Source organism: Serratia sp. DD3 (assembly GCF_000496755.2).
The window spans coordinates 1-44,887 of record NZ_AYKS02000031.1 but is presented as its reverse complement, the minus strand read 5'-3'; the positions used below and the strand labels follow the sequence as shown (position 1 = coordinate 44,887).

41 protein-coding genes, 1 rRNA gene and 1 pseudogene are annotated in these 44,887 nt (G+C 48.9%); 29 read left to right on the top strand and 14 right to left on the bottom strand.

Features of this window, described 5'->3' with window-relative positions:
- The first annotated feature begins 6 nt into the window (after window positions 1–6).
- Together tnpB and IO95_RS04575 are read left to right on the top strand one after the other, a co-directional pair.
- On the top strand, window positions 7–318 hold the full coding sequence (gene tnpB, locus IO95_RS04580) for an IS66 family insertion sequence element accessory protein TnpB (RefSeq protein WP_037384073.1): 312 nt from the start codon (window positions 7–9) through the stop codon (window positions 316–318).
- Window positions 319–372: 54 nt separating this feature from the next.
- Window positions 373–1,866, top strand: coding sequence for an IS66 family transposase (locus tag IO95_RS04575; RefSeq protein WP_152554898.1), 1,494 nt, complete (start codon window positions 373–375; stop codon window positions 1,864–1,866).
- A gap of 31 nt (window positions 1,867–1,897) precedes the next feature.
- Here the strand turns inward: IO95_RS04575 and IO95_RS04570 are convergent.
- Window positions 1,898–2,743: pseudogene (locus IO95_RS04570) on the bottom strand (tyrosine-type recombinase/integrase); the annotation flags it as partial.
- A gap of 117 nt (window positions 2,744–2,860) precedes the next feature.
- Here IO95_RS04570 and truC point away from each other — a divergent pair.
- Entirely contained in the window at window positions 2,861–3,607 is a 747-nt protein-coding gene (truC, locus tag IO95_RS04565) for a tRNA pseudouridine(65) synthase TruC (protein ID WP_023490008.1), read from the top strand.
- A 42-nt stretch (window positions 3,608–3,649) separates the two neighbouring features.
- Window positions 3,650–4,099 (top strand): flavodoxin, encoded by a 450-nt coding sequence (locus IO95_RS04560; protein WP_023490009.1) that lies wholly within the window; start codon window positions 3,650–3,652, stop codon window positions 4,097–4,099.
- A 107-nt stretch (window positions 4,100–4,206) separates the two neighbouring features.
- On the opposite strand, the gene IO95_RS04555 is transcribed toward IO95_RS04560, so the two are convergent.
- The 4 genes from IO95_RS04555 to map all read right to left on the bottom strand — a co-directional run bounded on the left by IO95_RS04555 (window position 4,207) and on the right by map (window position 9,274).
- Entirely contained in the window at window positions 4,207–4,596 is a 390-nt protein-coding gene (locus IO95_RS04555) for a DUF3461 family protein (protein WP_023490010.1), read from the bottom strand.
- A gap of 256 nt (window positions 4,597–4,852) precedes the next feature.
- Window positions 4,853–5,677: a 2,3,4,5-tetrahydropyridine-2,6-dicarboxylate N-succinyltransferase gene (dapD, locus tag IO95_RS04550; RefSeq protein WP_023490011.1), complete on the bottom strand. Its 825-nt coding sequence runs from the start codon at window positions 5,675–5,677 to the stop codon at window positions 4,853–4,855.
- A gap of 42 nt (window positions 5,678–5,719) precedes the next feature.
- The gene (glnD, locus tag IO95_RS04545; protein WP_023490012.1) at window positions 5,720–8,383 is read right to left on the bottom strand and encodes a bifunctional uridylyltransferase/uridylyl-removing protein GlnD; all 2,664 of its coding nucleotides are present in this window, start codon (window positions 8,381–8,383) and stop codon (window positions 5,720–5,722) included.
- Window positions 8,384–8,479: 96 nt separating this feature from the next.
- A complete protein-coding gene (gene map / locus IO95_RS04540) occupies window positions 8,480–9,274 on the bottom strand; it encodes a type I methionyl aminopeptidase (protein WP_023490013.1) in 795 nt (264 codons plus the stop codon).
- A gap of 355 nt (window positions 9,275–9,629) precedes the next feature.
- Between map and rpsB the strand changes: the two genes are divergently transcribed.
- The 20 genes from rpsB to tilS all read left to right on the top strand — a co-directional run bounded on the left by rpsB (window position 9,630) and on the right by tilS (window position 34,268).
- Entirely contained in the window at window positions 9,630–10,355 is a 726-nt protein-coding gene (rpsB, locus tag IO95_RS04535; protein ID WP_023490014.1) for a 30S ribosomal protein S2, read from the top strand.
- Window positions 10,356–10,471: 116 nt separating this feature from the next.
- Window positions 10,472–11,323 (top strand): translation elongation factor Ts, encoded by an 852-nt coding sequence (gene tsf / locus IO95_RS04530; RefSeq protein WP_023490015.1) that lies wholly within the window; start codon window positions 10,472–10,474, stop codon window positions 11,321–11,323.
- Between the two features lie 213 nt (window positions 11,324–11,536).
- Entirely contained in the window at window positions 11,537–12,262 is a 726-nt protein-coding gene (gene pyrH, locus IO95_RS04525) for a UMP kinase (RefSeq protein ID WP_023490016.1), read from the top strand.
- Between the two features lie 255 nt (window positions 12,263–12,517).
- Window positions 12,518–13,075, top strand: a complete 558-nt coding sequence (gene frr / locus IO95_RS04520) for a ribosome recycling factor (protein WP_023490017.1) — start codon at window positions 12,518–12,520, stop codon at window positions 13,073–13,075.
- Between the two features lie 230 nt (window positions 13,076–13,305).
- Window positions 13,306–14,502: a 1-deoxy-D-xylulose-5-phosphate reductoisomerase gene (gene ispC / locus IO95_RS04515; RefSeq protein ID WP_023490018.1), complete on the top strand. Its 1,197-nt coding sequence runs from the start codon at window positions 13,306–13,308 to the stop codon at window positions 14,500–14,502.
- Window positions 14,503–14,982: 480 nt separating this feature from the next.
- Window positions 14,983–15,741, top strand: coding sequence for a (2E,6E)-farnesyl-diphosphate-specific ditrans,polycis-undecaprenyl-diphosphate synthase (ispU, locus tag IO95_RS04510; RefSeq protein WP_037384069.1), 759 nt, complete (start codon window positions 14,983–14,985; stop codon window positions 15,739–15,741).
- Window positions 15,742–15,750: 9 nt separating this feature from the next.
- Window positions 15,751–16,599: a phosphatidate cytidylyltransferase gene (gene cdsA / locus IO95_RS04505; RefSeq protein ID WP_023490020.1), complete on the top strand. Its 849-nt coding sequence runs from the start codon at window positions 15,751–15,753 to the stop codon at window positions 16,597–16,599.
- 31 nt (window positions 16,600–16,630) lie between these two features.
- Window positions 16,631–17,986 (top strand): sigma E protease regulator RseP, encoded by a 1,356-nt coding sequence (gene rseP, locus IO95_RS04500; protein ID WP_023490021.1) that lies wholly within the window; start codon window positions 16,631–16,633, stop codon window positions 17,984–17,986.
- Window positions 17,987–18,021: 35 nt separating this feature from the next.
- Window positions 18,022–20,463, top strand: a complete 2,442-nt coding sequence (bamA, locus tag IO95_RS04495; RefSeq protein ID WP_023490022.1) for an outer membrane protein assembly factor BamA — start codon at window positions 18,022–18,024, stop codon at window positions 20,461–20,463.
- Between the two features lie 162 nt (window positions 20,464–20,625).
- The gene (gene skp / locus IO95_RS04490) at window positions 20,626–21,123 is read left to right on the top strand and encodes a molecular chaperone Skp (protein ID WP_023490023.1); all 498 of its coding nucleotides are present in this window, start codon (window positions 20,626–20,628) and stop codon (window positions 21,121–21,123) included.
- A 4-nt stretch (window positions 21,124–21,127) separates the two neighbouring features.
- Window positions 21,128–22,150, top strand: coding sequence for a UDP-3-O-(3-hydroxymyristoyl)glucosamine N-acyltransferase (lpxD, locus tag IO95_RS04485; RefSeq protein WP_037384066.1), 1,023 nt, complete (start codon window positions 21,128–21,130; stop codon window positions 22,148–22,150).
- A gap of 161 nt (window positions 22,151–22,311) precedes the next feature.
- Complete coding sequence (fabZ, locus tag IO95_RS04480) at window positions 22,312–22,767, top strand: 3-hydroxyacyl-ACP dehydratase FabZ (RefSeq protein ID WP_015673553.1); 456 nt, start codon at window positions 22,312–22,314, stop codon at window positions 22,765–22,767.
- Window positions 22,768–22,770: 3 nt separating this feature from the next.
- The gene (gene lpxA, locus IO95_RS04475) at window positions 22,771–23,559 is read left to right on the top strand and encodes an acyl-ACP--UDP-N-acetylglucosamine O-acyltransferase (RefSeq protein ID WP_023489815.1); all 789 of its coding nucleotides are present in this window, start codon (window positions 22,771–22,773) and stop codon (window positions 23,557–23,559) included.
- Between the two features lie 3 nt (window positions 23,560–23,562).
- Window positions 23,563–24,714, top strand: coding sequence for a lipid-A-disaccharide synthase (lpxB, locus tag IO95_RS04470; RefSeq protein WP_023489816.1), 1,152 nt, complete (start codon window positions 23,563–23,565; stop codon window positions 24,712–24,714).
- Window positions 24,708–25,301, top strand: coding sequence for a ribonuclease HII (gene rnhB, locus IO95_RS04465; protein WP_023489817.1), 594 nt, complete (start codon window positions 24,708–24,710; stop codon window positions 25,299–25,301). The genes lpxB and rnhB overlap by 7 nt, the downstream gene beginning before the upstream one ends.
- Before the next feature lie 208 nt (window positions 25,302–25,509).
- Window positions 25,510–28,998, top strand: coding sequence for a DNA polymerase III subunit alpha (gene dnaE / locus IO95_RS04460; protein WP_023489818.1), 3,489 nt, complete (start codon window positions 25,510–25,512; stop codon window positions 28,996–28,998).
- A 12-nt stretch (window positions 28,999–29,010) separates the two neighbouring features.
- Window positions 29,011–29,970, top strand: coding sequence for an acetyl-CoA carboxylase carboxyl transferase subunit alpha (gene accA, locus IO95_RS04455; protein ID WP_023489819.1), 960 nt, complete (start codon window positions 29,011–29,013; stop codon window positions 29,968–29,970).
- Between the two features lie 242 nt (window positions 29,971–30,212).
- Window positions 30,213–32,357, top strand: coding sequence for a lysine decarboxylase LdcC (locus tag IO95_RS04450; RefSeq protein ID WP_023489820.1), 2,145 nt, complete (start codon window positions 30,213–30,215; stop codon window positions 32,355–32,357).
- A gap of 85 nt (window positions 32,358–32,442) precedes the next feature.
- On the top strand, window positions 32,443–32,832 hold the full coding sequence (locus IO95_RS04445; RefSeq protein WP_023489821.1) for a VOC family protein: 390 nt from the start codon (window positions 32,443–32,445) through the stop codon (window positions 32,830–32,832).
- 119 nt (window positions 32,833–32,951) lie between these two features.
- Entirely contained in the window at window positions 32,952–34,268 is a 1,317-nt protein-coding gene (gene tilS / locus IO95_RS04440; protein ID WP_023489822.1) for a tRNA lysidine(34) synthetase TilS, read from the top strand.
- A 68-nt stretch (window positions 34,269–34,336) separates the two neighbouring features.
- Here tilS and rof read toward each other — a convergent pair whose 3' ends face one another.
- Both rof and IO95_RS04430 read right to left on the bottom strand, forming a co-directional pair.
- A complete protein-coding gene (gene rof / locus IO95_RS04435) occupies window positions 34,337–34,600 on the bottom strand; it encodes a Rho-binding antiterminator (protein ID WP_023489823.1) in 264 nt (87 codons plus the stop codon).
- Window positions 34,587–34,787: a YaeP family protein gene (locus IO95_RS04430; protein WP_037384060.1), complete on the bottom strand. Its 201-nt coding sequence runs from the start codon at window positions 34,785–34,787 to the stop codon at window positions 34,587–34,589. The genes rof and IO95_RS04430 overlap by 14 nt, the downstream gene beginning before the upstream one ends.
- Before the next feature lie 211 nt (window positions 34,788–34,998).
- On the opposite strand from IO95_RS04430, the gene IO95_RS04425 reads away from it, so the two are divergent.
- The 3 genes from IO95_RS04425 to nlpE are packed head-to-tail and all read left to right on the top strand — an operon-like array spanning window position 34,999 to window position 36,693.
- Complete coding sequence (locus tag IO95_RS04425) at window positions 34,999–35,547, top strand: YaeQ family protein (RefSeq protein ID WP_023491423.1); 549 nt, start codon at window positions 34,999–35,001, stop codon at window positions 35,545–35,547.
- Window positions 35,548–35,550: 3 nt separating this feature from the next.
- Complete coding sequence (arfB, locus tag IO95_RS04420; protein WP_023491424.1) at window positions 35,551–35,964, top strand: alternative ribosome rescue aminoacyl-tRNA hydrolase ArfB; 414 nt, start codon at window positions 35,551–35,553, stop codon at window positions 35,962–35,964.
- A gap of 42 nt (window positions 35,965–36,006) precedes the next feature.
- Window positions 36,007–36,693 (top strand): envelope stress response activation lipoprotein NlpE, encoded by a 687-nt coding sequence (gene nlpE / locus IO95_RS04415; protein WP_023491426.1) that lies wholly within the window; start codon window positions 36,007–36,009, stop codon window positions 36,691–36,693.
- Between the two features lie 121 nt (window positions 36,694–36,814).
- Here the strand turns inward: nlpE and IO95_RS04410 are convergent, their stop codons facing one another.
- From IO95_RS04410 to metN, 7 genes are all read right to left on the bottom strand, one after another.
- Entirely contained in the window at window positions 36,815–37,678 is an 864-nt protein-coding gene (locus IO95_RS04410; RefSeq protein ID WP_023491428.1) for a YaeF family permuted papain-like enzyme, read from the bottom strand.
- 76 nt (window positions 37,679–37,754) lie between these two features.
- Complete coding sequence (gene proS, locus IO95_RS04405; protein ID WP_023491429.1) at window positions 37,755–39,473, bottom strand: proline--tRNA ligase; 1,719 nt, start codon at window positions 39,471–39,473, stop codon at window positions 37,755–37,757.
- Window positions 39,474–39,590: 117 nt separating this feature from the next.
- Window positions 39,591–40,298: a tRNA (N6-threonylcarbamoyladenosine(37)-N6)-methyltransferase TrmO gene (gene tsaA, locus IO95_RS04400; RefSeq protein ID WP_023491430.1), complete on the bottom strand. Its 708-nt coding sequence runs from the start codon at window positions 40,296–40,298 to the stop codon at window positions 39,591–39,593.
- Entirely contained in the window at window positions 40,295–40,666 is a 372-nt protein-coding gene (gene rcsF, locus IO95_RS04395) for an Rcs stress response system protein RcsF (protein ID WP_369794331.1), read from the bottom strand. The genes tsaA and rcsF overlap by 4 nt, the downstream gene beginning before the upstream one ends.
- A gap of 208 nt (window positions 40,667–40,874) precedes the next feature.
- On the bottom strand, window positions 40,875–41,690 hold the full coding sequence (locus IO95_RS04390; RefSeq protein WP_023491432.1) for a MetQ/NlpA family lipoprotein: 816 nt from the start codon (window positions 41,688–41,690) through the stop codon (window positions 40,875–40,877).
- Between the two features lie 111 nt (window positions 41,691–41,801).
- Entirely contained in the window at window positions 41,802–42,455 is a 654-nt protein-coding gene (locus tag IO95_RS04385; protein WP_023492798.1) for a methionine ABC transporter permease MetI, read from the bottom strand.
- On the bottom strand, window positions 42,448–43,479 hold the full coding sequence (metN, locus tag IO95_RS04380; protein WP_023492799.1) for a methionine ABC transporter ATP-binding protein MetN: 1,032 nt from the start codon (window positions 43,477–43,479) through the stop codon (window positions 42,448–42,450). Before metN ends, IO95_RS04385 begins: the two co-directional genes overlap by 8 nt.
- 213 nt (window positions 43,480–43,692) lie before the next feature.
- Between metN and gmhB the strand changes: the two genes are divergently transcribed.
- Window positions 43,693–44,256, top strand: a complete 564-nt coding sequence (gene gmhB / locus IO95_RS04375; RefSeq protein ID WP_023492800.1) for a D-glycero-beta-D-manno-heptose 1,7-bisphosphate 7-phosphatase — start codon at window positions 43,693–43,695, stop codon at window positions 44,254–44,256.
- A gap of 382 nt (window positions 44,257–44,638) precedes the next feature.
- Window positions 44,639–44,887: ribosomal RNA gene (locus IO95_RS04370) — 16S ribosomal RNA — on the top strand; the annotation flags it as partial.

The window sequence follows — 44,887 nt, the reverse complement described above, 5'->3', positions numbered from 1 at the left end:
GTCTGGATTGCTCGCCAGCCCGTAGATATGCGGTGTGGGGTGGATAAGTTAACCCAATATGTTGCCGAACATCTCGGTCAGACCTGGCAAAGTGAAGCCGCGTTTATTTTCTGTAATAAAGCACGCACTCGCATCAAGTTGTTGCGCTGGGATAAGCACGGGGTCTGGTTGGCGGTACGTCGATTACATCGCGGTCATTTTGTCTGGCCTCGAGAAGGTGACACCACCTGGACACTGACCACCGAGCAATTTTCGTGGTTGATAAAAGGCATTGACTGGCAACAGGTCGAAGGCCAAATTTTGACGAAGTGGCAATGAGAATAACCACATAATCGTTTGATTTAAATGATGATGTTTAATCAATGTGGTAATATGATTGCCATGATGACATTGCCGTCCGACCTGACTAATGACCAATTACGCACTCTGGTGATAAAACTCCAGCGTGAGAATACTCGTCTGGCTGAGTTGCTGGCTCAGGCACGTCAAGCCCGGTTTGGACGCAAGGCAGAAAACTTCTCACCCGCTCAGCTCAGCCTGTTGGATGAGGACAGTGAAACTGATATTAGTGCGCTGGAAGCTGAACTGGAAAAAACCTTGCCCGCAGCACCACTGGCTACGGTAAATAAACCCAAGCGTCAGGCATTACCGGCTCACTTGCCTCGTGAAGAAATCAGGCTGGAGCCTGACAGCACAAACTGCCCACAGTGCGGTGACCCACTGCGTTTTCTCCGTGATGAAATCAACGAGATACTGGATTATATTCCGGCACAATTTATTGTCAGAAAAACGGTACGTCCACAATACAGTTGCCCGTGCTGCCAGACGGTACACAGTGCCGAGTTACCGGCGCAGGTGATTGATAAAGGTCAGGCTGCCCCCGGCTTATTGGCGCATATCACCATCAATAAATGTGTTGACCATCTTCCGCTGTATCGGCAAAGCCAAATCTTCGCCCGTGATGGAATAACACTACCGATGAGTACGTTGTCTGACTGGATGGGCAAAGTGGGTGTTGCACTTAACCCCCTGGTCAAACGGTTGCATGCGTTGCTCTGTGAGCAAAAGGTGCTACACGCTGACGAGACGCCACTCACCGTGCTGGCCGGTAAAAAAGTCACCGTCCAGCGTGGTTATCTCTGGGCATACGCTTCACCTGCTGCGGCAGAGCAACGTATGGTGATGTTTGATTGCCAACCCGGACGCAATGGGGGCTATGCACAGACTTTTTTGACCGGTTTTACCGGTACGCTGGTTGTCGATGACTATGCGGGCTATAAAGCGCTCTTTGCTTCTGGTGCAATAAAAGAAGCGGGCTGCCTTGCTCACGTCAGACGCAAGTTCTTTGAGCAATATAAAGTCAATCACCACCCATTAGCCAAACGCGTATTGGACAGTATCCGCGAGTTATACAAGTTAGAACGGCTGATAAAAACGCGAACAACCCAAAATCGGCAACGATGGCGAAACCGTTATGCCAAACCGCATCTGGCTACGCTGCATGCACTGTTATCAGCACAACAACATCAGGTACCGGGTAACTCGGGGATCCACAAAGCTATCCTGCATGCCTTGAAACGCTGGCCGGCCTTGCTTTGTTATCTGGATGATGGCGCGATCCCCATTGACAACAACCATATTGAAAACTGCATCCGTCCTGTGGCATTGGGTAGAAAAAATTGGCTCTTTGCAGGTTCACTGCTGGCCGGGCAGCGCATGGCCGGTATCATGAGTCTGCTACAAACCGCCAAACTCAATGGTATAGAACCCTTTACCTGGTTGAGCTTCGTTCTTACTCATATACCGACGTGGAAAAATAGCCAACTGGACGACCTGCTACCCTTCGCAAAAAACCCCTTTAGCTAAGCAGTGCCAAAAGAATAACCAATCAGGTTACTTACTCAAGGTGAGACCACCGGATGCTTACCGTCAGTACACAAATTTCCCCAGTACGACAGCCCGTAAGCAGGGTCAATAAGAAGACATTAGTAATATTAAGCGGATAACTAGATATTGGAAGCCACTTCAAAAATTGGGCTAATTCGTTATCTGACAGAACACGCTTACCCGGTGTTGGGGTGAGTTTCACCTTAGCTTGGGTCAAACGGATTTTTGCTAGTAATGTCGGGTTAGCAAAATTTTCATCTAATTTACCGAGCCCAAGCGCAAACTCGTAAGCAGCGCAGAGTTCGCGTAGAATAATCCCGGCAAGTACATTAGCATCACGTTGAACAACAGTCATAACCAGACCAAACGCATCCATGCTGGTGACTTTCTCTGCGGGAGACTGACCGATTTTGTCTACAACATCTTTCGTTAATAGCCTCCGGGTTGCGTATTGACTTGGTGACTTTCTGGTTCCACGGATGATTTTGCCATCCTTCCCATGGCGATCTTCAATATGCTGGGTTAAATAGAGTTCAACTAAGTCCTTGACGGTAAAAACCGCTTTCTGTGCTGCCAATTCCATTTGCTGCTTTTGTTGTTTTTCAACTTTCAGTTCACTGGCAGGGCAACGACCTTCATTTTTTACCTGCTTGAGTGTTTGCAGTTGAGCGCGAGCCTGCGCTAAAGAGATGTTGGGGAAGTGGCCGATCTTAACTTGGGTGAGTTTGTGGGAGAGGGGGCTGGTGTACCGGTAGAAGAAAGTTTTAACTCCGGTAGCGCCACAAGTGATCCGTAATGCTCGGTTTTCGCCGGTATCAGTTTTGTCTTTGTCGCCCGGTTTCATGGCTTCAATGCCTTTGGTTGATAGTGGTTTTTAGTGAGACGTTAAAAGATTAAGAGATTCAATAAAAACAAGTAAAATCAGTAAATTAAATGACAATATATTATAATAATCAGATATGGATAGGCACTTATGATTGTTTTATATCAAGATGAACATCTGATCGCCGTTAACAAGCCTAGTGGTTGGCTGGTACATCGTAGCTGGTTAGCTCGTCATGAAACCCAGTTTGTAATGCAGACAGTGCGTGACCAGATAGGCCAGCATGTCTTTCCGGTTCATCGTTTGGATCGTCCCACTTCGGGTGTCTTGTTAATGGCACTCTCCAGTGATGTCGCGCGTTTACTTTCACAACAGTTTGAACAGCATCAAGTGCAAAAAACTTACCATGCAGTGGTGCGGGGTTATGTGTTATCGGGTGGCACCGTTGATTACGCATTGACACAAGAATTGGATAAAGTGGCGGATAAGTATGCGGATCCGAATAAGGAGCCCAAGCCGGCCATCAGCCATTATCAACCGCTGGCGACGGTAGAAATGCCAGTCGCCATTGGCCGTTATGACACTGCGCGTTACAGCTTGGTTGAGCTGAAACCGGAAACTGGGCGTAAGCATCAACTGCGTCGCCATATGGCTCATCTTCGTCACCCGATTATCGGTGATTCGGCTCATGGCGATCTGCGTCAGAACCGGGGTATGGCGCACTATTTCGCTTGTCCTCGTCTCATGTTGCATGCCAGCCATCTACAATTAACCCATCCGGTGAGTGGTGAGTTATTGTCTATTTCTGCACCGTGGGACGATACTTGGCAGGGCGTGATGGCACAATTTGGCTGGCTCGATGTTGTTGCTGACCGTGTCGGGGGCGAGTTCTTATAACCACCTATTTTTTAAGTTAATAAAATCAAAGGAACGCGAATAATGGCTCAAGTCGGTATTTTCATCGGTACGGTTTATGGTAATGCTTTGCTGGTAGCCGAAGAGGCTGAGACAATTCTTCATCAACAGGGCCATGAGGTTAAACTGTTTGAGGAAGGCACCTTGGAAGATTGGCAGTATTATCGCCAGCATTATGCTTTGGTGATTACCTCGACCACTGGGCAAGGGGATTTGCCCGATACTATCGCGCCCTTATTTGATGCTATCCGTGATCAGGTTGGCTATCAGCCAGAGTTACACTACGGTTTGATTGCCTTGGGAGATAGCAGTTACGACAACTTCTGCGGGGGTGGGCACAAATTTGATGCCCTGCTGCAAGAACAAGGTGCTACGCGTGTCGGGGACCTATTGGAAATTGATGCCATGGAACAACCAGAGCCAGAAGTGGTGTCACGCCCATGGGTAACGCAGTGGGGCACTTTGCTGAAATAAAACCCACTCCCCAAGTTCATTCAAGCTGCAGGTGCTGCAATTTGAATGAACCAGAAGATAAACGCTTTCGATATAGGCTGTGCTGTGAATAAGGCTCAGCCTCTATTTTATTTTGCGCGAGTCAACTTTTCCAAGTCTGACTCGATCTCGGCAATTTTGTTAGAGACCACACTTTCCAGATGGTGTAAATCATCCAGAATTTTGCGTTTCAGATCGACTTCAATTTGCTCTCGTTGGCATAACTGGTCCAGTTCGTCGATGATATAGCGCAGGCTGGGGCTGATCTCATTGATCTCTTTGTAGCCTTGGGCAACATTATCGGCTACCACCGTTTTACGTTGGCGAGGGTATTTGAACTTGACGCTTTTGGCAAAAAATTCGCCCTTATCTTTGCGGAAATAAATCTTGAGAATATCGTTATTGGCTTCTTGCCGCAGGCTATAGCGGTCAATATCTTCTGGTTGATTGATTCCTAAGCTTTTCAGGTTGTCATACATAATTGGCCACCTTTTAATGAATAGACCGATTGTTTTAAGTCACAGTATGGTTAGCTGTCACTTACAATCTATAGGGTATCCCAACTGTTATTCAATTGTTAGTTTTGTTGGCTGAAAATTGAAATCCATCAGGGATATTCTACTGCCAAGGATTATGGTGAAAACAGCCGTCCGAGACTGTGACGGCGAGCGTAACGAAAGCAAAAAAAAGCGGGTGATTCACCCGCTATTCATTAATGTTAGTCAATCATTAATGTCAGTCAATGGTGCGCAATAGCTCATTAATCCCGACTTTAGCCCGTGTTTTGGCATCCACTTTCTTGACGATCACTGCGCAGTACAGGCTGTAGCTGCCATCTTTGGAGGGCAAGTTACCGGAAACAACCACCGAACCTGCTGGAACCCGGCCATAATGGATTTCACCGGTTTCTCTATCATAGATACGGGTGCTTTGGCCCAGATAAACCCCCATTGAGATCACCGCACCTTCTTCAACGATCACGCCTTCTACCACTTCTGAACGTGCACCGATAAAGCAGTTGTCTTCGATGATAGTGGGGTTGGCTTGCAGCGGTTCTAACACGCCACCAATGCCCACGCCGCCTGATAGATGCACATTTTTACCGATCTGGGCACAGGAACCGACTGTTGCCCAAGTGTCAACCATCGAACCTTCATCGACATAAGCGCCGATGTTGACGTAAGACGGCATCAGCACCGTATTGCGGGCAATAAATGCACCTTGGCGGACGGTGGCGGGTGGCACCACGCGGAAGCCTTCTTGCTGAAAACGTGCTGCATCGTAGTCAGCGAATTTCATGGGTACTTTGTCGTAATAACGGGTTTCAGCACCATCGATGACTTTGTTGTCGTTGATACGGAAAGAAAGCAGGACGGCTTTTTTCAACCACTGATGTGTCACCCATTGACCGTCGATCTTCTCGGCAACACGCAGGGCACCGCTGTCTAGTAAGGCGAGCACTTGGTTTACCGCTTCACGCGTTACGGTGTCTACGTTCGCCGGAGTGATCTCTGCACGGCGTTCGAAGGCGCTTTCAATAACGTTTTGTAATTGCTGCATGCTGTTTTCTATCCTGATTTTATTAACGAAAGGTTACTTGTATCACATTTTATCGGTTGGATTGAGTGCTTCTGTCAACCGTTGTTCCAACTTTCTGCGTGTTTCTTCGCTTAGGGCACGCCGGTCATTCTCTGCCAGGATAAACAAATCTTCAACACGTTCGCCAATCGTCGAAATGCGCGCGCTGTGTAGCGATAGCGCAAGGTCGGCAAAGACTTCCCCAACCCGTGCCAGTAAGCCGGGTTGGTCAAGGGCGATCAATTCCAGGTAACTGCGACGGTTGGTGTGAGCCGGCAGAAAGTTAACCTCGGTGGGGACGCTAAAGTAGCGCAGCTTGGAGGAACAGCGGCGCACACGGGGTGGTTGGTAATCCTGTTGGGTGATCACTTGCTCCAGAGCATGGCGGATCACGGCATGGCGGTCCGGTGCCACGGGGCTGCCGTCCGGTTCCAGAACAATAAAGGTATCCATCGCCATGCCGTCTCGGTTGGTAAAGATCTGTGCATCATGCACGCTAAGGTTACGCCGATCCAACTCACCGGCGACGGCGGCAAACAAATAAGGGCGATCTTGGCTCCAGATAAAGATCTCGGTACCGCCACGTGTTGCTTGGCTACTGACTAATACCAGCGGCTTGGTGGAATCATGGGGTAGCAGATGGCGAGCGTGCCATGCTAATTGATTCGGTGAATGACGTAAAAAATAATCAGCGCGGCAGCGGCTCCAGATATGTTGCAGTGCCTCTTCATCGATATTGTCCATGCGCAACAGAGCCAGCGCCTGTAAACGATGGTAGCGGATGCGCTCACGCAAGTCCGGGCTGTTTTGCATGCCTCGGCGCAGCTGTTTTTCAGTGGCAAAATAGAGTTCACGCAGCAGGCTCTGTTTCCAACTGTTCCATTGGGTTTCATTGGTGGCGCAAATATCCGCTATGGTCAGGCAAATCAGGTAACGTAAGCGGATTTCACTTTGTACTTCACTGCTAAATTGCTGAATAACAGCAGGGTCTTGAATGTCTCGCCGTTGTGCAGTGACCGACATCAGTAGATGGCGACTGACCAGCCAGGCGACCAACTGAGTTTCACGTGAATTCAAGCCATGTAATTCGGCAAACTCCATTGCGTCTTGAGCACCAAGAATGGAATGGTCACCACCACGCCCTTTGGCAATATCATGAAACAATGCCCCCAGCAGCAGGAGTTCTGGCTGTGGCAGGCGGGGGTAGAGCTCAACACAGAGCGGGTGGTGTGGGCGGTTTTCCTCGTTGGCAAAACTTTCCAGCTTTTGCAACACGCGGATGGTGTGCTCATCAACGGTATAAGCGTGAAACAAATCGAACTGCATCTGGCCGACAATTTTACTCCACTGCGGCATATAGGCCCACAATACACTGTGACGATGCATCGGCAGTAGTGCGCGGGACACCGCGCCAGGATGGCGTAGAATAGCCATAAATAACTTTCTGGCGGCGGGGATATTGCACAAAGGTTGTGCCAGATGGCGGCGTGCATGACGTAATTGACGCACCGTGGTGGAGTAGATGCCGGTGATCTCACGGTTGCAGGCCATCAGGTAAAACATGCGCATGATCGCTTCTGGTTGACGGATAAACAGCTGTTCATCACGCAGGTCAATCAAGGTGCCGCGAAGTTGAAAATCATCATCGAGTGGGTGTGGCTTTTCTGTGGTCTCTAACGCCAGAATAGCTTCATCAAACAGCTGCAATAGCATCTGGTTGAGTTCGCTGACGCGGCGCGTCATCCGATAGAAATCTTTCATCATTCGTTCTATCGGTTCATTACCTGTCCCTGTGTAATTGAGTAACTGGGCGACGCTGAGCTGGCGATCAAAGAGCAGCCGATTATCGTAGCGTGATAGCACCAGATGTAACGCAAAGCGGATACGCCACAAGAAACTTTGACACTCATTTAATTCGTTGCGTTCAGCTTGCGTCAGGAAACCGAATTCCACCATTTCATCCAGAGAGGTTGCACCAAAATGGCGGCGAGCCACCCACAGCAGGGTGTGGATATCGCGCAGGCCCCCAGGGCTGCTTTTGATATCTGGCTCCAGATTATAACTGGTACCGTGATAGCGCTGATGACGTTGCTGCTGTTCGAGAATTTTGGCATCAAAGAATTTTGGTGAAGGCCAGAAACCATCACTAAAAATATGTTTTTGCAGTTGTAAGAACAGTGCAACATCGCCACAGATTAAACGGGATTCAATCAGATTGGTGGCAATGGTCAGGTCCGCCAGCCCTTCTAGCAGGCACTCTTCCAGGGTCCGTACACTGTGACCTACCTCGAGTTTCAAATCCCACAGCAAGGTGATGAATTCACTGACCCCGGCGGCTTGTTTGTCGTCCAGCGGTGTCTGGCTGAGTATCAGTAGGTCAATATCAGACCATGGATGCAGTTCACCCCGGCCATAGCCTCCAACGGCAACCAGCGCGGTTTCGGGGATATCGGCAAATCCGTAGAATATCCACAGCCGGCGCAGGAGCTGATCAATAAATTCACTACGGGCCGTTACCAGGGTTTCAACAGGAGAACCCGCATTGAATGCTGACTTGAGCCAAAGGTGGAATTGCTCAAGGTGTTGTTTAAGCGTGATGCAGTTAATATCTTCATCGCCGTAGGTGTTAGGGTATTCCGGTGACGGCGGCGTGTTGGCTGTCTCTGGTTCACAATTATTTTCAGACATGATTCACAGCCCCTAAAAAGCCGGGTATAAACCGGCGTTAGATCACTGATCAAGCCGGTTATTAGAGAAATCTGCAACGGGTTCTATGCTGATTGCCTACTCTGGGTGCGTAATAATGCGCGGGATGGTGTCATCCTTACGTAGTGTCATTATTTCACAGCCATTCTCAGTAACCACAATAGTATGCTCGTACTGAGCCGACAAGCTGCGGTCCTTGGTTTTTACTGTCCAACCGTCTTTCATGGTGCGAATCCGGTAATCACCCGCATTGACCATCGGCTCGATAGTGAAGGCCATACCTACCTGTAATACCACGCCACCATCATCAGCATCATAATGCAGTACCTGGGGTTCCTCATGGAAATTTTCGCCAATGCCATGGCCACAATATTCACGCACGACAGAGAATTTCTCAGCTTCAACGAATTGTTGAATCGCCTTGCCCAGAGTGCGCAGGCGGATGCCGGGTTTAACCATCTTAAGCGCCAAATACAGGCTCTCTTGAGTAATACGGCATAGGCGATCACCCAGAATGGTGGATTTGCCGACGGTAAACATTTTCGAGGTATCACCGTGGAAACCGTCTTTGATGACCGTGACATCAATATTGACGATATCACCATCTTTCAACACTTTTTCATCACTGGGAATGCCGTGACAGACAACTTCATTCGCCGAAATACAAACAGATTTCGGATAGCCATGATAGCCAAGGGGAGCGGGGATGGCCTGTTGTTGATGAGTGATGTACTCGTGACAGATTTTGTCCAGCTCACCAGTGGTGATGCCGGGTTTGACATAGGGTTCGATCATTTCCAGCACTTCTGCGGCCAGACGGCCTGCAACGCGCATTTTTTGTATGTCATCAGGTGTTTTGATTGAAATTGCCATGAATTAGTCCGCAGGTGTCGCCATTAATTGATAATAGGAATGAAAGGCTTTGACTTATGGTATCAGCCCTGTAGGTGGCTGCCAAATTTGATTTCCGATATGCAACAAAAGTTGGTGTCGCGGGCCGGTTTATGGTATAAAGCGCGCCGACAGATCCGCAGTTTGTACTAGTTGCTGACTAAGGGTCTAGTCATAGTATCTAACTGATAGTATTTAACTGCACTCATATTGTGTAAATAACACACACGTATCGGCACATCCGCCGGGGTGCCTTGAGATGGCTTAGGCCATTGTCGGGGTCGGCGTTATGGGATACGTGGAGGCATAACCCCAATCATTCTATAGAGGTTTAATCATGGCAACTGTTTCCATGCGCGACATGCTTCAGGCTGGTGTTCACTTTGGTCACCAAACCCGTTACTGGAACCCGAAAATGAAGCCTTTCATTTTTGGTGCACGTAACAAGGTTCACATCATCAACCTGGAAAAAACGGTACCAATGGCCAATGCTGCACTGGCTGAACTGACAAAAATTGCTTCCCGTAAAGGTAAGATCCTGTTCGTTGGTACCAAACGCGCAGCAAGCGAAGCGGTAAAAGAATATGCTAACAACTGCGATCAGTTCTTCGTGAACCATCGTTGGTTGGGTGGCATGCTGACTAACTGGAAAACAGTTCGTCAGTCAATCAAACGTTTGAAAGATCTGGAAATCCAGTCTCAAGATGGCACCTTTGACAAGCTGACCAAGAAAGAAGCGCTGATGCGTACTCGTGAATTGGACAAGCTGGAAAACTCACTGGGTGGTATCAAGGACATGGGTGGTCTGCCAGACGCTCTGTTTGTTATCGATGCCGATCACGAACATATTGCAATCAAAGAAGCCAACAACTTGGGTATCCCGGTATTCTCCATCGTTGATACCAACTCTGATCCAGATGGCGTTGACTTCATCATCCCTGGTAACGACGATGCCATCCGTGCAATCAAATTGTACTTGGGTGCTGTTGCTACTGCCGTCCGTGAAGGTCGTTCTCAAGATCTGGCCGTTCAGGCGGAAGAAAGCTTCGTAGAAGCTGAATAATAAGGTCAAGCCCTTATTAACCAGGTATTGAATATGTTGGTTAGGGGGCCTATAAAGGCCCCTTTTACTTATCTGAATGAGAACTATCTCCGTGAGAGATAACCGAGGAAAAAGAAATGGCTGATATTACCGCTGCCCTGGTAAAAGAACTGCGTGAGCGTACCAGCGCAGGCATGATGGATTGTAAAAAAGCGCTGATCGAAGCTGCTGGCGACATTGAGTTGGCAATCGAAAACATGCGTAAATCTGGTGCGATCAAAGCCGCTAAGAAAGCAGGCAATGTGGCTGCTGATGGCGTGATCAAGACCAAGATTGACGGTCATTACGGTGTGATTCTGGAAGTTAACTGCCAGACTGACTTCGTAGCTAAAGATGCTGGCTTCCAGGCATTTGCCAACAAAGTGTTGGATGCGGCTGTGGCAGGTAAAATCACAGATATTGATGTGCTGAAAGCTCAGTTCGAAGAAGAGCGTATTGCACTGGTGGCTAAAATCGGTGAGAACATCAATATTCGCCGCGTTGCTTCCCTGGAAGGCGATGTACTGGGTAGCTATCTGCACGGTGCACGTATTGGGGTTCTGGTTGCTGCGAAAGGTGCTGATGAAGAGTTGGTTAAACAACTTGCTATGCATGTTGCGGCGAGCAAGCCTGAATTCGTGAATCCTGAAGATGTGTCAGCTGAAGTGGTAGAAAAAGAGTACCAGGTTCAGTTGGACATCGCCATGCAGTCCGGCAAGCCAAAAGAAATCGCCGAGAAAATGGTTGAAGGCCGCATGAAGAAATTTACCGGCGAAGTTTCTCTGACCGGTCAGCCTTTTGTTATTGATCCAAACAAGAGTGTGGGTCAGTTGCTGAAGGAACATAACGCCGAAGTTGTTAATTTCATCCGCTTTGAAGTGGGTGAAGGTATCGAGAAGGTTGAAACCGACTTTGCTGCAGAAGTTGCAGCGATGAGTAAGCAATCTTAATACCTGTTAGTTAAGGAGCCGCCGTCAGGCGGTTCCTTTTATGCCCCAGTCAAGCAGTAGATAAGACGCTTTTGTATAGCTCGCTAAATCGAGTGGAATCGCTAGTGTCGTCATAAGAATCTACCGCTTGAATGATGGGGTATATACTCAGTAAAGGCGCGACATATCAGCCCAAACCTCCAATACAATTACTGCTTCTTAGGACAGAACACCATGGCAACCAATGCAAAACCCGTTTATCAGCGTATCCTACTCAAACTGAGTGGTGAAGCTCTGCAAGGTGCAGAAGGCTTTGGGATTGACGCTAGCGTTTTGGATCGCATGGCTCAGGAAATAAAAGAACTGGTCGAGCTGGGGATTCAGGTTGGTGTAGTGATTGGTGGTGGCAACCTTTTCCGTGGTGCTGGCTTGGCACAAGCGGGCATGAACCGCGTAGTGGGTGACCATATGGGGATGCTGGCTACCGTGATGAACGGGTTGGCTATGCGTGATGCCTTGCACCGTGCCTATGTGAACGCTCGCCTGATGTCGGCCATTCCGTTGAACGGCGTGTGTGACAATTACAGCTGGGCAGAGGCGATCAGCTTGCTGCGCAACAACCGTGTGGTTATTTTCTCCGCAGGGACAGGTAACCCGTTTTTTACCACCGATTCCGCTGCCTGCCTGCGTGGCATTGAAATTGAAGCCGATGTAGTATTGAAGGCGACTAAAGTAGATGGTGTATACTCTGCTGACCCGGTGAAACACCCGGATGCAACACTGTTCGAACAGTTGACTTATCAGGACGTGTTGGAGCGTGAGTTGAAAGTGATGGATCTGGCGGCATTCACGCTGGCTCGTGATCATGGTTTGCCAATTCGTGTATTTAACATGAATAAGCCTGGAGCGCTGCGTCGGGTGGTCATGGGTGAAAGCGAAGGCACGTTGATCAGCAAATAACCGCTGTTCTACCAAATTTAGCGGGAGTGTGTGTATCTGGCCTCATGGTAACGTTGCCGATAGCAGGCAACTGAATAGGCTGATAGGCTTGAGCAAGCCGATGATTCAGGTGATTGAGCGCCATCAACACTTCTGTAGCTTGAAAGATCACGGGTAGATAACCCCAGGTGCTCTCTACCCATTAGAGTAAAATTCACGGGCTATACGTATTTGAGCTATGGCCTGCCAAGTAACCAGCTTTCAAGGGTTCGCAACGTGATAAATGAAATCAGAAAAGATGCCGATTCGCGCATGGGAAAATGCGTAGAATCATTCAAAAACCACATCAGCAAGATCCGTACCGGCCGTGCTTCACCCAGTATTCTGGATGGCATCATGGTGGAATATTATGGCTCTTCAACACCATTGCGCCAACTGGCTAACATAACGGTTGAAGATTCCCGTACTTTGGCGATCAATCTGTTTGATCGTTCTTTGGGGTCAGCAGTAGAAAAGGCCATTATGGCTTCTGATCTGGGGCTGAACCCTAACTCTGCAGGCGCTGTGATCCGTGTTCCACTGCCACCGTTGACGGAAGAGCGTCGTAAGGATCTGATTAAGGTGGTCCGCGGTGAAGCAGAACAAGGGCGTGTTGCCGTGCGTAATGTGCGTCGTGATGCTAACGATAAAGTCAAAGTGCTGTTGAAAGATAAAGAAATCAGTGAAGATGAAGATCGTCGTTCACAAGATGATATTCAGAAAATGACTGATGCCTATATCAAGTTACTTGATGCTGCGTTGGCTGACAAAGAAAAAGAGCTGATGGATTTTTAATCATCATCATGCAGGGATAAGCGTCGCCTGAGCGGCGCTTTATTTTTTGTGGTATCTCATCCATGATAATTTGAGTTGCAAGGTTGCGGTTTGCGCATCGTGGTCTGCAATTTGAATGGTGATGGGTATAGCGTCCGTCTTATCATTTTTAGAGGTCACAGATAATCGCGGCTACAGCTTTTATGCTCGATTATCTTGGATTTCATCGCACAGTGATTCAGAGCCTACTTATGAAGCAACTGACTATTTTAGGTTCCACCGGTTCTGTGGGTACCAGTACACTGGCGGTGGTCAGGGAGAATCCTGATCTTTTCGCGATTAAAGCACTGGTGGCTGGCCGTAATGTGGCGGTCATGGCGCAGCAGTGTATTGAGTTTCGTCCAGACTATGCGGCTATGGCGGATGAAAAAGCCGCGAATGAGCTGCGACTCCTGTTGGCCGAAAATGGGGTGAAAACCGAAGTATTGGCGGGCGAGCAGGCAGCGTGCGAACTGGCGGCATTAAGTGATGTCGACCAAGTTACTGCGGCGATTGTCGGTGCTGCAGGCTTACTACCGACACTGGCGGCCATTCGTGCGAGTAAACAGGTATTACTGGCGAATAAAGAGTCGTTGGTGACATGTGGTCGTCTGTTTATGGAGGCGGTCCAAAAGAGCCAGGCGCAATTACTGCCACTGGATAGTGAACACAATGCTATCTTTCAGAGCCTGCCAGAAACCATTCAGCGCCAGTTAGGGTATGGTTCTTTGGCGGAACAGGGGGTTTCACGTATCGTGCTTACCGGCTCCGGTGGTCCGTTCCGGTCTACACCATTGACGCAATTTGCCAGTATGACGCCTGATCAAGCCTGTGCTCACCCTAACTGGTCAATGGGGCGCAAAATCTCAGTGGATTCTGCCACCATGATGAATAAAGGTCTGGAGTATATTGAGGCGCGCTGGCTATTCAATGCTTCAGCTGAGCAAATGGAAGTTATTTTACATCCACAATCGGTGATTCACTCCATGGTGCGTTATGCTGATGGCAGTGTATTGGCTCAACTGGGCACACCGGATATGCGTACCCCTATCGCCCATGCTATGGCCTATCCACAGCGGGTTAATTCAGGCGTGGCTGCACTCGATTTCTGCCGTATTGGCGCGTTAACCTTCTCTGAGCCTGAACCTGAACGTTACCCTTGCCTTTATCTGGCGATTAAAGCTTTTGATGCCGGCCAAGCGGCTACCACAGCACTGAATGCAGCGAATGAAATTGCTGTAGCGGCATTCTTGCAGGAACAGATTCGTTTTACTGATATTTCAACGGTCAATCATAGCGTTGTTGAATGTTTAGCCCTGAAGGAACCCACTTCAATTGAGATGGTTTTAGACATAGACCGTCAGGCTCGTGAAATGGCCCGTGGTATGGTTCGTACACTCTGTATTTAGTGGTTACAGTCAGCAGCAACGGGTGAGTGGCCAGAGGATTGGAGGTAAGGCATCTTAATAAGTTTTAGTTCAATCGGTTACTAGCAGTCCGCAACTGACCTAAACTTGGGTATAATAGATCGTCTGATTTTGACAGGAATGCGTGTTTGCCATGCTGTGGCTGTTTGTTCAGGCTGTTATGAGGTGTTATAGTCTTTAGGATAATTATTGCGTTATCAGCCATAATTTAAGTTGCTGGTGTGTCGGCTGTGTTACTCGACTCATTTACGGATAGGCCGAGTAACACAGTCAACATCTTGTAGATTGCACTGTAGCGAGTCAGGTAATGGATAGAGAATATTCGTCAATCCTTGCCGGGCAGCGTCAGGGTACAAGGTGGGCAGACTGAAAAGCTGTGTCAGGCACACGGCTTTTTTTGCGTATAAAGCCCAATGTTTCGGCATGGCTATGGTGTTTCTATTGAGGAAATAAGTACGAGTTATGTCGTCAGCAAATCAACAAGAAGCTAGTCAGGTAGTTCAAATGCCACGCCATGTTGCGATTATCATGGATGGCAATGGGCGCTGGGCCAAGCGTCAAGGTAAATTACGCATATCTGGGCATAAAGCTGGGGTGAAATCGGTGCGCCGTGCGGTCAGCTTTGCTGCCAGTAACCATCTGGATGCTCTCACACTTTATGCTTTCAGCAGCGAAAACTGGAACCGTCCTGCGCAGGAAGTAGTGGCTTTGATGGAGCTTTTTGTTCGTGCGCTAGATAGTGAAGTAAAAAGTCTACACAAACATAATGTGAGATTACGGGTGATCGGTGATATCACACGTTTCAGCACACGTCTCCAAGAGCGAATCCGTCGCTCGGAGCAACTGACAGAGAATAACAGCGGCCTGACGCTGAATGTCGCAGCCAATTATGGTGGTCGGTGGGATATTATTCAGGGAGTGAAAGCGTTGGCTGAAAAGGTGCAGCAGGGGAGTTTGCACCCAGAGCAGATCAGTGAAGAGTTGCTCAATGAGTCTGTTTGCATGAGCGATCTCGCGCCAGTAGATTTAGTGATCCGCACCGGGGGCGAACATCGCATAAGTAACTTCTTGTTGTGGCAAATTGCCTATGCTGAGCTTTACTTCACTGATGTACTCTGGCCAGATTTTGATGAACTTGTCTTTGAAGGTGCGCTAAATGCATTTGCACAACGGGAGCGTCGCTTCGGAGGTACAACACCTATTGACGCCAATGCGTCCTAGGGGGAACTTTTGCTGAAGTCTCGCCTTATAACGGCTCTGATTTTAATTCCGATTGTTATCGCTGCGCTGTTTTTTCTCGCGCCGTTAGCCTTTGGCCTGGTGACACTGGCTGTTTGCATGTTGGCAGCTTGGGAGTGGGGGCAATTGGCGGGGTTTACTTCCCGCGCCCAGCGTATTTTATTGGCCGTATTGTGTGGCTTGCTACTGGCATTGATGATGTTCAGTGTGCAGGTTTACCCACAATCGGGTCACCCATGGTTGTCGGAAGGCCCATTGTGGCTGGCGTTGGCATGGTGGTTGATGGCCCTGGCGCTGGTGCTGTTCTACCCGAGTTCCGCAGCATTATGGCGTAACTCACGGTTATTACGCCTGGTTTTTGGCCTCTTCACCATTGTCCCGTTCTTCTGGGGGATGCTGGCATTGCGCCAGTATGGTTATGAGGAGAATCCTTTTACCGGATCTTGGCGTCTGCTCTACATCATGCTGCTGGTTTGGGGGGCGGACTCTGGCGCCTATATGTTTGGCAAGTTGTTTGGCAAACATAAATTGGCACCGAAAGTTTCCCCAGGGAAAACCTGGGAAGGGTTGATTGGTGGCCTGGTGACCTCTGCAGTGCTTTCCTGGCTATTTGGCCTTTATGCCCCTTTATCTGTGGCACCGATAACACTGTTAGTCTGTTCTGTTATTGCTGCACTGGCTTCGGTATTGGGCGATCTGACGGAAAGTATGTTTAAACGCGAAGCGGGTATCAAAGATAGTGGTCATCTGATTCCAGGGCATGGTGGTATACTGGATCGCATTGATAGTTTGACTGCAGCTGTGCCGGTATTTGCTTGTTTAATGCTGTTAGTGTTTTAATCTGTTATCGGCGGGAGACTTAAAAGGTTATATGTTAAGCGTGCTCTGGAATCTGGTGGCGTTTATTATTGCGCTAGGGATATTAATCACTGTGCATGAGTTTGGGCACTTTTGGGTGGCTCGTCGCTGCGGTGTGCGCGTTGAGCGCTTTTCCATTGGTTTTGGCCGTGCACTGTGGAGCCGCACTGACCGTCAGGGTACAGAAATTGTCATCGCCATGATCCCGCTTGGCGGTTATGTAAAAATGCTGGATGAGCGTGCTGAACCCGTTGCGCCAGAGTTACGGCACCAGGCTTTCAATAATAAACCCATCTGGCAGCGCGCGGCGATAATCAGTGCTGGCCCGATTGCTAATTTTCTTTTTGCTATTTTTGCTTATTGGATAGTATTTATTATCGGTGTGCCAAGCTTTCGTCCAGTCATTGGGGAAATAGCACCACAATCTATTGCGGCGAACGCTGAAATTTCTCCTGGTATGGAACTTAAATCAGTCGATGGTATCGAAACGCCTGATTGGGAATCTGTTCGTCTCGCTCTGGTGACTAAAATAGGGGATGCCCAAACTGAGGTAGGAGTAGCACCGTTTGGTTCTTCACAAGCGGTGATAAAAACCTTGGATTTACGTCATTGGAGTTTTGAACCTGACAAAGAGGACCCTGTACGTTCTTTGGGCATGATCCCTCGAGGTCCACAGATAGAGTCTGTTTTAGCACAAGTACAAGTAGGCTCAGCAGCGCAAAAGGCGGGTTTACAAGTAGGGGACAGGATCGTTAAAGTCGATGGTCAGCCACTAGATCGTTGGGAAACATTGGTTAAACAGATTCTCAATAGTCCAGGCAAACCGTTGGTTTTAGAGATAGAAAGAAGCGGTAACCCCTTGTCTTTAACGCTAATACCAGATACAAAATCAGTTGGTAAAGATAAGTCAGTAGGTTTTGCAGGTATTTTCCCGAAAGTGTTACCACTGCCGGATGAGTACAAAACGATTCGTCAGTATGGACCGTTCTCGGCGCTGTATCAGGCTGGGGACAAAACCTGGCAACTGATGCACCTTACGGTCAGCATGTTGGGTAAATTAATAACTGGTGATGTGAAACTGAACAACCTGAGTGGTCCTATTTCTATCGCTCAGGGGGCAGGGGCATCAGCGGGAGTGGGGTTTGTGTATTACATGATGTTTCTGGCGTTGATTAGCGTCAACCTTGGGATCATCAACCTATTCCCACTACCTGTATTAGATGGTGGGCATCTTCTCTTCCTGGCGATAGAAAAGCTGAAGGGGGGGCCAGTTTCCGAGCGAGTACAGGACTACAGTTACCGCATTGGTTCGATCTTGTTGGTGCTGCTAATGGGTCTTGCACTTTTCAATGATTTTTCTCGTCTTTAGGGGCGGGGACAGGTTAGGAAGAACGCATAACAACGATGGCGATGAAAAAGTTGCTCATAGCGTCGCTGCTGTTTGGCAGCGCCACCGTATACGGTGCCGACGGGTTCGTAGTGAAGGATATTCATTTCGAAGGCCTGCAACGAGTCGCCGTCGGTGCGGCGTTACTCAATATGCCGGTTCGTGTAGGTGATACCGTCTCTGATGAAGATATCAGTAATACCATTCGTGCCTTGTTTGCTACTGGCAATTTCGAGGATGTCCGCGTACTGCGGGATGGTGATACGCTGATAGTTCAGGTCAAAGAACGCCCCACCATTGCCAGCATCACTTTCTCCGGTAATAAATCGGTAAAAGATGACATGCTTAAGCAGAACCTGGAAGCCTCTGGCGTTCGGGTCGGTGAGGCACTTGACCGTACCACCTTATCCAGCATGGAAAAAGGGTTAGAAGACTTTTACTACAGCGTAGGTAAATACAGTGCCTCGGTGAAAGCCGTGGTCACGCCTTTGCCACGTAACCGTGTTGACCTGAAATTGGTGTTCGCGGAAGGGGTCTCAGCCAAAATCCAACAAATCAATATTGTTGGTAACCATGCGTTCACCACTGATGAGCTGTTAGCTCATTTCCAACTGCGTGATGAGGTACCTTGGTGGAATTTGGTGGCTGATCAGAAATACCAGAAGCAAAAACTGGCGGGTGATCTTGAAACCCTGCGCAGCTTTTATCTGGATCGTGGTTATGCCCGTTTCAATATTGATTCCACGCAGGTCAGCCTGACGCCAGATAAGAAAGGTATCTACGTCACTATCAACATTACCGAAGGTGAACAGTTCAAGCTTTCTGGTGTCGTGGTAACAGGTGATCTGGCAGGGCACTCGGCAGAAGTGGCTCAACTGACCAAAGTCGAACCAGGGCAACTGTTTAGTGGCACTAAATTGACCAAGATGGAAGATAGCATCAAAAAGATGTTTGCCCGTTATGGTTATGCTTATCCTCGCGTACAGACTCAACCTGAAATCAACGATGCAGATAGAACGGTGAAGTTGCACATTAACATTGATGCGGGTAACCGTTTCTATGTTAAGCGCATCCGGTTTGAAGGTAATGACGTTAGTAAAGATTCTGTATTGCGTCGCGAAATGCGCCAGATGGAAGGTGCCTGGTTAGGTAATGAACAGGTTGAGCAGGGTAAAGATCGTCTGAACCGTTTAGGTTTCTTCGAAACGGTGGATGTAGAAACTCAACGTGTACCAGGTACAACTGATCAGGTTGATATCGTTTACAAAGTGAAAGAGCGCAACACCGGTACGCTAAACTTTGGTGTCGGTTACGGTACTGAAAGTGGAGTCAGCTTCCAAGCAGGTGTGCAGCAGGATAACTGGCTGGGTACCGGCTATTCGGTGGGGATTAACGGTACCAAGAATACTTATCAGACTTATACCGAGCTGTCGCTGACCAACCCATACTTCACCGTTGATGGTGTGAGCTTGGGCGGGCGTATCTTCTACAATGACTTTAAAGCGAGCAACGCTGATCTGTCTGCGTATACCAACAGCAGTTATGGTATCGATGGTACGCTAGGGTTCCCGATCAACGAATATAACTCTCTGCGTACTAGCTTGGGTTATGTGCACAACTCCTTGTCGGATATGAAACCGCAGGTGGCCATGTGGCGTTACCTGAATTCGGTAGGTGAGAATCCAAATTACGACAATACGGCCAGTTATATTGCGAATGATTTCACCCTGAGCTTGGGGTGGACGTATAATAATCTCAACCGTGGCTTCTTCCCGACACAAGGTAACCGGACCTCCTTTACCACCAAGGTTGCCGTGCCTGGTTCGGACAACTCGTACTACAAGATGACCTTGGACAGTACGCAGTATGTGCCAATCAATGAAGATAAGACCTGGGTGGTGTTAGGTCGTGGGCGTGTAGGTTACGCAGATGGCTTTGGCGGTAAAGAGATGCCATTCTACGAGAACTTCTATGCCGGTGGTTCAAGTACGGTGCGTGGCTTCCAGTCCAATACCATTGGTCCAAAAGCGGTTTACTATAATTCAAATTCGTTTAGCTGCCCGACTATGTCGAATGGCCAAGCTCAGGTGCTCTGTAATTCCGGCGATGCGGTCGGTGGTAATGCTACCGCCGTAGCCAGTTTGGAGCTGATTACACCAACGCCGTTCCTCAGTGAGAAATACGCGAACTCAGTGCGTACTTCGTTTTTCATTGATGCGGGTACGGTATGGGATACCAAGTGGGAAAATACGGCTAAGACAGAAAATGGTACCCTTGATACCAATATGTTCGGCGTACCTGACTACAGTAAAGTGAGTAATATTCGCATGTCGGCTGGTGTTGCTGTGCAATGGATGTCGCCACTGGGGCCATTGGTGTTCTCGTATGCTGATCCGTTCAAGACCTATGAAGGTGATCGGTCAGAACAGTTCCAGTTTAACATTGGTAAAACCTGGTAATCGGTTTGCTGGTGTGTAGGGCAGTTAAAAACAGAATCACAAATGCCAGGTTTAGCTCATGTCATAGGGAGTGGATTTCCATTGTGGCCTGTGACAAGTCTGGCAAATTGTGTATTTCAATAGTGTCAAATGACACAAACGAGTGATGGTAAGGAGTTTATAGTGAAAAAGTGGTTATGTGCCGCAGGCCTCGGTTTAGCAATGGCTGCTTCAGCGGGCGTTCAAGCAGCAGATAAAATCGCTGTCGTTAACGTTTCCAACATTTTCCAGCAAATGCCTGCCCGTGAAGCCGTGGCTAAGCAGTTGGAAAGTGAATTCAAAAACCGTGCAACTGAACTCCAGAACATGGAACGTGATCTGCAGACTAAAATGCAGAAGTTGCAACGTGACGCTTCTACCATGAAGGCTGCTGACCGCAGCAAAATGGAGAAAGAAGTCATGGCGCAGCGTGATCAGTTCTCTCAGAAAGCGCAAGCTTTCGAACAGGACAATCGTCGCCGTCAGATGGAAGAGCGTAACAAACTCCTGACCCGTATTCAGGATGCGGTGAAAGCTGTTGCCACCAAACAAGGTTATGACGTTGTGATCGACACTAACGCAATTGCTTATGCGGGTGCTTCACAAGATATTACCGCTGAAGTACAAAAACAGGTTAAATAATAACATGTTTTCAATTCGACTGGCTGATTTAGCGCAGCAGTTGAATGCACAAATGCACGGTGATGGCGATCTCGTCATCACCGGCATTGCTTCTATGCATTCTGCACAGGCTGGGCAAATCACGTTTTTGTCAAACAGCCGTTATCAACAGCAATTGGCCGCATGTCAGGCGAGTGCCGTTGTTTTGACCGCTGCAGATTTACCACATTGTCGCAGTGCGGCGCTAGTGGTTAAAAATCCTTATTTGACTTATGCCCATTTGGCACAACTGATGGATACCACACCTACACCGGCAACCGATATTGCGCCGAGTGCAGTGATCTCGCCTGAAGCGCAGCTTGGCTTGAATGTATCCGTTGGTGCTAACGCCGTTATCGAATCTGGTGTCGTACTCGGTGATAACGTGGTGATTGGTGCGGGTTGTTTTATTGGTAAATATACTCGTATTGGTGCTGGTACGCGTCTATGGGCGAATGTAACGATTTACCATGAGATTGAAATTGGTCAGCATTGCCTGATTCAATCAGGAACAGTGATTGGTGCTGATGGTTTCGGCTATGCCAATGAGCGAGGCAATTGGATCAAGATCCCTCAGTTGGGGAGAGTGATTATTGGTGACCGCGTTGAAATTGGTGCCTGTACCACTATTGATCGTGGTGCGCTGGATGATACTCTGATTGGCAATGGTGTTATCATTGATAACCAGTGCCAGATTGCGCATAACGTGGTAATTGGTGAGAACACTGCCATTGCAGGTGGTGTTACTATGGCGGGTAGTCTGAAAATTGGCCGCAATTGCCAAATTGGTGGTGCCAGTGTGATTAATGGTCACATGGAGATTGCTGACCAGGTTGTTGTCACCGGAATGGGAATGGTTATGAGACCAATCACTGAACCTGGGGTATACTCCTCGGGTATTCCGCTACAGCCTAACAAAGTTTGGCGTAAAACAGCTGCGTTAGTGATGAATATCGACGATATTAGCAAGCGTTTAAAAGCTATTGAACGAAAAGTCGGGAAAGATTAATCACTGTTACCCACTGAGATACTGGGTATAAAATAAACGCATTGGCTTTAACGCCAACAGTGCAAAGTGATGTTAATTTGCGGCCTGCCGGATGCCCTTCTTTTGGCATAAAGCAGGCCGTGTTGTTGATACTTTAAGTTTTTAAAGACAGGAAGAGTATTTTGACTACAGACACTCATACTCTAGATATAGCAGAAATTTTGGAACTTCTTCCTCATCGTTATCCGTTTTTGCTGGTTGATCGTGTACTAGAGTTCGAAGAACATAAATATCTGCGGGCAGTGAAGAACGTATCGGTCAATGAGCCGTTTTTCCAGGGCCATTTCCCAGGTAAACCGATTTTCCCGGGTGTGTTGATTTTAGAAGCAATGGCACAGGCTACCGGTATTCTGGCATTTAAGAGTGTAGGCAAACTGGAACCGGGTGAATTGTACTATTTTGCCGGGATTGACGAAGCGCGTTTCAAACGCCCAGTGGTGCCTGGTGACCAGATGATTATGGAAGTCACTTTCGAAAAAACTCGTCGCGGTCTGACGCGCTTTAAAGGCGTGGCAACCGTTGATGGAAAAATTGTCTGCGAAGCAACCATGATGTGTGCCCGCAGCCGGGAGGCATAATCTGTGATTGATAAAACCGCCTTTATCCATCCTGCAGCAATTGTTGAAAAGGGAGCCATCATCGGTGCGGGGGCGCATATTGGCCCTTTCTGTTACGTTGGTCCTCAGGTGGAAATCGGCGCAGGTACCCTCCTGAAATCCCATGTGGTGGTGAACGGTATTACCAAAATTGGTCGCGATAACCAGATTTATCAGTTCGCTTCCATTGGTGAAGTGAACCAGGATCTAAAATATGCCGGTGAGCCGACACGTGTTGAGGTCGGTGACCGTAACCGTATCCGTGAAAGTGTCACCATCCACCGCGGTACGGTGCAGGCGTCGGGCCTGACCAAGGTGGGAAACGATAATCTGCTGATGGTGAATGTCCATATTGCCCATGATTGCGTGGTGGGTAACTCCTGCATATTGGCAAATAATGCGACGCTGGCCGGCCATGTGGAAATAGACGACTACGCCATCATTGGTGGCATGAGTGCAGTCCATCAGTTCTGTGTTATTGGTGCTCATGTGATGGTGGGGGGGTGCTCCGGTGTGGCGCAAGATGTGCCGCCTTTCGTTATTGCGCAAGGTAACCATGCAACGCCGTTTGGTGTGAATACCGTTGGCCTGAAACGTCGCGGCTTTGATAAGGATCAAGTGCAGGCGATCCGTAATGCCTACAAAATCCTCTATCGTAGCGAGAAAACGTTGGATGAAGCCAAAGCAGAGATTGACGAATTGACGAAAGAGCAACCGGTGGTGCAGTCGTTCCTCGATTTCTTCGCCCGCTCAACCCGCGGGATTATTCGCTGAGCTATGCAAAATCGTCCACTGACTATTGGATTGGTCGCCGGAGAAACCTCCGGTGATATCTTGGGGGCTGGTTTAATCCATGCATTGAAGGCTCATCATCCTGAAGCCCGTTTTGTTGGTGTTGCAGGGCCATTGATGCAGGCGGCAGGGTGTGAAGCCTGGTATGAAATGGAAGAGCTGGCGGTTATGGGGGTGGTAGAAGTCCTTGGGCGTTTGCCTCGTTTACTGAAGATTCGCCAGGATTTGACTCGTCGGTTTAGTGAGTTGCAGCCCGATGTGTTTGTAGGTATTGATGCGCCGGATTTCAATATTACTCTGGAAGGGCGCCTGAAAAAACAGGGCATCCGTACTATTCACTATGTCAGCCCATCAGTCTGGGCCTGGCGACAAAAACGCATTTTCAAAATTGCTAAAGCAACCAATTTGGTGCTGGCATTTCTTCCTTTTGAAAAAGCGTTTTACGACCGTTTCAACGTCCCTTGTCGTTTTATCGGCCATACCATGGCTGATGCCATGCCGCTGCAGCCAGATAAGCAAGCTGCACGTTTAGCGTTGGGTATCGCCCCCAATGCTCGCTGTTTGGCTCTGCTGCCTGGCAGTCGTGGTGCTGAAGTGGAAATGTTGAGTGGCGACTTTATCAAGACTGCACAGTTGCTACGCCACCATTATCCGGAGCTGGTGGTGATTGTGCCGCTAGTTAATGCTAAACGGCGTCAACAGTTCGAAGCTATCAAGGCTCAGATAGCACCGGAGCTCAATATTCGCCTGCTGGATGGCAAAGGGCGTGAGGCCATGGTTGCCAGTGATGCGGCGTTGTTGGCTTCAGGTACTGCGGCTTTGGAATGCATGCTGGCGAAATGCCCTATGGTGGTGGGTTATCGGATGAAGCCTTCTACCTTTTGGTTAGCCCAGCGTCTGGTGAAAACGCCCTATGTTTCGTTGCCAAACTTGTTGGCTGGACGTGAAATCGTCACCGAACTGTTACAGCACGATTGTGTGCCGGATAAGCTGGCAAGGGCACTGCTGCCCTTGTTGGAAGAGAGTTCGCAAACCGAGCAGTTGAAGCAGACATTTTTGGCTCTTCATCAGAGTATTCGCTGTGGCGCTGACGAACAGGCTGCCCAGGCCGTGTTGGAGTTGGCAACATCATGCTAGAACCCTTTGTTTATCCTGCAGCCCGGCTGTTTGCCGGGGTAGATGAAGTTGGACGGGGGCCTCTGGTGGGGGCGGTAGTGACTGCCGCAGTGATTCTTGATCCGGCCAAACCGATTGTCGGCCTGGCGGATTCAAAAAAACTCAGTGAAAAGCGCCGTCTGGCATTGTATGACGAAATCATGGACAAAGCGTATTCCTGGAGTTTGGGGCGTGCTGAAGCCAGTGAAATCGATCAACTGAATATCCTGCATGCCACTATGTTGGCGATGCAGCGTGCAGTGGCCGGCTTGCATATTGAACCTGATATGGTGTTGATTGACGGAAACCGTTGCCCCACATTACCGATGCGTTCATTGGCGGTGGTGAAAGGGGACAGTCGAGTCGCGGAAATCAGTGCAGCATCAATCCTGGCAAAGGTGACGCGTGATCGAGAAATGGCCGAGCTCGACTTGGCTTTTCCGGAATATGGCTTTGCCCAACATAAAGGCTACCCGACGGCGTACCATCTGGAGAAGCTGGCGACATTCGGGGCTACAGAACACCATCGCCGCAGTTTTGCACCAGTCAGAAGAGTACTGGGGCAGTAATTTATCTATCCCCAAGTCCAATCAAGTTGCAGGTAGGCGGCAACTGAACGAATCCCGATGAGCTTACTAGAGTAAGTGATTCGGGTGAGCGAAGGCGGCCAACACCGCTGCAGTTTGATTGGCGACGGGTATATTGGCCTCATTAGGCTGAACAATCTGAGTTAACCTGGGTTCAGTTTGCTGAACCTACCTACGTTGGTATCTCGATATGGCCGAACCTCGTTTTATTCATCTTCGTGTCCACAGTGATTACTCCATGGTGGATGGGCTAGCCAAGATTGGTCCGTTGGTGAAAAGAGCAGCTGCGCAAGGCATGCCAGCCCTGGCGATCACCGATTTCACTAACTTATGTGGGTTGGTGAAATTTTATGGCGATGCACATGGTGCTGGGGTCAAGCCGATAATCGGTGCGGATTTCCTGGTACAAAGTGACATGTTGGGTGATGAGCTGGCACAGCTTACCGTCCTTGCCGCCAACAATGAAGGTTATCAGAATCTCACCTTATTGATCTCCAAAGCCTATCAGCGCGGTTATGGTGCGATGGGGCCGATCATTGATCGTGATTGGTTAATTGAACATCGGGCGGGTTTAATCCTGCTCTCCGGTGGGCGCATGGGGGATGTTGGCAAATTTTTGTTACGGGGCAACCAGGCTCTGGTTGACCAATGCCTCGAGTTTTACCAATGTTATTTTCCAGACAGTTATTATCTTGAACTGATCCGCACGGCGCGTGCAGATGAAGAAAACTATTTGCACGCCGCTGTAGCACTGGCCACTGAACGAGGGTTGCCGGTGGTAGCCACCAATGAGGTCTGTTTTCTTGTAGAAGATGACTTTGACGCCCATGAGATCCGGGTGGCGATCCATGATGGTTTTACCTTAGATGACCCCAAACGACCACGAAACTACAGCCCACAGCAGTATCTGCGTAGTGAAGATGAAATGTGTGAGCTGTTTGCTGACATTCCAGAAGCCCTACTCAACAGTGTCGAGATTGCTAAACGCTGTAATGTGACCATCCGCTTGGGTGAGTATTTCCTGCCACAGTTTCCTACCGGGGATATGACCACTGAAGACTTCCTGGTGGTGAAGTCTAAAGCCGGGTTGGAGGAGCGTCTTGAGTTCCTGTTCCCAGACCCTGAAGTTCGCAGCCAACGGCGTGTTGAGTATGATGAACGCCTGGATGTGGAACTGGAAGTCATCAATCAGATGGGGTTCCCTGGCTACTTCCTGATTGTTATGGAGTTCATTCAGTGGTCGAAAGATAATAACGTGCCTGTTGGCCCTGGGCGCGGTTCTGGTGCAGGCTCACTCGTGGCTTATGCGCTCAAAATCACCGACATTGATCCTCTGGCGTTTGACCTACTGTTCGAACGTTTTTTGAACCCTGAACGTGTTTCAATGCCCGATTTCGACGTTGATTTCTGTATGGAAAAGCGTGATCAGGTGATCGAACACGTCGCCGATATGTATGGCCGTGAAGCGGTATCACAGATTATTACCTTTGGTACCATGGCGGCGAAAGCGGTAATTCGCGATGTGGGGCGTGTGTTGGGGCACCCTTACGGTTTTGTGGACCGTATTTCCAAGTTGGTCCCCCCTGACCCCGGCATGACGCTAGAGAAGGCGTTTGCCGCAGAACCGCAACTCCCAGAAATTTATGAGGCCGACGAAGAAGTCAAAGCGTTGATCGATATGGCGCGCAAACTGGAAGGGGTGACGCGCAACGCCGGGAAACACGCCGGGGGGGTGGTGATCGCACCCACCAAAATTACTGACTTTGCTCCACTATATTGCGATGCGGAAGGCCAGCATCCAGTTACCCAGTTTGACAAGAACGATGTGGAATATGCCGGGCTGGTAAAATTCGACTTCTTGGGGCTGCGTACCCTGACCATCATCGATTGGGCGTTGGAGATGATCAATGCCCGTCGCGCTAGAAGTGGGCTGGAGCCAATAGATATTTCTGCTATCCCACTGGATGACAAGAAAAGTTTTGACATGCTGCAGCGTTCGGAAACCACGGCGGTGTTCCAGCTTGAATCCCGTGGCATGAAAGACTTGATCAAACGCCTCAAGCCTGACTGTTTTGAAGATATGATCGCGCTGGTGGCGCTGTTCCGGCCTGGGCCATTGCAGTCAGGTATGGTGGATAACTTTATCGACCGTAAACATGGCCGTGAAGAGATCTCCTATCCTGATATCCAATGGCAGCATGAGTCGTTGAAACCGGTGCTAGAACCCACCTATGGCATTATCCTGTATCAGGAACAGGTCATGCAGATTGCCCAGGTTCTGGCGGGGTATACGCTGGGCGGTGCAGATATGTTGCGCCGTGCCATGGGTAAGAAAAAGCCGGAAGAGATGGCGAAGCAGCGTTCAGTGTTTGAGGACGGTGCGAAAAGCATGGGTGTCGACGGCGAACTGTCGATGAAGATTTTTGACCTGGTAGAGAAATTTGCCGGTTACGGCTTCAACAAATCTCACTCAGCAGCCTATGCACTGGTGTCATACCAGACGCTGTGGTTGAAAGCTCACTATCCCGCCGAGTTTATGGCGGCGGTGATGACCGCTGATATGGATAATACCGATAAGGTCGTCGGGCTGGTGGATGAGTGCTGGCGCATGGAGTTAAAAATTCTGCCGCCGGACATCAATAGTGGGCAGTATCATTTCCATGTTAATGGCGAAGGTGAGATTGTTTACGGCATTGGCGCGATTAAAGGTGTGGGGGAAGGGCCAATAGAGGCCATTATCGAAGCCCGTAATAGTGGGGAGCAGGGCTATTTCAAGGACCTGTTTGACCTGTGCGCCCGTACTGATACCAAAAAACTCAACCGTCGGATACTGGAAAAACTGATTATGTCCGGGGCGTTTGATCGCCTGGGGCCACACCGTGCGGCACTGATGAATTCGCTGAATGATGCACTGAAAGCAGCCGATCAACATGCTAAAGCGGAAGCCATAGGTCAGGCGGATATGTTTGGCGTATTGGCAGAAGCGCCAGAGCAGGTTGAGCAATCTTACGCGAATGTCCCGCGCTGGCAGGAACAGGTGGTGCTCGATGGTGAACGGGAAACCTTGGGGCTCTACCTTACTGGCCATCCGATTACCCAATATTTGAAAGAGATTGAACGTTATGCGGGTGGGCAGCGGCTGAAAGATATGCATCCGACCGATCGGGGTAAAATGACGACGGCAGTCGGGTTGGTGATTGCTTGTAAGGTGATGATGACCAAACGGGGTAATCGCATTGGCATCTGTACACTGGATGATCGTTCTGGCCGCCTGGATGTGATGTTATTTACCGATGCATTGGAAAAATACCAGCATTTGTTGGAAAAAGACCGTATCCTGATTGCGAATGGACAGGTCAGCTTTGATGACTTTAATGGTGGGCTTAAAATGACAGCCCGTGAACTCATGGACATCAGTGACGCCCGTGAAAAATATGCCCGTGGGCTTGCTATCTCGCTAACGGACAGGCAAATTGATGAACAGCTTTTGAACCGTCTCCGTCAGTCTTTGGAACCTCATCGCTCGGGGACGATTCCAGTGCATCTCTACTATCAACGGGAAGATGCACGAGCCAGACTACGCTTTGGTGCAACCTGGCGCGTGACACCCACTGACCGCTTGTTGATTGATTTGCGGACCTTGGTAGGTAATGAACAGGTTGAACTGGAATTTGACTAAAATAGGAACACTATGAGTCTGAATTTTCTTAATTTTGAACAGCCGATTGCAGAGTTGGAAGCGAAAATTGACTCGCTGACCTCAGTCAGCCGTCAAGACGAAAAGTTAGATATTAATCTAGATGAAGAGGTTGAGCGATTACGCGAAAAGAGCGTTGAGCTGACACGCAAGATTTTTTCTGATCTTGGGGCTTGGCAGATTGCCCAACTCGCCCGTCACCCACTCCGTCCTTATACGCTGGATTATATCAAGTATATCTTCACTGATTTTGAAGAGTTGGCAGGTGATCGTGCCTATGCCGATGACAAAGCTATTGTGGGGGGGATTGCGCGGCTCGATGGCCGCCCGGTGATGATCATTGGTCATCAGAAAGGGCGCGAAACCAAAGAGAAAATTCGTCGTAACTTTGGTATGCCGGCACCGGAAGGTTACCGTAAGGCGTTACGCCTGATGGAAATGGCTTCCCGCTTCAAAATGCCGCTGATTACTTTCATCGATACTCCCGGTGCTTATCCAGGCGTGGGGGCGGAAGAGCGTGGTCAATCGGAAGCTATCGCGCGTAACTTGCGTGAAATGTCCCGCCTGAATATTCCGGTGATCTGTACGGTCATCGGTGAAGGGGGATCTGGTGGTGCGCTGGCGATTGGTGTGGGTGATAAAGTCAATATGCTGCAATACAGCACTTATTCGGTGATTTCGCCAGAGGGTTGCGCTTCCATTCTGTGGAAAAGTGCCGATAAAGCGCCGATTGCCGCGGAAGCCATGGGTATTACGGCTCCACGTTTGAAAGAGTTAAAGCTGATCGATTCGGTGATCCCTGAGCCACTGGGTTCTGCACATCGTGATGTTCCCGCCATGGCGGCTTCGCTGAAGGCACAGTTGCTGGCGGACCTGGCGGAATTGGATAATCTGAGTAACGAAGAATTGCTCAATCGTCGTTATCAGCGGTTGATGAATTACGGTTACTGCTAATATTTAGTAGCAGGTTAACAAGGGTGTTGGCGGTGTTAGCAGGTTTCTCCTGGTAACCCTCAGCACCCTTGTCGTTTGTGTCTACCCGTTGCCATTCAAGCGGCAGTGGTGTTGGCTACGTGCGTTCACCCTAGTCATATAGTTTACCTATGCTCCTTGGGATTTACGCCCTTGCCGCCTAACTGTAACTCGAATGAACTTGGGACATAAGCCAGTGGTGGCTAATTAACAGGATAGATTCGATGAATATCATTGCAATCATGAGCCCGATGGGCGTTTATTACAAAGATGAGCCCATCCGGGAGCTGCACACTGCCCTGGCTGCAATGGGATTCCAACTGGTCTATCCCAAAAATAGTGGCGACTTGTTGAAGTTGATTGAGGACAATGCGCGCATTTGTGGTGTGATTTTCGATTGGGATGATTACAGTCTTGAGTTATGCAGCGAAATCAACGATCTCAATGAGTATTTGCCACTGTATGCCTTTATCAACACGCATTCGACGTTTGATGTCACCCTGCACGAAATGCGCATGGTGCTCTATTTCTTTGAGTATGGCCTGAGTACGGCCGATGATATCGCCCAACGCATTCGGCAGTATACCGATGAATATATTGATACCATCACACCGCCACTAACTAAGGCGTTGTTTACCTATGTGAAAGAGGGGAAATATACTTTCTGTACCCCAGGCCATATGGGGGGGACGGCATTTCAGAAAAGTCCGGTAGGCAGCCTGTTTTATGATTTTTTTGGTGCCAACACCTTAAAGGCCGATATTTCAGTTTCGGTAACTGAACTGGGTTCATTACTTGATCACAGTGGGCCGCATTTGGAAGCAGAAGAGTATATTGCCCGTACTTTCAATGCAGAACAGAGCTATCTGGTCACCAATGGCACCTCTACTGCCAACAAGATTGTCGGGATGTATGCCATTCCGGCGGGGCGTACCGTGCTGATTGATCGCAATTGCCATAAATCCTTATGTCATTTGTTGATGATGTGCGACATCGTGCCCATTTACCTGCGTCCATTGCGTAATGCGTATGGTATTTTAGGTGGCATCCCTCAGCGAGAGTTTACCCACGATAGCATTGCCAAACGGGTGGCAGAAACCACCAATGCCAGTTGGCCAGTGCATGCGGTGATCACTAATTCGACCTATGATGGTCTGTTGTACAACACGGATTACATCAAACAGACGTTGGATGTAGCATCGATTCACTTTGATTCAGCATGGGTACCTTACACCAATTTTCACCCGATTTACGCTGGAAAAAGTGGCATGAGTGGCGAGCGTATTCCAGGTAAGGTGATTTATGAAACGCAATCGACACATAAACTGTTGGCGGCTTTTTCACAGGCTTCAATGATCCACATTAAGGGTGACTACGACGAGGGCACCTTTAATGAAGCCTATATGATGCATACCACCACTTCTCCGCATTATGGCATTGTCGCTTCGATGGAGACCGCCGCAGCGATGCTGCGTGGTAACCCTGGGCGACGGATCATTAATCGTTCAGTAGAGCGAGCATTGCATTTTCGTCGTGAAATACAACGCTTGCGAGATGAGAGTGATAGCTGGTTTTTTGATATCTGGCAGCCAGGAAAAATCGATGAGGCAGAGTGCTGGCCACTGGATCCTGACGATAACTGGCATGGTTTCGGCCATACCGATGCTGACCATATGTATCTGGACCCCATCAAGGTCACCATCTTGACGCCTGGCATGAATGAACTGGGGGAGTTGGAAGATTCAGGTATCCCTGCCGCCCTGGTGGCCAAATATCTTGATCAACGCGGGATTGTGGTTGAAAAAACCGGACCTTACAATTTGCTGTTTTTGTTCAGTATTGGCATCGATAAAACCAAGGCTATGAGCCTGCTGCGTAGTCTGACCGATTTCAAACGTGGCTATGATCTCAATTTATTAATAAAGAACATGCTGCCGGATCTCTATGCAGAGGATCCTGATTTTTACCGTAATATGCGCATTCAGGATCTGGCGGCCGGGATCCACCAATTAATCTGCAAGCATAATTTACCTCACTTGATGCTGTGCGCATTTGATGTGTTACCAGAGATGAAACTGACCCCTTACCAGATGTTCCAGCAGCAGGTGAGTGGTAATGTCGAAACCTGCGAGATTGACCACTTGATCGGCAGGGTTGCCGCCAACATGATCTTGCCCTATCCACCTGGCGTGCCTTTGGTGATGCCTGGCGAGATGATCACCGAAGAGAGTCGCGGCGTGCTCGATTTTCTGCTGATGCTGTGTTCAATTGGTGAACATTATCCAGGGTTTGAAACCGATATTCACGGAGCCAAATTGACTGAAGATGGTCGTTATCTAGTGAATGTTTTGAAAACAACCGCGGTTTGATGGCGTCATCGCTTATCTTTTGGACCTGAAGGCATTTTTCAGGTGGATGGCAACATAGTGGATGGCAAAATAGTGGAGTTTATTTATGTTGGCTTTGCAGCAAGTTCACCATATCGCGGTGATAGCGTCTGATTACCCGGTCAGTAAACATTTTTACTGCGACATTTTAGGGTTTACCCTGTTAGCAGAGGTCTATCGTCAGGAGCGAGACTCCTGGAAAGCGGATCTGGCACTGAATGGTCAATACACGATTGAGCTGTTTTCGTTCCCATCGCCGCCAGCACGGCCTAGTCATCCAGAGGCCTGCGGCCTGCGTCACTTGGCATTCAGTGTGGCAGATATTGATGCGGCAATAGCCCATTTACAGGCGGCAGGCGTCACCTGTGAAGCGGTACGTATTGATCCCTATACCCAGTCCCGCTTTACTTTTTTCAATGATCCAGATGGGTTACCGCTGGAATTATATGAGCTCTAGTTTATTCAGGCTGTGAACTGTAATAAACACGGTGAACTGTAATAAACACTGTTAACTGTAATAAATACTGTTAACTGTAATAAACACAATGATGATAGGGTGCAAACTCTGCGCAATCGATGAATACGAATCCGCTTGTTAGGCAAATCAGAGATTTTCTGGGGAGTGAGCGCCAACTCTTGGTGGCGTTTAGTGGGGGGTTAGACTCCACGGTATTGCTGCATTTGTTGGTTCAATTGCGCCAACAGCAGCCTGATCTGGTGCTGCGTGCGGTGCATGTCCATCATGGGTTGAGTGACTTTGCCGATAGTTGGGTGGCGCATTGCCAACAACAGTGTGAGTCTTGGCAGATGCCGCTGGTGGTTCAGCAAGTGAAGGTGGATGGTCGAGCCGGGGGGATTGAGGCCGCGGCCAGAGCGGTGCGATACCAGGCTTTCAGTGAAACCCTGTTGGTAGGTGAAGCTCTGCTGACGGCACAACATCTTGATGACCAATGTGAAACCTTTTTGTTGGCTTTAAAACGGGGTAGCGGTCCTGCGGGGCTTTCTGCTATGGCAGCAAGAACGCATCTGGGAAATAATTTCTTGCTGCGGCCATTGTTGCCATTCTCACGCCAGCAATTGGAGCTTTACGCACAGCAGTATCAACTTAGTTGGATCGAGGATGACAGCAACCAGGACTGCCGTTTTGATCGTAATTTTTTGCGCCTGAATGTCCTGCCCTTATTAAATCAACGTTGGCCACATTTTGCCGCTGCAACGGCACGCAGTGCCAGCTTATGTGCCGAGCAAGAGCAACTGCTTGATGAGCTGCTAGCAGAGCAGTTGGCCTTGTTGCTGGATCAGCACAATTCACTGGCTATCACCGGGTTACAAACGTGTTCAGATGCCAAGCGTTATGCGTTGTTGCGCCGTTGGATCGCCTTGTTTGGTGTATCTCTCCCTGCGCGCGATGGCTTGCATAAACTTTGGCATGAGGTGGCTTTGAGCCAGGCTGATGCAGAACCGCAATTACAATTAGGTGACTACCAGATTCGTCGTTTCCGTCAGCGCTTGTATCTACTGCCGCGGATGCGTGATTTGAGTGAAAAACAGTTACCTTGGCAATGTGATGCCGATGCTGCCTTGGTATTGCCTGATGGGTTAGGCACCTTGTGGGTTGGTGAGGGTGAATGCCGAGTGCGAGCACCGCAGCAACATGAACAGGTCAGTGTTCGTTTCGCCGCCACCGGGCGGGTACGTATCATCGGCCGTAGTGGATCAAGACCGATAAAAAAATTGTGGCAGGAGTTGGGTGTCCCCCCCTGGCTGCGTCAACGTACCCCGTTACTCTATTATGATGAGCAGTTGATTGCCGCTATTGGCCTGTTTATTACCGAAGAGGGGCAAGTGCCTGCCGGGGAGCCGGCTTATCGCTTTCGCTGGCAGCAAGAGTAACCGCTATTGGCTGAAAATGAGAAGGGCAGCCTAACGGCTGCCCTGTAGTGATTAAATTACCGGCCTGGTCAATCGGAAAGACTGACGACAATGGTACCTATATCTGGATGGCTAAAACTGCCGATATGGTCCAGACGTATATCCCGTTGACTCCCATTTTGCTCGATGGTGAGATACTCCACGCGCTTCTTTTGCAACAGGTCGAGGGCTTTCGCTTCGATGATTTCCCCGTCGCGTAACGCCAACTTCAGAATATACTTATGCTGACAGGCGAGTTCTAAGTTGTCGTAGTCATCACAATTGATGGGGTGGTATTCATCATTTATCAACATAGTCGCTCACCAATAAGTTAGCGGCGGCAAAAGCCGCCTGTTCTCTAATGGAGGACGATAGCTCGCTATTTGCTGCCACTTCGTCCAATGCCTTTAAAACGCAGGCTAACGCATCAGGCACGTAACCCAGATCCCCACTGCCGATCTGAGCATAAAAACGGCGTACTAACTCACAATATTGTTGCACAATATCCTCCTTCAAGATCTGTCTATTACCGGCATACCGCAGGGAATAGAGAGAGATACTCGGAGTTATATCCTATCTAGACGACTATAGCACAGCTGTTGTTGAGTTATTAAGTCTTGGTAACGGCTTTCTAACACCCATCTTTATCGCTGTACTGGCTGCTAACCGCCTGGATCAAGTACACTGTCAGCGATTAATAATGAGGTTACCCATGGCGCTGAAAGCAACCATTTACAAAGCTACGGTCAATATCGCTGATATGGATCGCCATTTTTACCACGATACTACGCTCACGTTGGCTCAGCATCCTTCAGAAACGGAGCAACGTATGATGCTCCGCTTACTGGCCTGGATTTGTCATGCGGATGAACGTCTGGTCTTTACCAAGGGGTTGAGTGCAGAGGACGAACCAGAAATTTGGCAACGGAACGACCATAATGGGCTAGAAATGTGGATTGAGTTGGGTTTGCCGGATGAGAAGCGGATTAAAAAAGCCTGTAACCAGTCGCCTAGGGTGGTGCTCTATGCTTATGGTGAACGTGCAGGATACGTTTGGTGGCAAGGGATGCAGGGTAAAGTGGCGAACCACAAGAATCTGACCATTCGCTTTCTTGATGATAAGCAATTGTCACAGTTGGCGGCATTAGCCAACCGTAATATGACACTACAGGCGACTTTGCAGGAAGGGACGATTTGGCTTTCTGATGCTCAGAATAGTTTGGAAATTCAATTTGCCCAGTGGCAGCAAGCGCAGGATTAATCGGTGTTAGCACTGTCAAAAAGCCGGATGATCCCGGATAATGAAATAGAGTTAACGGCGATCCGTGCCCAAGGGGCGGGTGGCCAACATGTCAATAAAGCGTCAACGGCGATTCACTTGCGTTTTGACATCCGAGCATCTAGCCTGCCAGACTATTATAAACAGCGGTTACTGGCGTTTAGTCATCATTTAATCACTACCGAGGGGGTGGTGATTATTAAAGCTCAGGAGTATCGCAGCCAGGAGTTAAATCGTGAGGCGGCGCTGGCCCGATTGATGGCGTTGATTCAGCAGGCGATGGTGGTTGAAAAAACTCGCCACGCAACCAAACCCAGCAAAGGGGCAAAGTTGCGTCGTCTGGAAACCAAAGTGCGTAAAGGAGCGGTTAAAGCGCTACGTAGCAAGGTTCATCCGTAGGTTATACTCAGGGTAAAAATAAATTACAGCAGGAGAGTCACGGTGAAGACAATAACGATTGCTCTGTTCTTAGCAGCAGGGGCCCTTTCGTTGCTGGGGTGTAATAATCAGTACCCGGCTAAAGAACAAGCACTGCAGCCGATGCAACAAAGTTATCAAGGCTTATTGCCTTGTGCGGATTGCAGCGGAATAGATACCTCGCTATTTCTTGATGAAGATGGAACCTTTGTTCTACAGCAAACTTATCGTGGTGCTAAAGGTGGCGATCAAACGTTTACCAGCCATGGTACTTGGGCACGTACTGCAGATAAGCTGACATTAACCGAGAGCAACGGTGAAAAACGCTATTTTCACCCGGAAGGTAAAGTGTTGAGAATGCTTGACCGAAGTGGTGCTCCGATTGTATCCCAGCTGAATTATGTGCTGTCACCGGTAAGCAAGCCCTTACCACAGACCTCAATGCCACTGACCGGGCTCTATACCTATCTGGCAGATGCCGCGGTATTTAAAGATTGTGTGACCGGTAAAACCTTCCCGGTGGTTAATAACATCGCGTTAGAAAAAGGCTATCTGCAGGCTCGTAAGGCACCGGGCGAACCGGTATTTCTAATGTTGAATGGTCATTTCAGTGTGCAGCCTTCCATGGAAGAGGGGCGGACGATAAAGTCGCTGGTCCCTGAACCGAACGGTAAATTTACGTTTGACAACAGCAAGAGTTGTGCTCATTGATCGCATTTAAGCTGATTGAATCGTGAGCGTTTTATCCCGTACACCGTAAGAAAAACTCGCTGTTCTTAGGGGGGCGGGATATCAACCTGAGATTTTCAGGATCGCTTTTGATGATCGCAAGTCAGGGTACTTTGGTCTGATTCGCTAACTGTGAAGGGGATTCCATCGCTGAAGAGTGATCATTGTCTGGCACTTTTGAGCGTAAATAAATCCCTGGTTTGATGTGACCGATATAATGCAGCGACTGACTGGGTGCTATGGTGGCAATATCGCCTTGTCGCATATGCAGTAAATCCCCTGGACTCACCCAGCCCGCTTTAGCTAACGTAACGGGTTGCCCGGCATACTCGAAAGCAGCAAGGACAAACTCTGAACAAAAATAGCGGGATTCACCATTGGTGGGGGTCGCGAGTTGCGCCTTGGCCATGCCTTTTACGCATTGTTGGCGAAAATCCTGCGAGAACGGATTTAATGAACAAAGTCGTTTCGTCACCATAAAGGGCATCATCTCGACTATCCCTTGATAGTTATATTGACTGCCTAACTTTTGTTGAGCAAATTCACGGATTTTAATGGCTTGTTCTGCGGTTAATCCTGGCATACGTAAAGCGAACAACTTGTCACTATGTGCGCGCATCTCTTCCAGCGTGATAATCTGCACACCGGCACCTACCGATTCAGCGACCTGCCCATGACCAATATAGATAGCGACATGGCTGACCGAGGAAGCACTGAACAGGCGGATCCCGAGTGATGTCAGGCCAATGGAGGAGGAAAACAGCAAATCCCCTTCCTGCAGATCAGCCTGATGGATTTCATGGTAGGTGTTGCCCTGAATGGAACTGATGGATTGAAATCGCACATCTACGGGCTGGGCAGACTTTGATTGCTCTTTTTCTGACAAGGCAATATCCATAGTACAGCCAGTGAGTAACATCGGTAGCAGAGCAATCAGGTAGAGGGAGGATTTGCACGACAATGTCATTATTGAGTCCTTTGCTGGCCTGCTTCCTGAGTAGAGCACCCTGTATTACGGGTGCTCTAGATACTGATTACTGATATCAGCGTTTGATTTGTGCCAACAGAAAATCAATGATTTCACTGGTTTTAATCATCTGTTTCTCACCAACGCGGCGGTTTTTGTACTCGATCTCTTCACTATCGAGGTTACGATCACCAATCACAATAGAGTGAGGAACACCAATCAACTCCATATCGGCGAACATAACCCCAGGACGCTCTTTACGATCATCAAGAATAACGTCAATGCCTTTTGAACGTAGCGTGTCGTACAGCTCTTCCGCCAGCGCTTGCACACGGAAGGATTTGTGCATATTCATGGGTAGAATAGCGACCTGGAAAGGGGCAATGGCATCCGGCCAAATAATGCCGCGCTCATCGTAGTTTTGCTCGATAGCGGCGGCCACCACTCGGCTAACACCAATACCGTAGCATCCCATCGTCAAGACCTGATTACGGCCATCTTCACCTTGTACCGTTGCTTTCATTGCTTCCGAGTATTTGGTCCCCAGTTGGAAGATATGCCCAACTTCAATACCGCGTTTGATGAGCAGTGTGCCTTTCCCATCAGGGCTGGCATCACCTTCCACCACATTACGGATATCGGCAGTGGCTGGTAGCGGCAGGTCACGCTGCCAGTTAATGCCAAAGTAGTGTTTACCATCAATATTGGCACCCGCAGAGAAATCACTCATTACTGCAACACTGCGATCAATAACCAGCGGGATGGCCAGGTTAACTGGGCCAAGAGAACCGGGGCCAGCGCCTACAATAGCGTGGATCTCTTCTTCGGTAGCAAAAGTCAACGGCTTGGCGACTTGAGGTAGTTTTTCTGCCTTGATTTCATTGAGCTGATGATCACCACGCACCAAGAGTGCAACGAGCTTATGGCCACTGTGCTCATCAGCGTGAACCATTAAGGTTTTCACGGTTTTTTCTATCGGAAACTGGAACTGTTCAACCAGGTCAGCAATGGTTTTGGCGTTTGGCGTGTCAACAATACGCAGTTCTTCGCTTGCTGCGGCCAGCGGATGAGCGGGTGCTATTGCTTCAGCCAGTTCGATATTGGCGGCATAATCAGAATGGGTGGAGAACACAATATCATCTTCGCCACTGTCCGCCAGCACTTGGAACTCATGTGATGCACTGCCACCAATCGAGCCGGTATCAGCCAGTACGGCACGGAAATCGAGACCGATGCGATTAAAGATGGCGCTGTAGGCTTGGTACATGGCGTCGTAGGTTGTTTGCAACGATTCCTGTGAGGTATGGAACGAGTAAGCGTCTTTCATCAGGAATTCACGTGCGCGCATCACACCAAAACGTGGGCGAACTTCATCACGGAACTTGGTTTGGATTTGGAAGAAATTCAGCGGCAGTTGCTTGTAGGAGCTGACTTCATTACGGATCAGATCGGTGATCACTTCCTCATGGGTTGGGCCCAGCACAAACGGACGCTCACCGCGATCAACAAAACGTAATAATTCCGGGCCATATTGCTCCCAGCGACCACTTTCCTGCCACAGATCGGCGGGTTGAACGACCGGCATGGAAACTTCGATCGCATTAGCATTGTTCATTTCTTCACGAACGATGTTTTCAACCTTCTTGAGCACTCGCAAGCCAGTAGGCAACCAGGTATAAAGACCGGAGGCCAGCTTGCGGATCATTCCGGCGCGCAGCATCAACTGGTGGCTGATCACTTCGGCATCGGCAGGGGTCTCCTTCAGGGTGGAGAGCAGATATTGGCTTGTACGCATGGTGTTTGGTTCCGTTAGAACTGCGAGTTTTATCGGGCTGTTAGAGGCAGCCAACATATTCAAAAGTGGTTTAGTTTACCAGCGCAAGCGGGTTGTCAAAAGAGAGAAGGTGGAATTTTAGCGAACATCCAATGACAACACTTCTGTTTGACCATTCACCAGCCGCCAACGCACATTGAACTCCAGCAGCCATACCGCATATTCACGCTCGCTCGCTGATTCTTTGCGATAGGCAGGGCGCGGGTCTTGCGCGAGAACCTGAGTAATAAAACGGCGTAAGTGAGGGTAACGCGGCTGGTGCTGTTGTAACTGTCGCTCCGCCTGTGTAGAGAAATAAACCGGCATATCGGCCGTGGGTGGTAATTGAGCAAAACCTGCTTGTGCCTGCGGCTTACTGTCGGCAAAGGGTAAATAAGGTTTGATGTCCACCACCGGGGTACCATCAACCAGGTCCAGGCTACCTAACTTGAGTATCAGCTGATCCCCTTGAGTTTCTATGCCTTTGAGTTCAATCAATGACATGCCGAGAGGGTTAGGGCGGAAGGTTGAACGGGTGGCGAATACTCCCATACGAGTATTTCCCCCCAGGCGAGGAGGACGTACCGTAGGCCGCCACCCCCCCGCCATCGTTTGATGGAAAACAAAAATTATCCATAGGTGACTGAATTCGCTGAGGCCGCGCACCGCTTCTACTTGATTGTATGGCGGTAAGAGCAGCAGTTCCCCATTCCCATCTTCCACTAACCCTGGTTGGCGGGGAACCGCAAACTTTTCTTTATAGGGTGAGCGGATAATGCCGATTTGGTTAACAACAAACTCACTCATTTGGATGAGACATTAAGTGCCGAGCCTTGGCAAATCGCTTGTCGGTAACAGTTACCAACACCCGTGACAATTTGGCAGTCATGCAATAGCACGACATTGGCATTCATGGTCGATGCGCGGCTTTGCATACGTTTGCGGGCGGTAGCCAGATTGGGTGGGGTATCCTGAATTGTGGCTTGGCAAGATTCGCCAGAGACGGTACCTAACTCACGAAAAGGTTTACCCGCTAATTCGTCTACGCTGCTATAAACAACGGGGGTGGCACGAGATCCAGAAACGGAGGAGGTGGTATTACTTGATGCAGAACTTGCCGGAGGAGTCAGGTTGTGGGATGAAGAGCTGTGCCAAGTAGAACATCCCGTTAGCATAAGTGCTAACAAACCAAGAGGGAAAACACGCATAGAAATTTCTCTTTCTGGTTATAAAAGTAGCGCTATTGAAGCAATGTCTGGCAAAAATAACAAGATTTGTCTTTGTTCACGCTATCATATTAGCTATATGACCGTCATCTTATCCCCAAGTTGCTACAAACTGCAGCAAGTTGGCTGCAGTTTGTATGGCAACAGGTATCAATGATTACCAGCCTTTTACTGCACCGCCATTGAAGATTTTGTTCGCAGCCTGATTAACTTCTTCAGACTGGTAAGCCTGAGCGAATTTTTTCACTTTCTCGGCATCCTTGTTATCTTCACGGGCAACCATGATGTTGACATAAGGAGACTCTTTATCTTCAACAAACAGGCCATCTTTGGCTGGTGTCAGCCCAATCTGGCTAGCATAGGTGGTGTTGATGATAGCCAAGGCAATTTGTTGATCATCGAGTGAGCGTGGTAATTGTGGGGCTTCCAGCTCAACCAACTTCAGGTTTTTTGGATTTTCAGTGACATCCAATACTGTTGGCAGTAAACCAACGCCATCTTTTAGTTTGATCAGCCCTTCTTTTTGCAGCAACAGCAAGGAACGACCCAGATTAGTAGGGTCATTCGGTAATGCCACTTGTGAACCGTCTTTCAACTCAGACACGGCTTTGATTTTCTTGGAATAGCCAGCGATGGGATAAACGAAGGTGTTACCAACAGAAACCAGTTTATAGCCACGATCTTTGATTTGCTGATCCAGATAAGGTTTGTGCTGGAATGCGTTCAGATCAATATCCCCTTTGCTTAAGGCTTCATTGGGCAGAACATAGTCATTGAATGTCACCAGTTCAACATCCAAACCATACTTCTCTTTAGCGACTTTCTGTGCGACTTCAGCCACTTGCTGTTCAGCACCAACAATAACCCCCACCTTGATATGGTTTGGATCTTTTTCATCCTGACCACAGCCAACAAGAGCCAACGTGCCGATCAGTGCGCCGACTGCTGCAATGGATTTAAATTTTAACGACATATCTCTTCCTCATTAGGTTCATATATCAAATACGCTTTACTTTCTATCATTCAAGATACAGCTAGGCTGTGTGATGAAATCTATCAAGTCGATGTGAACTTGTGGGTAACGCTATTTGTGTGTCACGGCCTTAACCAAGCGATCACCACAGAACTGGATCAGATAGACCAAGACAACCAGTAATATTAATACCGTATTCATCACGGTAGCGTTATAACCAATATATCCATACTGATAACCAATTTGACCTAAACCGCCTGCACCTACCGCTCCCCCCATGGCAGAATAACCGACCAGGGTAATCAAGGTGATAGTAGCTGCATTCACCAAACCAGGTAGCGCCTCAGGCAGCAGTACTTTAGTTATGATCTGCATCGGGGTGGCCCCCATAGCACGAGCCGCTTCAACCAGGCCGGAAGGGATCTCCAACAGGGCGTTCTCAACCATGCGTGCAATAAAGGGTGCTGCACCGACAGTGAGTGGAACCATAGCGGCCTGCAAACCGATGGAGGTACCGACGATCATTCGGGTGAATGGGATCATCCAGACCAACAGGATAATGAACGGGATAGAACGGAATATGTTCACCAACCCGGACAACATCTTATATAGCGTGTTATTGGCGATGATTTGCCCTGGACGGGTGACATACAGTAGCACGCCAACTGGCAAGCCAAGTACAAAACCGAAAAAGCCAGAGACAAAGGTCATCGTGACGGTTTCCCACACACCACGGGCCATTAACCACATCATTGCCTCAGACATAACCCAGAACCTCTACTTTTACCTGATTTTCTTTTAGGAATTCAATTGCCGCCAGGGCATCTTCGTCAGTCCCATGGAGTTCAGCCAGCATCACACCGAATTTCACACCGCCAGCGTAATCCATCTGTGCGCTGATAATGTTGTTATTCACATTAAAGCGGCGAGCGGCTTCAGACAGCAAGGGCGCATCCACGGATCGACCGGTAAATTCCAGTCGCAGCAGCGGGTGACGACCATCGACACGCTCTTGGACCAGACGGTTGGCATAATCATCCGGGATATCCAGATGTAATGTGGCTTGGATAAATTGTTGTGCCAACGGAGTCTTGGGATGTGAGAAGACTTCGCTGACGCTGTCTTTCTCAATCAGTTGCCCTTGGCTGATTACGGCGACTTGATCACAGATGCGTTTCACCACGTCCATTTCATGGGTGATCAACAGAATGGTTAACCCCAAACGACGGTTGATATCTTTCAGTAACTCCAAAATAGATCGGGTGGTGGCGGGGTCTAGCGCGCTGGTGGCTTCATCGCACAGTAAGACTTTAGGGTTACTTGCCAAGGCACGCGCAATGGCGACACGCTGTTTCTGACCACCAGACAGATTGGCCGGGTAGGCATCATGTTTATCTGACAGGCCAACCAGTTCCAGCAATTCTGTGACCCGTTTTTTGATTTCTGCACGTGACATACTGCCCAGTTCCAATGGCAGCGCCACATTACCGAAGACGGTACGGGAAGAGAGCAGATTAAAGTGCTGGAAAATCATGCCAATTTGGCGACGTGCATGTGTCAACTCATGTTCAGACAATGCCGTCAAATCCTGTCCATTGACCAGAACAGTACCTGATGTTGGCCGCTCAAGCATGTTGGCACAACGGATCAGCGTACTTTTACCCGCACCTGATGCACCAATAACGCCATAAATCTGACCGGCTGGGACGTGAAGAGTAACGTCAGACAGTGCCGTAATGGTGCGCACTCCCTGTTGAAACACTTTGCTGATGTTAGAAAGTTTAATCATATTCTTCTTATTTTTAGCGTTGTTGCTCGTGGCTAATGTTGCTGGTGGCTAAATAAAATAAACCAGGGCCTGAACCCAAGGATGAAACAGATGTTAAGGCGTCTAGACGTCCAAGTCAACGTTAACTCTATTCTTCATCGCCCATTCGTCGTTCTCAGCTTTGAGTAAAACATGCGATACTATGCCGGTTCTTAGCGCTTCAGGAGTATACCGGTGACACAGCGGGTTCCAGCAATTTTTTTAGATCGTGATGGCACGATTAATATCGATCATGGTTATGTCCATGAAATAGATGACTTCCAATTTATAGATGGTGTGATTGACGCATGCCGTGAACTGAAAAACATGGGTTTCGCGCTAGTGTTAGTGACCAACCAATCGGGTATTGCCCGTGGCAAATTCAGTGAACAGCAGTTTATGAGCCTGACTGAGTGGATGGATTGGTCATTGGCTGACCGTGATGTTGACTTGGATGGCATCTATTTCTGTCCACATCATCCCGAAGCGGCAATAGAAGAATATCGTCAGGTCTGTGACTGCCGTAAACCACAACCAGGGATGCTATTACAGGCACAAAAAGAACTGAATATCGACCTGGCTGCCTCTTATATGGTTGGCGACAAAATTGAAGATATGCAGGCGGCCACCAGTGCTGGCGTTGGGACTAAAGTCTTGGTTCGAACGGGTAAACCGGTCACTGAGGACGGTGAAAAAGCGGCAGATTGGGTGCTAAACAGCCTGAAAGATCTGCCAGAAGCGATTAAAAACCGAGCTTAGTGATACTTTCTGTCGCTTGAGTCAATAGGGGGAATCTCTGCCGTTTTGCAGTGAATCCCTCATCAGCGCTAGCTAGTGGGCTGTTTTATAACGTCTCCGTAAGTCGAGTTTTTAGTGAATTGCTATCGATAGAGAAAAAACCTGAAAATTAGGGTTGACTCTGAAAGAGGAAAGCGTAATATACGCCACCTCGAGTTGACGGGCTGAAGCCAGTAACTCACTGCTCTTTAACAATTTATCAGACAATCTGTGTGGGCACTCACAAGACGATATCCAGTTGCTTCGGCAACAAAAAAATATCAAGTCTTAAAGAGTGACTCATGTAAGTAAAATTCATGCAGTAATCTTTGAGCATCGCTATTAACTTAGCAAATCAAGCTTTTAATTGAAGAGTTTGATCATGGCTCAGATTGAACGCTGGCGGCAGGCTTAACACATGCAAGTCGAGCGGTAGCACAGGGGAGCTTGCTCCCTGGGTGACGAGCGGCGGACGGGTGAGTAATGTCTGGGAAACTGCCTGATGGAGGGGGATAACTACTGGAAACGGTAGCTAATACCGCATAACGTCGCAAGACCAAAGTGGGGGACCTTCGGGCCTCACACCATCGGATGTGCCCAGATGGGATTAGCT

Coding starts and splice junctions, on each gene's coding strand:
- IO95_RS04575 (WP_152554898.1), top strand. CDS start 373: ATGATTGCCATGATGACATTGCCGTCCGACCTGACTAATGACCAATTA.
- truC (WP_023490008.1), top strand. CDS start 2,861: ATGATTGTTTTATATCAAGATGAACATCTGATCGCCGTTAACAAGCCT.
- IO95_RS04560 (WP_023490009.1), top strand. CDS start 3,650: ATGGCTCAAGTCGGTATTTTCATCGGTACGGTTTATGGTAATGCTTTG.
- IO95_RS04555 (WP_023490010.1), bottom strand. CDS start 4,596: ATGTATGACAACCTGAAAAGCTTAGGAATCAATCAACCAGAAGATATT.
- dapD (WP_023490011.1), bottom strand. CDS start 5,677: ATGCAGCAATTACAAAACGTTATTGAAAGCGCCTTCGAACGCCGTGCA.
- glnD (WP_023490012.1), bottom strand. CDS start 8,383: ATGTCTGAAAATAATTGTGAACCAGAGACAGCCAACACGCCGCCGTCA.
- map (WP_023490013.1), bottom strand. CDS start 9,274: ATGGCAATTTCAATCAAAACACCTGATGACATACAAAAAATGCGCGTT.
- rpsB (WP_023490014.1), top strand. CDS start 9,630: ATGGCAACTGTTTCCATGCGCGACATGCTTCAGGCTGGTGTTCACTTT.
- tsf (WP_023490015.1), top strand. CDS start 10,472: ATGGCTGATATTACCGCTGCCCTGGTAAAAGAACTGCGTGAGCGTACC.
- pyrH (WP_023490016.1), top strand. CDS start 11,537: ATGGCAACCAATGCAAAACCCGTTTATCAGCGTATCCTACTCAAACTG.
- ispC (WP_023490018.1), top strand. CDS start 13,306: ATGAAGCAACTGACTATTTTAGGTTCCACCGGTTCTGTGGGTACCAGT.
- ispU (WP_037384069.1), top strand. CDS start 14,983: ATGTCGTCAGCAAATCAACAAGAAGCTAGTCAGGTAGTTCAAATGCCA.
- rseP (WP_023490021.1), top strand. CDS start 16,631: ATGTTAAGCGTGCTCTGGAATCTGGTGGCGTTTATTATTGCGCTAGGG.
- bamA (WP_023490022.1), top strand. CDS start 18,022: ATGGCGATGAAAAAGTTGCTCATAGCGTCGCTGCTGTTTGGCAGCGCC.
- lpxD (WP_037384066.1), top strand. CDS start 21,128: ATGTTTTCAATTCGACTGGCTGATTTAGCGCAGCAGTTGAATGCACAA.
- lpxB (WP_023489816.1), top strand. CDS start 23,563: ATGCAAAATCGTCCACTGACTATTGGATTGGTCGCCGGAGAAACCTCC.
- rnhB (WP_023489817.1), top strand. CDS start 24,708: ATGCTAGAACCCTTTGTTTATCCTGCAGCCCGGCTGTTTGCCGGGGTA.
- dnaE (WP_023489818.1), top strand. CDS start 25,510: ATGGCCGAACCTCGTTTTATTCATCTTCGTGTCCACAGTGATTACTCC.
- accA (WP_023489819.1), top strand. CDS start 29,011: ATGAGTCTGAATTTTCTTAATTTTGAACAGCCGATTGCAGAGTTGGAA.
- IO95_RS04450 (WP_023489820.1), top strand. CDS start 30,213: ATGAATATCATTGCAATCATGAGCCCGATGGGCGTTTATTACAAAGAT.
- IO95_RS04445 (WP_023489821.1), top strand. CDS start 32,443: ATGTTGGCTTTGCAGCAAGTTCACCATATCGCGGTGATAGCGTCTGAT.
- tilS (WP_023489822.1), top strand. CDS start 32,952: ATGAATACGAATCCGCTTGTTAGGCAAATCAGAGATTTTCTGGGGAGT.
- rof (WP_023489823.1), bottom strand. CDS start 34,600: ATGTTGATAAATGATGAATACCACCCCATCAATTGTGATGACTACGAC.
- IO95_RS04425 (WP_023491423.1), top strand. CDS start 34,999: ATGGCGCTGAAAGCAACCATTTACAAAGCTACGGTCAATATCGCTGAT.
- IO95_RS04410 (WP_023491428.1), bottom strand. CDS start 37,678: ATGACATTGTCGTGCAAATCCTCCCTCTACCTGATTGCTCTGCTACCG.
- proS (WP_023491429.1), bottom strand. CDS start 39,473: ATGCGTACAAGCCAATATCTGCTCTCCACCCTGAAGGAGACCCCTGCC.
- tsaA (WP_023491430.1), bottom strand. CDS start 40,298: ATGAGTGAGTTTGTTGTTAACCAAATCGGCATTATCCGCTCACCCTAT.
- rcsF (WP_369794331.1), bottom strand. CDS start 40,666: ATGCTAACGGGATGTTCTACTTGGCACAGCTCTTCATCCCACAACCTG.
- IO95_RS04390 (WP_023491432.1), bottom strand. CDS start 41,690: ATGTCGTTAAAATTTAAATCCATTGCAGCAGTCGGCGCACTGATCGGC.
- IO95_RS04385 (WP_023492798.1), bottom strand. CDS start 42,455: ATGTCTGAGGCAATGATGTGGTTAATGGCCCGTGGTGTGTGGGAAACC.
- metN (WP_023492799.1), bottom strand. CDS start 43,479: ATGATTAAACTTTCTAACATCAGCAAAGTGTTTCAACAGGGAGTGCGC.